The sequence below is a fragment of the Atlantibacter hermannii genome, assembly GCF_009907385.1.
GTDB lineage: Bacteria > Pseudomonadota > Gammaproteobacteria > Enterobacterales > Enterobacteriaceae > Atlantibacter > Atlantibacter hermannii_A.
Genome location: NZ_JAAATR010000027.1, coordinates 1 through 56,268 on the forward strand (window position 1 = coordinate 1; position 56,268 = coordinate 56,268).

General features: G+C 56.0%; 60 protein-coding genes (1 of these 60 only partly in view). 19 read left to right on the forward strand and 41 right to left on the reverse strand.

The window, feature by feature from the left end; translation table 11 throughout:
• From GV764_RS08570 to fkpA, 9 genes are all read right to left on the reverse strand, one after another.
• The coding region (locus tag GV764_RS08570; protein WP_001336758.1) for a GTP-binding protein at positions 1-111 on the reverse strand (111 nt) is incomplete at its 3' end.
• 70 nt (positions 112-181) lie between these two features.
• Positions 182-2,296 (reverse strand): elongation factor G, encoded by a 2,115-nt coding sequence (fusA, locus tag GV764_RS08575; protein ID WP_161659783.1) that lies wholly within the window; start codon positions 2,294-2,296, stop codon positions 182-184.
• Between the two features lie 97 nt (positions 2,297-2,393).
• Positions 2,394-2,864, reverse strand: a complete 471-nt coding sequence (rpsG, locus tag GV764_RS08580; protein WP_002436307.1) for a 30S ribosomal protein S7 — start codon at positions 2,862-2,864, stop codon at positions 2,394-2,396.
• 95 nt (positions 2,865-2,959) lie between these two features.
• Entirely contained in the window at positions 2,960-3,334 is a 375-nt protein-coding gene (rpsL, locus tag GV764_RS08585; RefSeq protein WP_002436309.1) for a 30S ribosomal protein S12, read from the reverse strand.
• Between the two features lie 124 nt (positions 3,335-3,458).
• On the reverse strand, positions 3,459-3,746 hold the full coding sequence (tusB, locus tag GV764_RS08590) for a sulfurtransferase complex subunit TusB (RefSeq protein WP_161659784.1): 288 nt from the start codon (positions 3,744-3,746) through the stop codon (positions 3,459-3,461).
• A 7-nt stretch (positions 3,747-3,753) separates the two neighbouring features.
• A complete protein-coding gene (gene tusC / locus GV764_RS08595; RefSeq protein ID WP_161659785.1) occupies positions 3,754-4,116 on the reverse strand; it encodes a sulfurtransferase complex subunit TusC in 363 nt (120 codons plus the stop codon).
• Positions 4,116-4,502, reverse strand: a complete 387-nt coding sequence (gene tusD / locus GV764_RS08600; RefSeq protein ID WP_161659786.1) for a sulfurtransferase complex subunit TusD — start codon at positions 4,500-4,502, stop codon at positions 4,116-4,118. The genes tusC and tusD overlap by 1 nt, the downstream gene beginning before the upstream one ends.
• Positions 4,502-5,230 (reverse strand): helix-turn-helix transcriptional regulator, encoded by a 729-nt coding sequence (locus GV764_RS08605; protein WP_125292517.1) that lies wholly within the window; start codon positions 5,228-5,230, stop codon positions 4,502-4,504. Before GV764_RS08605 ends, tusD begins: the two co-directional genes overlap by 1 nt.
• 231 nt (positions 5,231-5,461) lie before the next feature.
• The gene (fkpA, locus tag GV764_RS08610; RefSeq protein ID WP_161659787.1) at positions 5,462-6,277 is read right to left on the reverse strand and encodes an FKBP-type peptidyl-prolyl cis-trans isomerase; all 816 of its coding nucleotides are present in this window, start codon (positions 6,275-6,277) and stop codon (positions 5,462-5,464) included.
• Positions 6,278-6,500: 223 nt separating this feature from the next.
• Between fkpA and GV764_RS08615 the strand changes: the two genes are divergently transcribed.
• Positions 6,501-6,719 (forward strand): protein SlyX, encoded by a 219-nt coding sequence (locus GV764_RS08615; protein WP_161659788.1) that lies wholly within the window; start codon positions 6,501-6,503, stop codon positions 6,717-6,719.
• A 44-nt stretch (positions 6,720-6,763) separates the two neighbouring features.
• Here GV764_RS08615 and slyD read toward each other — a convergent pair whose 3' ends face one another.
• The 4 genes from slyD to kefG form a co-directional block, all read right to left on the reverse strand.
• Positions 6,764-7,357 (reverse strand): peptidylprolyl isomerase, encoded by a 594-nt coding sequence (gene slyD / locus GV764_RS08620; protein ID WP_161659789.1) that lies wholly within the window; start codon positions 7,355-7,357, stop codon positions 6,764-6,766.
• A 94-nt stretch (positions 7,358-7,451) separates the two neighbouring features.
• The gene (locus GV764_RS08625) at positions 7,452-7,646 is read right to left on the reverse strand and encodes a YheV family putative zinc ribbon protein (protein ID WP_125292521.1); all 195 of its coding nucleotides are present in this window, start codon (positions 7,644-7,646) and stop codon (positions 7,452-7,454) included.
• Between the two features lie 15 nt (positions 7,647-7,661).
• Positions 7,662-9,467 (reverse strand): glutathione-regulated potassium-efflux system protein KefB, encoded by a 1,806-nt coding sequence (kefB, locus tag GV764_RS08630; protein ID WP_161659790.1) that lies wholly within the window; start codon positions 9,465-9,467, stop codon positions 7,662-7,664.
• Positions 9,467-10,018, reverse strand: coding sequence for a glutathione-regulated potassium-efflux system ancillary protein KefG (kefG, locus tag GV764_RS08635; protein ID WP_161659838.1), 552 nt, complete (start codon positions 10,016-10,018; stop codon positions 9,467-9,469). The genes kefB and kefG overlap by 1 nt, the downstream gene beginning before the upstream one ends.
• A 206-nt stretch (positions 10,019-10,224) precedes the next feature.
• On the opposite strand from kefG, the gene GV764_RS08640 reads away from it, so the two are divergent.
• From GV764_RS08640 to GV764_RS08655, 4 genes are all read left to right on the forward strand, one after another.
• Positions 10,225-12,129 (forward strand): ABC transporter ATP-binding protein, encoded by a 1,905-nt coding sequence (locus tag GV764_RS08640; protein WP_161659791.1) that lies wholly within the window; start codon positions 10,225-10,227, stop codon positions 12,127-12,129.
• Positions 12,130-12,192: 63 nt separating this feature from the next.
• A complete protein-coding gene (locus GV764_RS08645; protein ID WP_161659792.1) occupies positions 12,193-13,209 on the forward strand; it encodes a hydrolase in 1,017 nt (338 codons plus the stop codon).
• The gene (locus GV764_RS08650; protein ID WP_125292526.1) at positions 13,206-13,424 is read left to right on the forward strand and encodes a YheU family protein; all 219 of its coding nucleotides are present in this window, start codon (positions 13,206-13,208) and stop codon (positions 13,422-13,424) included. The genes GV764_RS08645 and GV764_RS08650 overlap by 4 nt, the downstream gene beginning before the upstream one ends.
• Before the next feature lie 108 nt (positions 13,425-13,532).
• Positions 13,533-14,399: a phosphoribulokinase gene (locus tag GV764_RS08655; protein WP_125292527.1), complete on the forward strand. Its 867-nt coding sequence runs from the start codon at positions 13,533-13,535 to the stop codon at positions 14,397-14,399.
• Between the two features lie 29 nt (positions 14,400-14,428).
• Here the strand turns inward: GV764_RS08655 and GV764_RS08660 are convergent, their stop codons facing one another.
• A complete protein-coding gene (locus GV764_RS08660; RefSeq protein WP_161659793.1) occupies positions 14,429-14,833 on the reverse strand; it encodes an OsmC family protein in 405 nt (134 codons plus the stop codon).
• A gap of 303 nt (positions 14,834-15,136) precedes the next feature.
• On the opposite strand from GV764_RS08660, the gene crp reads away from it, so the two are divergent.
• Together crp and GV764_RS08670 are read left to right on the forward strand one after the other, a co-directional pair.
• Entirely contained in the window at positions 15,137-15,769 is a 633-nt protein-coding gene (gene crp, locus GV764_RS08665) for a cAMP-activated global transcriptional regulator CRP (protein WP_000242758.1), read from the forward strand.
• Positions 15,770-15,816: 47 nt separating this feature from the next.
• Positions 15,817-17,913 carry a YccS/YhfK family putative transporter gene (locus GV764_RS08670; protein WP_161659794.1) on the forward strand — a complete coding sequence of 699 codons (2,097 nt, stop codon included), beginning with the start codon at positions 15,817-15,819 and terminating at the stop codon, positions 17,911-17,913.
• Here the strand turns inward: GV764_RS08670 and argD are convergent.
• The 5 genes from argD to ppiA all read right to left on the reverse strand — a co-directional run bounded on the left by argD (position 17,903) and on the right by ppiA (position 21,240).
• Entirely contained in the window at positions 17,903-19,120 is a 1,218-nt protein-coding gene (argD, locus tag GV764_RS08675; RefSeq protein WP_161659795.1) for a bifunctional acetylornithine/succinyldiaminopimelate transaminase, read from the reverse strand. The two genes, GV764_RS08670 and argD, sit on opposite strands and share 11 nt — an antisense overlap.
• Positions 19,121-19,205: 85 nt before the next feature.
• On the reverse strand, positions 19,206-19,769 hold the full coding sequence (gene pabA, locus GV764_RS08680; RefSeq protein WP_161659796.1) for an aminodeoxychorismate synthase component 2: 564 nt from the start codon (positions 19,767-19,769) through the stop codon (positions 19,206-19,208).
• 30 nt (positions 19,770-19,799) lie between these two features.
• On the reverse strand, positions 19,800-20,402 hold the full coding sequence (locus GV764_RS08685) for a putative adenosine monophosphate-protein transferase Fic (protein ID WP_161659797.1): 603 nt from the start codon (positions 20,400-20,402) through the stop codon (positions 19,800-19,802).
• Entirely contained in the window at positions 20,392-20,562 is a 171-nt protein-coding gene (locus GV764_RS08690; protein WP_161659798.1) for a YhfG family protein, read from the reverse strand. The genes GV764_RS08685 and GV764_RS08690 overlap by 11 nt, the downstream gene beginning before the upstream one ends.
• 105 nt (positions 20,563-20,667) lie before the next feature.
• Positions 20,668-21,240: a peptidylprolyl isomerase A gene (gene ppiA, locus GV764_RS08695; RefSeq protein WP_161659799.1), complete on the reverse strand. Its 573-nt coding sequence runs from the start codon at positions 21,238-21,240 to the stop codon at positions 20,668-20,670.
• 277 nt (positions 21,241-21,517) lie between these two features.
• On the opposite strand from ppiA, the gene tsgA reads away from it, so the two are divergent.
• Positions 21,518-22,702, forward strand: a complete 1,185-nt coding sequence (tsgA, locus tag GV764_RS08700) for an MFS transporter TsgA (protein WP_161659800.1) — start codon at positions 21,518-21,520, stop codon at positions 22,700-22,702.
• A gap of 15 nt (positions 22,703-22,717) precedes the next feature.
• Here the strand turns inward: tsgA and GV764_RS08705 are convergent, their stop codons facing one another.
• Positions 22,718-24,016 carry a cytosine deaminase gene (locus GV764_RS08705; protein WP_161659801.1) on the reverse strand — a complete coding sequence of 433 codons (1,299 nt, stop codon included), beginning with the start codon at positions 24,014-24,016 and terminating at the stop codon, positions 22,718-22,720.
• A 238-nt stretch (positions 24,017-24,254) separates the two neighbouring features.
• On the opposite strand from GV764_RS08705, the gene nirB reads away from it, so the two are divergent.
• From nirB to cysG, 4 genes are all read left to right on the forward strand, one after another.
• On the forward strand, positions 24,255-26,801 hold the full coding sequence (gene nirB, locus GV764_RS08710) for a nitrite reductase large subunit NirB (RefSeq protein WP_161659802.1): 2,547 nt from the start codon (positions 24,255-24,257) through the stop codon (positions 26,799-26,801).
• Positions 26,798-27,124, forward strand: a complete 327-nt coding sequence (nirD, locus tag GV764_RS08715) for a nitrite reductase small subunit NirD (protein WP_161659803.1) — start codon at positions 26,798-26,800, stop codon at positions 27,122-27,124. The genes nirB and nirD overlap by 4 nt, the downstream gene beginning before the upstream one ends.
• Positions 27,125-27,317: 193 nt before the next feature.
• The gene (gene nirC, locus GV764_RS08720) at positions 27,318-28,127 is read left to right on the forward strand and encodes a nitrite transporter NirC (protein ID WP_161659804.1); all 810 of its coding nucleotides are present in this window, start codon (positions 27,318-27,320) and stop codon (positions 28,125-28,127) included.
• Between the two features lie 11 nt (positions 28,128-28,138).
• On the forward strand, positions 28,139-29,503 hold the full coding sequence (cysG, locus tag GV764_RS08725; protein WP_161659805.1) for a siroheme synthase CysG: 1,365 nt from the start codon (positions 28,139-28,141) through the stop codon (positions 29,501-29,503).
• A gap of 37 nt (positions 29,504-29,540) precedes the next feature.
• On the opposite strand, the gene GV764_RS08730 is transcribed toward cysG, so the two are convergent.
• From GV764_RS08730 to yhfZ, 8 genes are all read right to left on the reverse strand, one after another.
• On the reverse strand, positions 29,541-30,632 hold the full coding sequence (locus GV764_RS08730) for an aminotransferase class V-fold PLP-dependent enzyme (protein ID WP_161659839.1): 1,092 nt from the start codon (positions 30,630-30,632) through the stop codon (positions 29,541-29,543).
• A 27-nt stretch (positions 30,633-30,659) separates the two neighbouring features.
• Complete coding sequence (locus GV764_RS08735) at positions 30,660-32,015, reverse strand: YhfT family protein (RefSeq protein ID WP_161659806.1); 1,356 nt, start codon at positions 32,013-32,015, stop codon at positions 30,660-30,662.
• Positions 32,016-32,025: 10 nt separating this feature from the next.
• Complete coding sequence (locus GV764_RS08740) at positions 32,026-32,388, reverse strand: DUF2620 domain-containing protein (protein ID WP_161659807.1); 363 nt, start codon at positions 32,386-32,388, stop codon at positions 32,026-32,028.
• 10 nt (positions 32,389-32,398) lie between these two features.
• A complete protein-coding gene (locus tag GV764_RS08745; RefSeq protein WP_161659808.1) occupies positions 32,399-33,286 on the reverse strand; it encodes a phosphotriesterase-related protein in 888 nt (295 codons plus the stop codon).
• On the reverse strand, positions 33,279-34,514 hold the full coding sequence (locus GV764_RS08750) for a phosphopentomutase (protein ID WP_161659809.1): 1,236 nt from the start codon (positions 34,512-34,514) through the stop codon (positions 33,279-33,281). The genes GV764_RS08745 and GV764_RS08750 overlap by 8 nt, the downstream gene beginning before the upstream one ends.
• Positions 34,514-35,695, reverse strand: a complete 1,182-nt coding sequence (locus GV764_RS08755; protein ID WP_161659810.1) for a YhfX family PLP-dependent enzyme — start codon at positions 35,693-35,695, stop codon at positions 34,514-34,516. Before GV764_RS08755 ends, GV764_RS08750 begins: the two co-directional genes overlap by 1 nt.
• A gap of 96 nt (positions 35,696-35,791) precedes the next feature.
• Complete coding sequence (locus GV764_RS08760) at positions 35,792-36,151, reverse strand: PRD domain-containing protein (protein ID WP_161659811.1); 360 nt, start codon at positions 36,149-36,151, stop codon at positions 35,792-35,794.
• Positions 36,152-36,162: 11 nt separating this feature from the next.
• Entirely contained in the window at positions 36,163-37,068 is a 906-nt protein-coding gene (gene yhfZ / locus GV764_RS08765; protein ID WP_161659812.1) for a GntR family transcriptional regulator YhfZ, read from the reverse strand.
• A 444-nt stretch (positions 37,069-37,512) separates the two neighbouring features.
• Here yhfZ and frlA point away from each other — a divergent pair, with 444 nt between their 5' ends.
• The 5 genes from frlA to GV764_RS08790 all read left to right on the forward strand — a co-directional run bounded on the left by frlA (position 37,513) and on the right by GV764_RS08790 (position 42,395).
• Positions 37,513-38,850 carry a fructoselysine/psicoselysine transporter FrlA gene (gene frlA, locus GV764_RS08770; RefSeq protein ID WP_161659813.1) on the forward strand — a complete coding sequence of 446 codons (1,338 nt, stop codon included), beginning with the start codon at positions 37,513-37,515 and terminating at the stop codon, positions 38,848-38,850.
• A 21-nt stretch (positions 38,851-38,871) separates the two neighbouring features.
• A complete protein-coding gene (gene frlB / locus GV764_RS08775; protein WP_161659814.1) occupies positions 38,872-39,894 on the forward strand; it encodes a fructoselysine 6-phosphate deglycase in 1,023 nt (340 codons plus the stop codon).
• A 52-nt stretch (positions 39,895-39,946) separates the two neighbouring features.
• Positions 39,947-40,777 (forward strand): fructoselysine 3-epimerase, encoded by an 831-nt coding sequence (gene frlC, locus GV764_RS08780; protein ID WP_161659815.1) that lies wholly within the window; start codon positions 39,947-39,949, stop codon positions 40,775-40,777.
• Positions 40,774-41,559 (forward strand): fructoselysine 6-kinase, encoded by a 786-nt coding sequence (frlD, locus tag GV764_RS08785; RefSeq protein ID WP_161659816.1) that lies wholly within the window; start codon positions 40,774-40,776, stop codon positions 41,557-41,559. The genes frlC and frlD overlap by 4 nt, the downstream gene beginning before the upstream one ends.
• 101 nt (positions 41,560-41,660) lie before the next feature.
• Positions 41,661-42,395 carry a GntR family transcriptional regulator gene (locus GV764_RS08790; RefSeq protein ID WP_161659817.1) on the forward strand — a complete coding sequence of 245 codons (735 nt, stop codon included), beginning with the start codon at positions 41,661-41,663 and terminating at the stop codon, positions 42,393-42,395.
• 43 nt (positions 42,396-42,438) lie between these two features.
• Here GV764_RS08790 and trpS read toward each other — a convergent pair whose 3' ends face one another.
• From trpS to GV764_RS08850, 12 genes are all read right to left on the reverse strand, one after another.
• Positions 42,439-43,443, reverse strand: coding sequence for a tryptophan--tRNA ligase (gene trpS / locus GV764_RS08795; RefSeq protein ID WP_125292549.1), 1,005 nt, complete (start codon positions 43,441-43,443; stop codon positions 42,439-42,441).
• Entirely contained in the window at positions 43,436-44,197 is a 762-nt protein-coding gene (gene gph / locus GV764_RS08800; RefSeq protein WP_161659818.1) for a phosphoglycolate phosphatase, read from the reverse strand. Before gph ends, trpS begins: the two co-directional genes overlap by 8 nt.
• Entirely contained in the window at positions 44,184-44,867 is a 684-nt protein-coding gene (gene rpe / locus GV764_RS08805; RefSeq protein WP_161659819.1) for a ribulose-phosphate 3-epimerase, read from the reverse strand. The genes gph and rpe overlap by 14 nt, the downstream gene beginning before the upstream one ends.
• 40 nt (positions 44,868-44,907) lie before the next feature.
• Positions 44,908-45,723, reverse strand: coding sequence for an adenine-specific DNA-methyltransferase (gene dam, locus GV764_RS08810; protein ID WP_161659820.1), 816 nt, complete (start codon positions 45,721-45,723; stop codon positions 44,908-44,910).
• Positions 45,724-45,786: 63 nt separating this feature from the next.
• Positions 45,787-47,076 carry a cell division protein DamX gene (damX, locus tag GV764_RS08815; RefSeq protein ID WP_161659821.1) on the reverse strand — a complete coding sequence of 430 codons (1,290 nt, stop codon included), beginning with the start codon at positions 47,074-47,076 and terminating at the stop codon, positions 45,787-45,789.
• Between the two features lie 88 nt (positions 47,077-47,164).
• The gene (gene aroB, locus GV764_RS08820; RefSeq protein ID WP_161659822.1) at positions 47,165-48,253 is read right to left on the reverse strand and encodes a 3-dehydroquinate synthase; all 1,089 of its coding nucleotides are present in this window, start codon (positions 48,251-48,253) and stop codon (positions 47,165-47,167) included.
• 56 nt (positions 48,254-48,309) lie between these two features.
• Entirely contained in the window at positions 48,310-48,831 is a 522-nt protein-coding gene (gene aroK / locus GV764_RS08825) for a shikimate kinase AroK (RefSeq protein ID WP_002436422.1), read from the reverse strand.
• A gap of 299 nt (positions 48,832-49,130) precedes the next feature.
• On the reverse strand, positions 49,131-50,390 hold the full coding sequence (gene hofQ / locus GV764_RS08830) for a DNA uptake porin HofQ (protein WP_161659823.1): 1,260 nt from the start codon (positions 50,388-50,390) through the stop codon (positions 49,131-49,133).
• Positions 50,317-50,709 (reverse strand): HofP DNA utilization family protein, encoded by a 393-nt coding sequence (locus GV764_RS08835; protein ID WP_161659824.1) that lies wholly within the window; start codon positions 50,707-50,709, stop codon positions 50,317-50,319. The genes hofQ and GV764_RS08835 overlap by 74 nt, the downstream gene beginning before the upstream one ends.
• A complete protein-coding gene (locus tag GV764_RS08840) occupies positions 50,699-51,175 on the reverse strand; it encodes a HofO family protein (protein ID WP_161659825.1) in 477 nt (158 codons plus the stop codon). The genes GV764_RS08835 and GV764_RS08840 overlap by 11 nt, the downstream gene beginning before the upstream one ends.
• Positions 51,159-51,707 carry a PilN domain-containing protein gene (locus tag GV764_RS08845; protein ID WP_161659826.1) on the reverse strand — a complete coding sequence of 183 codons (549 nt, stop codon included), beginning with the start codon at positions 51,705-51,707 and terminating at the stop codon, positions 51,159-51,161. The genes GV764_RS08840 and GV764_RS08845 overlap by 17 nt, the downstream gene beginning before the upstream one ends.
• Positions 51,704-52,492 (reverse strand): hypothetical protein, encoded by a 789-nt coding sequence (locus tag GV764_RS08850; RefSeq protein ID WP_161659827.1) that lies wholly within the window; start codon positions 52,490-52,492, stop codon positions 51,704-51,706. The genes GV764_RS08845 and GV764_RS08850 overlap by 4 nt, the downstream gene beginning before the upstream one ends.
• Before the next feature lie 118 nt (positions 52,493-52,610).
• On the opposite strand from GV764_RS08850, the gene mrcA reads away from it, so the two are divergent.
• Positions 52,611-55,163 (forward strand): peptidoglycan glycosyltransferase/peptidoglycan DD-transpeptidase MrcA, encoded by a 2,553-nt coding sequence (gene mrcA, locus GV764_RS08855; RefSeq protein WP_161659828.1) that lies wholly within the window; start codon positions 52,611-52,613, stop codon positions 55,161-55,163.
• A 59-nt stretch (positions 55,164-55,222) separates the two neighbouring features.
• Here the strand turns inward: mrcA and nudE are convergent, their stop codons facing one another.
• Positions 55,223-55,783: an ADP compounds hydrolase NudE gene (gene nudE / locus GV764_RS08860; protein WP_161659829.1), complete on the reverse strand. Its 561-nt coding sequence runs from the start codon at positions 55,781-55,783 to the stop codon at positions 55,223-55,225.
• A 320-nt stretch (positions 55,784-56,103) separates the two neighbouring features.
• Here nudE and GV764_RS08865 point away from each other — a divergent pair, with 320 nt between their 5' ends.
• Positions 56,104-56,268: the beginning of an intracellular growth attenuator family protein gene (locus GV764_RS08865; protein ID WP_161659830.1), read on the forward strand. The gene runs 1,974 nt beyond the window's last position; the window shows 165 of its 2,139 coding nt (coding positions 1-165); its start codon is at positions 56,104-56,106; its stop codon lies off the right edge, out of view.

Sequence of the window (56,268 nt, forward strand, 5' to 3'; positions counted from 1 at the left end):
AGCCAGAACGGTAGTGATGGCAGCGGTCAGGGTAGTTTTACCGTGGTCAACGTGGCCGATAGTACCAACGTTGACGTGCGGTTTTGTACGTTCAAATTTTTCTTTAGACACGGCTATATTCCTTACTATAGTGCTCTCCCCAACAGGAGAGAGCACGGGACATTAGTTTTAACCCCGGGGCTTACTTGCCACGAGCTTCAATTACGGCCTGAGCAACGTTGTTCGGCGCATCATCATACTTCAGGAATTCCATGGTATAAGATGCACGACCTTTGGTCAGAGAACGCAGCTGAGTTGCATATCCGAACATTTCAGACAGCGGAACTTCAGCGTGGATCTTAACGCCAGTAACGTCAGATTCCTGACCGCGCAGCATACCACGACGACGGCTCAAGTCACCGATAACGTCACCGGTGTTCTCTTCCGGCGTTTCTACTTCAACCTTCATGATCGGCTCAAGCAGAACAGGTTTCGCTTTCTTAAAGCCTTCTTTAAAGGCAATAGAAGCGGCCAGTTTAAACGCCAGTTCAGAGGAGTCAACGTCATGGTAAGAACCGAAGTGCAGACGAATACCCATGTCTACTACCGGGTAACCTGCCAGCGGACCAGACTTCAGCTGCTCCTGGATGCCTTTATCAACGGCAGGGATGTATTCACCAGGAATTACACCACCTTTGATGTCGTTAACGAACTCATAACCTTTCGGATTTGAGCCCGGCTCCAGCGGGTACATGTCGATAACGACATGACCGTACTGACCACGACCACCAGACTGCTTAGCGTGTTTACCTTCAATATCGGTAACTTTCGCGCGAATCGCTTCGCGGTAAGCAACCTGAGGTTTACCTACGTTAGCTTCAACGTTGAACTCGCGCTTCATACGGTCAACGATGATGTCCAGGTGCAGTTCGCCCATACCAGCGATGATGGTCTGGTTAGATTCTTCGTCAGTCCATACGCGGAATGACGGGTCTTCTTTAGCCAGACGGCCCAGAGCCAGACCCATTTTTTCCTGGTCAGCTTTGGTTTTCGGTTCTACGGCGATGGAGATTACCGGCTCAGGGAATTCCATACGCTCCAGAATGATCGGGTTGTCCGGATCACACAGAGTATCACCTGTAGTCACATCTTTCAGACCGATTGCAGCCGCGATGTCGCCAGCGCGAACTTCTTTGATCTCTTCACGCTTGTTAGCGTGCATCTGAACGATACGGCCAAAACGCTCGCGAGCGGATTTCACAGAGTTCAGTACGGTATCACCAGAGTTAACCACGCCAGAGTACACGCGGAAGAACGTCAGGTTACCCACGAACGGGTCGGTCGCGATTTTGAACGCCAGTGCAGAGAACGGCTCGTCATCGCTAGCGTGACGCTCAGCCGGAGTATCTTTACCGTCGTCCAGGATGCCGTTGATCGCAGGAACGTCAGTCGGTGCCGGCAGGTAATCGATTACCGCATCCAGCATTGCCTGAACACCTTTGTTCTTAAATGCAGAACCACAGGTTACCAGGATGATTTCGTTGTTCAGAACGCGCTGACGCAGAGCTTTCTTGATTTCTTCCTCGGTCAGCTCTTCGCCGCCCAGGTATTTTTCCATCAGCTCTTCAGAAGCTTCAGCAGCAGATTCGATCAGATTCTGGTGCCATTCTTCAGCCAGGTCCTGCATATCAGCCGGGATATCTTCATATTCGAAGGTCACGCCCTGATCCGCATCGTTCCAGTTGATGGCTTTCATTTTCACCAGGTCAACAACGCCGGTGAAACCTTCTTCAGCACCAATCGCCAGTTGCAGCGGAACCGGGTTCGCGCCCAGACGGGATTTGATCTGACCAACAACTTTCAGGAAGTTCGCACCCATACGGTCCATTTTGTTAACGAACGCGATACGTGGAACTTTATATTTGTTTGCCTGACGCCATACGGTTTCAGACTGCGGCTGAACACCACCAACTGCGCAGTAAACCATTACCGCACCGTCAAGAACACGCATGGAACGTTCTACTTCGATGGTGAAGTCAACGTGGCCCGGGGTGTCGATGATGTTTACACGATGCGGTTCATACTGCTTAGCCATACCAGACCAGAACGCAGTAGTCGCTGCGGAGGTGATGGTGATACCACGCTCCTGCTCCTGCTCCATCCAGTCCATGGTAGCGGCGCCGTCATGAACTTCACCGATTTTATGGTTTACACCGGTGTAGAACAGAATACGTTCGGTAGTAGTGGTTTTACCGGCGTCGATGTGTGCACTGATACCGATGTTACGGTAGCGTGCAATGGGTGTTGTACGAGCCATTTGATTCCTCGTTTATTGCATTAGGCGTTCAGATTAAGTTAACCAGTGCGGGCAACCCAACTGAAGCGCCCGCCTGGTGACTATCATTCCGAAGGGATTACCAACGGTAGTGTGCGAACGCCTTGTTGGCTTCTGCCATACGGTGAACGTCTTCACGTTTCTTCACTGCAGTACCTTTGTTGTCTGCAGCGTCAGTGAGTTCGTTCGCCAGGCGCAGAGCCATGGATTTATCACCGCGTTTACGAGCAGCTTCAACGATCCAACGCATTGCCAGGGCATTACGACGGACCGGACGAACTTCAACTGGAACCTGATAAGTAGAACCACCTACGCGGCGGGACTTAACTTCGACAGTCGGACGAACGTTGTCCAGCGCGACTTCGAATGCTTCCAGTTCAGATTTACCAGAGCGTTGAGCCAGGGTCTCAAGAGCACTGTATACAATTGCTTCTGCAGTAGATTTTTTACCATCTACCATCAGGATATTCACAAATTTAGCCAGCAGTTCTGATCCGAACTTCGGATCCGGCAGAATTTTACGCTGACCAATGACGCGACGACGTGGCATGGAAATACTCCGTTGTTAATTCAGGATTGTCCAAAACTCTACGAGTTTAGTTTGACAGTAATATAAAACGTTTGGCCTTACTTAACGGAGAACCATTAAGCCTTAGGACGCTTCACGCCGTACTTGGAGCGAGCTTGCTTACGGTCTTTAACGCCGGAGCAGTCAAGCGCACCGCGAACGGTGTGGTAACGAACACCCGGGAGGTCTTTAACACGACCGCCACGGATCAGGATCACGGAGTGCTCCTGCAGGTTATGACCTTCACCACCGATGTAGGAAGTCACTTCAAAACCGTTAGTCAGACGAACACGGCACACTTTACGCAGAGCGGAGTTCGGTTTTTTCGGAGTGGTGGTATATACGCGAGTACATACGCCACGTTTTTGCGGGCATGCTTCCAGCGCCGGCACGTTGCTTTTTGCAACTTTGCGAGAGCGTGGTTTGCGTACCAGCTGGTTAACTGTTGCCATTAAATAGCTCCTGGTTTTAGCTTTTGCTTCGTAAACACGTAATAAATCGACCTCATATAATATGAGGACGCAGAATTTTATGGCTCTGTCGAAAAGGAGTCAAGAAATATACAGCGATCTCAGGCTACCAGTTCATCTGACCAGGGTGCGTCATGGCTAATCTGACGAAGTCATTATAGCTAACCCTGCCGATATCGGTCGAAATTTGAGCGCTCAAACCTCTCGCAACAATGTCATTTTCCAGCGCGTAAAGGGATATGGGGGCCTGCTGCAATAATTCAAGGAAGGTCGTGCCTGCGATACCGGCCACCACGCCATCCTGAATCAGCAAGACATCATCGCCGGGCGCAAGCATCCGCAGGAAGCCTGTGAAATCCATCTGCCATGGCGAGCGCGTTAAGGTATGCAGCATTGAAACCTCAGAAACGTAAAATCACATCGTACTGGTTAAGCGCGTCCCGCAGGCGCGCGCTGTCCAGGGCTTCTGCCTCCACGACAAACTCGCTGGCGTCCGGGTCCAGTCCGCGCTCGCGCAACGAATCGGCGCAAAGCCAGCAGTTCTCGATATCATAGAGCGCCAGCAGTTTGAAGGTGGCAATATAGTCGCGGGCCAGGATCTCGCCGGGCTGTTGGCCTGCCAGGATTTGAAAAACACCGTCGCCAATAAAGAAAACGCCCAACTCATCGCTGAGCGCCGATGTCGCCAACAGCGCATCCAGCCCTTCACGCCCTGCTGAAGCACCATGGGGGACGGAGGAAAAAACAAACGCGACACGGTTCATTAGAATTGCACCATACGATCGCTGGTAAGCGCCGCTTCAGCCAGTGCGCCAAGGCCGCTTAACGTAAACCCCGGCTGCAGATTAGCGCCAGGCAAATTGAGTTGCTGCGCCTGTTCGTCGTCGGTGATGCCGCGTCGTAACGCTGCCGCGACGCAAATATGCAGCGCCACGCCCTGTTCTTCACTCAGGCGCTGCCAGGCGCGTACCATATCAAACTCATCGCTGGCAGGGGACGTCAGTTGGTTGGCGTTATAAACGCCTTCCCGATAAAAGAAGACGCTTTCCACGCGATGCCCTTCCTCTATGACAGCTCTGGCGAATTGATAAGCGCTGCTGGCTTGCTGCGTGCCATACGCCGGGCCGGTGACCATAAGCGCAAAACGCATCAGCGCTCTTGCCCGGTAAAATCGCCGCTCTTGAACTGGCGAATATAGAGATACACCGTGTGTTTGGAGATGTTTAACCGATCGGCGACCTGGTTGATAGCGTCTTTAATATCGAAGATGCCTTTTTCATAAAGGTTGAGCACAATCTGGCGATTCTTGGCATTGTTGGAGACGTTGCGATCCGCGTTAACTTCTTCAATGGTGAATTCCAGCGTCTGCATCACCAGATCTTCCACCGAGGAGGCGAAGTTCACCGAGGAAGGCACTTCCTGATCCTGGGTTTCCGGCGGCACAAATGTGCTCATAATCTGCGAAAACGGCACGTCGAGATTCATATTGATGCACAACAGGCCGATTACCCGCTGATCCCGGTTACGAATAGCGATTGTCACTGACTTCATCAGTACGCCGCTTTTGGCGCGGGTGAAATAGCACTTCGAGACGCTACTGTCGGCACCGGTCATATCATGCAGCATACGCAGCGCCAGGTCGGTTATCGGCGAGCCAATTTTTCGCCCGGTGTGTTCGCCGTTCGCGATGCGGATGGCGGAGCATTTTAGGTCCTGCAAAGAGTGCAACACGATTTCGCAATGTGAGCCAATCAGCATGGCTAACCCGTCCACTACCGCTTCATAGGATTTGAGAATATCGAAATCAGTTTGATCAAAAGGACGCTGGTCCAGTAAATCAAGTTCACTGGTCTCGTTAGTTAAAAGCGAATTGGACATGAAAGAATACCACCCTATACATAGAGCCTGTCGTATTTCGGTGTCAGGGCAGACTCATCACTCAGTTGTTACGCAAACAGATAAAGTAATACAGCGTCAGACGTGTTTTCCAGTGTTAATTATACCCGTCATCTTTCGGGTTGCCTGCGCCATGGCCTGCAACATAACGGACAATGACCCTGCGGCAAATAAAAAACCGCCGCCTGGCAGGCGGCGGTTTCAAACTCTTGCTTATTTCTTAGCGTCGTCGCCAGCAGCGGCTTTCTCATCTGCTTGCGGCGCGGCATCGGCTTTCGGAGCCGGTTTAATGTCCAGCAGCTCTACGTCAAACACCAGGGTAGAGTTGGCAGGAATGCCCGGTACGCCATTTTTACCGTAAGCCAGCTCAGGTGGGATGACCAGCTTGATTTTGCCGCCTTTCTTGATGTTTTTCAGGCCCTCAGTCCAGCCTGGGATCACACCGTCAAGACGGAAAGAAAGCGGCTCGCCGCGGGTGTAAGAGTTATCAAACTCTTTACCGTCGACCAGCGTCCCTTTGTAGTTAACCACAACGGTGTCGCTGTCTTTAGGCGCTTCGCCAGTACCGGCTTTTTCTACTTTGTACATCAGGCCGGTAGAGGAGGTTTTCACACCTTTTTCTTTGGCGAAAGTATCGCGATAGGCTTTGCCTTTATCGGCGTTTTCTTTCGCGTCTTTTTCCATCTTCTCTTGCGCGGAAGCTTTCACACGCGCTTCAAACGCCTGGAGAGTCTGCTCAATTTCCTGATCGGAAAGTTTGCTCTTATCAGCAAATGCATCCTGAACACCGGCAATCAGCTGTGCTTTATCTAATTTGATGCCCAGCTTTTCTTGTTCTTTTAATGAGTTCTCCATGTAACGGCCCAGTGAAGCACCCAGCGCATAGGCTGATTTCTGGTCATCGTTTTGGAATGCTGATTTGCTCTCGGCAGTTGCAGCAGGCGTGGCCGCAGGTGCAGCAAACGCAGGGGCATTCAGAGCAACGGCTAGGGTGGTCGCCAGCAGCGTGACTTTAAACAGTGATTTCATCCATTTCTCCAGAACCGAGGCCTCTCACCCCGGTTTAATATCAGCAAAGAGGCTTACTATAACGTCGCGGAAGAAATCTACACAATCTTCGGGAACGTTATAGGATCAAATTGAGACTATTTTTGTATGCAGAAGTTTCATCCCCGGTAATTCACCGCTGCAAACATCCTGTTTTTTCGCGTAAAATCACAAACGTGTTTAAACGCTGTCAGAGAGGGTAGTCATGCAGCATCTATCGACCGAACAACGGCTGGCAGAGCTTGAAAGTCGTCTTGCATTTCAGGAAATTACCATCGAAGAGTTAAACCAGACGGTAACGGCCCATGAGCTGGAGATGGTTAAGCTGCGGGAGCATCTGCGGTTATTAGTGGAAAAGTTGAAGGCCACACAACCTTCGATGGTCGCGCCGCAGTCTGAAGAAACGCCCCCACCGCATTATTAAGAGCAATAAAAAAGGCAGCCAGGCTGCCTTTTTCGTTTTCGCATTTAGTGGCAACCGCAGCCACCGTTGCCGCCGCAACCGCCTTTGCCGTGCTCGTGGCCGTGGTCATGACCATGGCCGTGACCGCCGCAGCAGCCGTCATGACCGTGGTCGTGATCGTGGTCATGGCCGTGCGCGCCGTGAACGTGGCCATGAGCCAGTTCTTCTTCGGTCGCTTCGCGGATCGCGACAACTTCGACGTTGAATTTCAGATTCTGGCCAGCCAGCATGTGGTTGCCGTCAACCACAACGTGATCGTCTTCCACCTCAGTAATCTCAACCGGAACCGGGCCCTGGTCAGTTTCAGCCAGGAAACGCATGCCAACCTGCAGTTCGTCAACGCCCAAGAAGACGTCTTTCGGTACGCGCTGCACCAGGTTTTCGTCATACTGGCCGTAAGCGTCGTTGGCGCCCACAGCAACGTCGAATTTATCGCCGACGTCGTGGCCTTCCAGCGCATTTTCCAGACCGGAAATCAGTGAACCATGACCATGAAGATAGTCCAGCGGTGCACTCACCGGAGACTCATCCACCAATACACCGTCTTCTGTACGTACCTGATAGGCCAGGCTGACCACCAGGTCTTTTGCTACTTTCATGATATCTCCTGAGCGTGGAAAAATTTCTGGCGCCGATTGTAACGGAAATCGACGCCTGTGTACCCCTAAGCTTAAAAAAAGCTGACCGATCGCGCTAGTCGGGATGGAAAATCCCGATGACTTGCTCTTGCTCGCGCACATGCGACTGGGCAGATTTATCCGCCTCGCGCATTTGATGGCCGCACTTAACGCATTCAACAATATCGACATTATTTTCGCGCCACATCGCCAGCGAATCTTGCGCCTGGCAGGACGGACAAACCGCCCCGGCTATGAATCTTTTTCGCACTGACGTACCTCGTTGTTACTCAAATTCATCCCAACCATCAAATTGCCGCCGCTCCTGCTGCATTTCACGCTGGAAGATCTCTTCCAGTTCGCGGCGAGCTTCGCGCACGCGGGATATCTGCGCGGTATCGGTATGGATTGGCATTAATTCCCGCAGCATACGCATATCCAGCCGACGAAAATGCAGTTGCGCGCGCTGTGCCTGATGGGGATGCAGCCCCACCGATATTAACGCTTTGCGGCCAAGTTCAAGCGCACTGGAGAACGTCTCACGGGAAAATTGCGTCACGCCTGCCTGCAGCAGTTCGTGGGCCTCAACGCGCCCCCGCGCACGGGCTAAAATCGCCAGATGGGGAAAATGCTGTTGGCAAAGGTGCACAATCTTTAGGGTATCTTCCGGCTCATTACTGGTAATGACAATGGATTTTGCTTGTTCTGCCCCGGCAGAACGCAAAAGCTCGAGTTGTGTCGCATCCCCGTAGTAAACCTTGTAACCGTATTTGCGCATCAGGTTGACGCTGCTAATGTCGCGCTCCAGCACCGTTATACGCATTTTGTTCGCCATCAGTAAGCGCCCAATCACCTGACCGAAGCGCCCAAAGCCCACCACAATCACCTGCGGTTTATCATCTTCAACCCAGGGTTGCTCATCCCCATCTTCTGGTTCATTGAACCGGCGCGCCAGATGCTTATCAATGCGCTTCATTAATAGCGGCGTGGTCATCATCGACAGCGTCACGGTGACCAGCAGCAACGCCATCTGATCCCCCTGAAACAGCCGCTGCGATGAAGCCGTTGAAAACAGCACAAACGCGAATTCGCCGCCCTGGCTGAGCACGCCGGAAAATTGCAGCCGTTCTGAATTACGCAACCCGTAGAGATGGGCGAGGCCATACAGTACCGCTATTTTCACCGCCACCAGAATGGCAACGCCCGCCACCACCAGCAGGATATGGGTGTACAGCACGCCCAGGTTGAGCGCCATGCCGACAGAGATAAAGAACAGCCCCAGCAAGAGGCCCTTAAAGGGGTCGATGGCGATTTCCAGCTCATGGCGGTATTCGCTTTCCGCCAGCAGGATCCCGGCGATAAACGTTCCCAGCGCCATCGACAGACCTAGCGCGTCCATAAACAGCGCCGAGCCCAGCACCAGCAACAGGGTCGCGGCGGTAAACACCTCGCGCACCCCGGAACTGGCGATGAAGCGAAACACCGGGCGCAGCAGATAGCGGCCGCCAATCAACATCCCGGCAAACGCCAGCACCTTGAGACCCACTTTAGTCCAGTCAAGATGCTCATCGGCATTGCCTGCCAGCAGCGGCACCAGCGCCAGCGCCGGGATCACCGCCAAATCCTGGAACAGTAACACTGAAAAGCCCAACTGCCCGGACTCGCTGCGGTTCATGCCTTTTTCACGCATGAGTTGCAGCGCCATCGCGGTAGAAGACATCGCCAGGCCAATCCCGCCGACAATCGCCGCCTGCCAGGAGAAATGAGTGAGCATCAGCAACACCGCCAGGATCCCCGCGCTAAGCAATACCTGCGCCGCCCCCACGCCGAAAATTGAACGCCGCAGCTGCCACAGTTTCGCCGGGTTCAGCTCCAGTCCGATGATAAACATCAGGAACACCACGCCAAGCTCTGAGAAATGCAGGATCTCATCGACGTCGCTGATAAACCCTAACCCCCACGGGCCGATGGCGATCCCCGCCAGCAAATAGCCCAGCACCGCGCCAATACCTAAACGCGCCGCCAGCGGCACCGCGACGACCGCCGCGAATAAAAACAGCACGCCCGCTAACAACAAATCCGCGCCTTCCATTACCGACCTCCCGGGATGCGCGGCGAGGCCAGCCATTCGCCATAGGCCCTGGCGTGGCTTTCCAGTTCTGCCAGCGCCTGCCGGCGCGCCCAGTAAACAATCATTGGCGAGAGCCACTGCATATGGCACATGGCCGCCGTCAGTTCGAAGGGACGAAGAATTTCACTGAGAGAGTAGCGATTAAACCCATCACCGCGATACGCGCCTTCCGGCTCGCCGGTAGTGATGACGCTACGCCAGTACTTTCCCGCGAGCTGATTTCCTCCCGGTCCACTGGCAAAGCCGCGGCTGAGCACCCGGTCGAGCCACTCTTTGAGCAACGCGGGGCAGCTGTAGGTATAAAGCGGGTGTTGAAACACAATGACGTCGTGCGCCAACAGCAACGCCTGTTCACGCGGGATATCGATAAAAAAGTCGGGATAGTGCGCATAGAGATCGTGCACGGTAACATTTGCAAGTTGCGAAGCCGGCTTAAGCAGAACGCGGTTTGCCACCGAGTCCTGGGATTCCGGATGGGCATACAGCAGCAACACTTTCGCTGTGTCTGACATCATTCCCCTCCCGGGCGTAAAACTTTTCTCTTTCTGACGGACACGCAACGGCCTGCGCCGCCGATCTTCTTGCCGCAATGGCGCAGCCAGAATGATTTTGTGTATCGTCTTCTTTTTGGGCTACCATTGCGGCCCGGTGCGGCAAATCGCCCACACCTTACATTATCATAATGACAAATTAACATAGTCAGAACATACGGCGCTCTATGATTGTATTCTCCTCGTTGCAAATTCGTCGCGGCACACGCGTACTGCTGGATAACGCGACCGCTACCATCAACCCTGGCCAAAAAGTCGGCCTGGTGGGTAAAAACGGCTGCGGTAAATCTACCCTGCTGTCGCTGTTGAAAAGCGAAATCACCGCCGACGGGGGGAGCCATACCTTTCCGGGCAACTGGCAGTTAGCCTGGGTGAATCAGGAAACCCCTGCCCTTGCCGTCCCGGCCATTGAATACGTGATCGACGGCGATCGCGAATACCGCCAGTTTGAGCGCGAGCTGAACGATGCCAACGCGCGCAACGACGGTCACGCCATCGCCGCCGCGCATGGCAAACTCGACGCCATCAGTGCCTGGACCATTCGCTCCCGCGCCGCCAGCCTGCTACACGGCTTAGGTTTCAGCAACGAACAGCTCGAGCGCCCGGTCAGCGACTTCTCCGGTGGATGGCGGATGCGCCTTAACCTGGCGCAGGCATTGATTTGCCGTTCCGACCTGCTGCTGCTCGATGAACCAACCAACCACCTCGATTTAGACGCGGTTATCTGGCTGGAAAAATGGCTGAAAAGCTATCAGGGAACGCTGATTTTGATCTCTCACGACCGTGACTTCCTCGATCCGGTGGTGGATAAAATTATTCATATCGAGCAGCAGACGATGTTCGAATACACCGGCAACTACAGCTCCTTCGAGCGCCAGCGCGCCACGCGTCTCGCGCAGCAGCAGTCGATGTATGAAAGCCAGCAGCAGCGCGTGGCGCACCTGCAAAGCTTTATCGACCGTTTTAAAGCTAAAGCCTCGAAAGCGAAGCAGGCCCAGAGCCGTATCAAAATGCTCGAGCGTATGGAGCTGATTCTGCCCGCGCACGTCGATAATCCGTTCCACTTCAGTTTTCGCGCCCCGGAAAGCCTGCCCAATCCGCTGTTGAAAATGGAAAAAGTGAGCGCGGGCTATGGCGATAAAACGATTCTCGACTCCATAAAACTTAACCTGGTCCCGGGATCGCGCATCGGACTGCTGGGCCGTAACGGCGCGGGTAAATCGACGCTGATTAAACTGCTGGCGGGCGAGCTGGCCCCAATGCAGGGTGAGATTGGCCTGGCGAAGGGCATCAAGCTCGGCTATTTCGCCCAGCACCAGCTGGAATTTTTGCGCGCCGATGAGTCGCCGCTTCAGCACCTGGCGCGTATCGCGCCGCGCGAACTGGAGCAGCAACTGCGCGATTATCTCGGTGGTTTTGGTTTCCAGGGCGATAAGGTCAGCGAGAACACTGAACGCTTCTCCGGCGGCGAAAAAGCGCGGCTGGTGCTGGCGCTGATTGTCTGGCAGCGCCCTAACCTGCTGCTGCTCGATGAACCGACAAACCACCTCGATCTGGATATGCGCCAGGCGCTCACCGATGCGCTGATTGAATTTGAAGGCGCGCTGGTGGTGGTCTCGCACGACCGTCATTTACTGCGTTCCACCACGGATGATTTATACCTGGTGCACGACGGCAAAGTGGAAGCCTTTGACGGCGATCTGGAAGACTATCAGAAGTGGCTGAGCGACCTGCAAAAGCAGGAGAGCCAGCCAACGGAAACGGCGAAAGAGAACGCCAACAGCGCCCAGTCGCGTAAAGATCAGAAGCGCCGCGAGGCGGAGTTGCGCGCCCTGACGCAGCCGCTGCGCAAAGAGATTATGCGTCTCGAAAAGCTAATGGAAAAACTCCAGCAGCAGTTGGCGGACGTGGAAGCGCAGCTTGGCGACAGCGCGCTGTACGATCAAAGCCGTAAGGCCGACTTAACAGACTGTCTGCAACGTCAGGCCAAAACCAAAGCCGACCTGGAAAATTGCGAAATGGAATGGCTGGACGCTCAGGAGCAGTTAGAGCAACTGCTTGAGGAATCATAAACACTGACGCCCTTCATTAAACAAGTTCGCGAGAAGGATCCCTACAAAACATGAACCTGTGCTATGGCTGAAATAACTCCTGCGGATTTAACCGGCAATCACGAGACGTCGCGCCATTTTCGGCCTATGCCGGGGGCGCGCAATCCTCACCTGCAAACCATGCTGCCGCGTATTCTGCGGCGGCGGCTTCAGTTCACCCCGGTGTGGCAGCGGCTCGATACTCCGGACGGCGATTTTGTCGATCTGGCCTGGAGCGAAGATCCCCAACAGGCGCGCCATAAGCCCCGGCTGGTCATTTTCCACGGTCTGGAAGGCAGCCTGAATAGCCCATATGCCCACGGTTTAATCCAGGCGGCGCAAGCCCGCGGCTGGCTGGGAGTCGTGATGCATTTCCGGGGATGCAGCGGTGAACCGAATCGCATGCACCGGATTTACCATTCCGGCGAAACGGAAGATGGCCGCTGGTTTCTGGAGTGGATCGCCCGGCAGCTTGGCGAACAGCCAACTGCGGCGGTGGGCTTTTCCCTTGGCGGCAATATGCTGGCCTGCATGCTGGCGAAATATCCGCAGCTGCCGGTCAACGCGGCGGTGATTGTGTCCGCACCGTTTGTGCTGGAGCACTGCTGCTACCATATGGAAAAAGGCTTCTCCCGGGTCTATCAGCACTACCTGTTGAATCTGCTTAAGGCCAATGCCTCGCGCAAGCTGCTGGCTTATCCGGGCACGCTGCCGGTGGATTTAACCCAACTGAAAAGCATTCGCCGCCTGCGCGAGTTCGACGATCTGATCACCTCAAAAGCTCACGGCTTCAATGACGCGATCGATTATTACCGGCGCTGTAGCGCGATGCCGCTGCTGCCGTCGATTACCCAGCCTACACTTATCATTCATGCGCAGGACGATCCGTTTATGGATAGCCACGTTATCCCGGACATCGCTCAGTTGCCTGCCAATATCGAATACCAGCTAACCGAATATGGCGGGCATGTGGGATTTGTGGGCGGTACGACTCTGCGCCCGACAATGTGGCTTGAGGCGCGCATTCCCGACTGGCTCACACCTTATCTGGATAAACCATGATTATTCCCTGGCAATCCCTCGACCCGGAAACGCTTGAAAACCTCATCGAAGCTTTTGTCTTGCGGGAAGGCACCGATTATGGTGAACATGAACGCTCGCTCAGCGATAAAGTCTCGCAGGTAAAGCACCAACTGGAACGCGGCGACGCGGTTCTGGTATGGTCGGAACTGCATGAAACGGTCAATATTATGCCGCGCGACCAGTTCCGGGGCTGATCCGTTCGCTGAACAATAAAAATGACTGGCGGCTTATCAGAGCGCCAGAACGCATTCGCCTTGCGCGGGTCTTATCTTCACGTCGCTACCCTAAGGAGTTGTTCCGCTATGTCTGCCCAACATCCGATCATCGCCGTAACCGGCTCCAGCGGGGCCGGAACCACCACGACCAGCCTCGCCTTTCGTAAGATATTCGCCCAGCTCAACCTGCATGCTGCCGAAGTAGAAGGGGACAGTTTTCATCGCTATACCCGCCCGGAGATGGATATGGCGATCCGCAAAGCCCGCGACGTGGGTAAACACATCAGCTATTTCGGGCCGGAAGCTAACGACTTTGGCCTGCTTGAGCAAACCTTTCATCAGTACGGCCAAACCGGCACCGGGCAGTCGCGCAAATATCTGCATACCTATGACGAAGCCGTGCCGTGGAACCAGGTACCGGGCACCTTTACGCCCTGGCAACCGCTGCCTGAACCAACCGACGTGCTGTTTTACGAAGGGCTGCACGGCGGCGTGGTCACCCCGCATCACGATGTGGCGCGCCATGTGGATTTACTGGTGGGCGTGGTGCCGATCGTCAATCTGGAATGGATCCAAAAGCTCATCCGCGACACCAGCGAACGCGGGCACTCCCGTGAAGCGGTGATGGATTCGGTGGTGCGCTCAATGGAGGACTACATTAACTTCATCACGCCGCAGTTTTCCCGCACCCACATTAACTTCCAGCGCGTACCAACCGTAGACACCTCAAACCCGTTCGCCGCCAAAGCAATCCCGTCGCTGGATGAGAGTCTGGTGGTGATTCACTTCAGGAACCTGGAAGGGATCGATTTCCCCTGGCTGCTGGCCATGCTGCAGGGTTCATTCATTTCCCACATCAATACATTAGTGGTGCCTGGCGGGAAAATGGGGCTGGCGATGGAGCTGATTATGCTGCCGCTGGTGAAAAGAATCATGGAAGGGCGAAAAATATAAGGCGGCAACGCCGCCTTAACAAAGCGTCTTTAACCTTCAATCACTTCGTAGGAATGGGTGACATTAACCGCCTTTTCCAACATCAACGCCACTGAACAATATTTCTCTGCGGAGAGATCCACCGCACGGGACACCGCCGCGTCTTTTAACGCTTTACCGGTCACGATGAAATGCAGGTTGATATGGGTGAAGTAGCGCGGCGCTTCTTCACGGCGCTCGGAGGTCAATTTCACTTCGCAGTCGGTGATGTCATGACGCCCTTTCTGAAGGATCGACACCACATCAATCGCGCTGCAGCCGCCCGCCGCCATCAACACCATTTCCATTGGGCTGGGCGCTTTGTCGCCAGAGTTGCCGTCCATTAAAACCTGGTGTCCGGAAGCGGACTCACCGAGAAAAGTTAACCCTTCAACCCACTTCACTCTTGCCTGCATTTTGGTTACTCCAGCGTTTCAAAATTACTGACAGATTACGCGGCTGTAACAAAACGCGCAACGGATGAGAGCCAGGTCAAGCTGAAACGAGACAATAGGAGACACCCACGTAAAGCTATGCTAAAACAGTCGGATGCTACAGCGATACATTGATGTAATGCATGTGTGCATACGACCACACCTATTACAGGCCACAGGACGTTAAAGGCCCCTTCTCCGGCCAGGAGAAGAGACGATTGCAAAAACCCAGAGGGTTATTATTGTTGCTCTCTGGAGTCAGCTTAAAACAGAGGATAACCGCGCATGGTGCTTGGCAAACCGCAAACAGACCCGACTCTCGAATGGTTCTTGTCTCATTGCCATATTCATAAGTACCCATCGAAGAGCACGCTGATTCACCAGGGTGAAAAGGCGGAAACGTTGTATTACATCGTTAAAGGCTCCGTGGCAGTGCTGATTAAAGATGAAGAGGGCAAGGAGATGATCCTCTCTTATCTGAATCAGGGCGATTTCATCGGCGAACTGGGATTGTTCGAAGAAGGTCAGGAACGCAGTGCCTGGGTTCGCGCCAAAACGGCGTGTGAAGTGGCAGAAATCTCTTATAAAAAATTCCGTCAGCTCATTCAGGTTAACCCTGACATCCTGATGCGTCTTTCTTCGCAGATGGCGCGCCGTCTGCAGGTCACGTCAGAGAAAGTAGGCAACCTCGCCTTCCTTGATGTGACTGGCCGTATCGCACAAACGCTGCTGAATCTGGCCAAACAGCCGGATGCCATGACTCACCCGGATGGCATGCAGATCAAGATCACCCGTCAGGAGATCGGCCAGATCGTCGGCTGCTCCCGCGAAACCGTTGGCCGCATTCTGAAGATGCTCGAAGATCAAAACCTGATCTCCGCCCACGGTAAAACCATTGTGGTTTACGGTACCCGCTAAACCCTACGAAACGGCGTGGCGACACGCCGTTTCATCCGACCTCACCCATGTGGCGACGCCTGATCTACCATCCGGAAATCAACTACGCACTTCGTCAAACTCTGGTGCTGTGTCTGCCTGTGGCGGTGGGTCTGGTTCTGGGCCATCTGCAACAGGGCCTGCTGTTCTCTCTGGTTCCCGCCTGCTGCAATATCGCGGGTCTGGATACCCCGCACAAACGCTTCTTTAAGCGCCTGATAATCGGCGGCTCGCTGTTTGCGCTCAGCAGCCTGGCGATGCAGTTACTGCTGCTTAACGCCGTGCCGCTGCCGCTGGCGCTCTCCGGGCTGGCGCTGATCCTGGGCGTAACGGCGGAAATCAGTCCGTTACATGCGCGCCTGCTCCCGGCCTCACTCATCGCGGCAATCTTCACGCTCAGCCTGGCGGGCTATATGCCGATATGGGAACCGTTGCTGCTGTATGCTCTGGGCACGCTATGGTACGGGCTGTTCAACTGGTTCTGGTTCTGGCTGTGGCGCGAGCAGCCGCTGCGCGAAACATTGAGCCTGCTGTACCGCCAGTTGGCGGAATATTGCGAAGCCAAATACAGCCTGTTGACCCAGCATACCGATCCGCAAAACGCGCTGCCGCCGCTACTGGCGCGCCAGCAAAAAACCGTCGACCTGATTACCCAGTGCTATCAGCAACTGCATATGCTGTCGACCGGTAACCATCACGGCTATAAGCGCCTGCTGCGCACCTTCCAGATCGCGCTTGATTTGCAGGAACACATCTCGGTGAGCCTGCATCAGCCTGAAGAAGTGCAGAAACTGGTGCATGAAACTCATGCCGAAGCGGTGATCCGCTGGAATGCCCAAACCGTGGCGGCCCGCCTGCGCGAGCGCGCCGACGACATTCTGTATCACCGCTATCCCAAACGGTTCGACATGGATAAACAGATTGGCGCACTGGAGAAAATCGCCCGCCAGCACCCGGATAACCCGGTAGGCCAGTTCTGCGAATACCACTTCAGCCGTATCGCCAGGGTATTAAAATCCCAGCGTCCGCTCTATTCGCGGGATCTGATGGAAGACAAACAGCGCCGCCTGCCGGTGCTGCGCGCGTTAAAAAGTTATCTGTCGTTGAAATCCACCGCATTGCGCAGTTCGGCGCGTATTGCCGTGATGTTGAGTATCGCCAGCCTGGTGGGCAGCGCCCTGCACCTGCCGAAACCCTACTGGATTTTAATGACCGTGATGTTCGTCACCCAGAACGGCTACGGCGCCACGCGGGTGCGCATTCTCCACCGTGCGGGCGGCACCATGGCGGGGCTGATCATCGCCGGTATCACCCTGCACTACCACGTTGCCGACGGTTATACCCTGCTGGCGATGCTGATCATCACCATCGTCAGCTATCTCATCATCCGCAAAAATTACGGCTGGGCCACCATTGGCTTTACCGTTACCGCCGTATACAGCCTTCAGCTACTCTCCCTGAGCGGCGAGCAATATATTCTGCCGAGGCTTATCGATACGCTGATAGGCTGCCTGATCGCTTTTGGCGGCATGGTCTGGCTATGGCCCCAGTGGCAAAGCGGCCTGCTGCGTAAAAACGCCCACGACGCGCTGGAGGCAGACCAGAAAGCGATACGCTTAATTCTCAGCGACGACCCGCAGCCGACGCCGCTGGCATGGCAGCGCATGCTGGTGAATCAGGCGCACAATGCGCTATACAACTCGCTGAACCAGGCCATGCAGGAACCGGGATTTAACACCCGCTATCTGGAAGAAATGAAGCTGTGGGTGACGCACAGCCAGTTTATCGTCGAGCACATTAACGCCATGACCACCATGGCGCGGGAGCACACCATGCTCACGCCGGATCTGGCGCAGCGCTATTTGCAGTCGTGCGAAATTGCGCTGCAACGCTGCCAGCAGCGGCTGGAATATGACGAGCCGGGTGAGACAAAAGACGCGGTCATCCTGGATATGCCGGAAGCCATGTCTCAGGGGCCGTTAAGCGTACTGGAACAGCACCTGCAGCGGATACTCGGCCACCTCGACACCATGCATACCATTTCATCCGTAGCATGGCGTCAGCGGCCGCATCATGGGATCTGGCTTAAGCGGCGACTCAGTAATCCAAAAGCGGTTAACGACTGACTTTCGCCACGGCTTGCGCGAAGCGCGTCATGCCTTCATCAATGTCCGCCGCGTCCACCACCAGCGAGGGCGCAAAACGCATCACATCCGGACCAGCATTCAGCACCATAACGCCTGCCTCTGCCGCGGCGTATAAGAATTCACGCGCGCGGCCTTTAAAATGTGGTTTAAGCTCCGCGCCAATCAGTAGCCCCATGCCGCGAATATCGCTGAACACATCGTACTGCGCGTCGATTTGCTCCAGATGCTGCACAAACTGCGCGCGCTTCTGGTTTACGCCAGCCAGTACATCCGGCGTATTGATGATATCGAACGCCGCACCGGCAACCGCACAGGCCAGCGGATTACCGCCGTAGGTGGAGCCGTGGGAGCCAACATGGAACGCCGAAGCGATATCCTGCGTGGTCAGCATCGCGCTGATCGGGAAACCACCACCCAGCGCTTTGGCGCTGGTGAGGATATCCGGCGTCACGCCATAGTGCATATAAGCAAAAAGATCCCCGGTACGGCCCATACCACACTGCACTTCATCAAACACCAGCAACGCCTGATGTTGGTCGCACAGATCGCGCAGCCCTTGTAAGAATTCCGGGGTCGCCGCCGTCACGCCGCCTTCGCCCTGAATCGGCTCTACCACGACGGCACAGGTGTGATCGTCCATCACCGCTTTCACCGCATGCAGATCGTTAAACGGCACGTGGATAATGTCCGCCGGTTTCGGTCCGAAGCCGTCGGAATATTTCGGCTGCCCGCCGACCGACACGGTAAACAACGAGCGGCCATGGAATGCGTTATGGAAGGCGATGATTTTGGTTTTATACGGGCTGTGGCGGGTAGACGCGTAATAGCGTGCCAGTTTGAACGCGGTCTCGTTGGCTTCGGTGCCCGAGTTCATAAACAGCACGCGCCCGGCAAAGGTGGCGTCGATAAGTTTGCGGCCCAGTCGTAGCGCCGGCTCGTTGGTAAAGACGTTGCTGGTATGCCACAGGGTTTCCCCCTGGGTCTTCAGCGCCTCTACCAGCGCCGGATGGCAATGCCCCAACGCCGTAACCGCAATCCCGCCGGCAAAATCAACATACTCCTTGCCCTGTTGATCCCATACGCGGCTGCCCTTGCCTTTTACCGGGATAAACTCAGCCGGTGCATAGACTGGCAGAATAACGTCGTCAAAAGTCGCCCGGGTAATTGCCGTTTGTTCTGTAGCCATCTCACGCCCATCCGTTTATGCAAAATCTTGATTGAAAATATAATCACAAAATATGCATAAAAAATCACTTGATAGCAACAGAAAATCAGCGGCGTAAAAAGTTGCCCAGCAGCGCGTGGCCCTGTTCACTGAGAATACTTTCCGGATGAAACTGCACGCCCTCCAGGTCCCACTCGCGATGGCGGATGCCCATGATTTCGTCCCCGGCACTCCAGGCCGTGACGTCGAAGTTGTCCGGCAGCGTGGCGGGATCAATCAGCAGGGAGTGGTAGCGCGTCACGGTGAGCGGGTTATTGAGGCCGTGGAACACGCCGCTGCCGTTATGGATGATTGCTGAAGTCTTACCATGCATGACCTGGCGGGCGCGAATAATCCGCGCGCCGAACGCCTGGCCAATCGCCTGATGACCAAGGCAGACGCCCAGGATCGGCAGCGTGCCTGCGTAATGCCGAATCACATCCAGGGAGATACCTGCCTCGTTGGGCGTACAGGGACCGGGGGAGATAACGATTTTTTGCGGCGCAAGAGTGGCGATGTCAGCAACGTTGATTTCATCATTGCGCTTAACCACCACCTCCGCGCCGAGTTCGCAGAAATACTGATACAGGTTCCAGGTGAATGAATCGTAATTATCAATCAGCAGTAGCATAGCGGCTCCGAAAAGATGAACCGCGCTATTCTACTCACTTTCCCTGGCTTCACTCACCACTTTGCTGAAGATGGCAATCAGCGGCTCCAAATCGCCCATCGCCCCGGCCTGATTCGCTTCGCGCCAGAACTGCGGGTCGATATCGCGCCAGTCGAGGCTGTATCCGGCATGGATCGCCAGTTGCTCGAAGAAAATGCGCTGGCTCAGCCCTGAACCGAGGCGGAACGGATGCAGTACGTTGATTTCACAGTAATAGTGCGCCAGCCGCTGGATAAATTCCGGCGCGGGCAGCCCCGCCAGATACCCTTCATCTTCCAGATCCTGGAACAGGTCGTTGCCCTCTTTTTCGATGTAACCGAAATGGCAAAACCGGGTGTCGCCCTGGTAAATATCCACTTCACGCAACTCGCCCGCCCAGTCGAACACGTCCTGGAACAGATGACGGTGAATAGCGCACAGATGAGGTAACCCGCGCGGGATCGGCCCCAGCGGCAACGTGGCGGCGCGCAGCGCGATCAACTCCAGCATCGCGGCGTCCAGGCGCTGCGCCTGGCGAATATTAAGGCGGTTTTTCAGCACGTCCAGGCCGGCATACAGATACGGGTCACGCCCGTCGCCGAATTTATCGCTCATAGTGCCCCCTGAGTTCCTGAAGGCGTTGTTCGGCTTCGTCTGTGGTTAACTCGATTAACGGGATATCCCGTCCCTCCAGGCGCAGGCTGGCCTGAAAGTTGCCGTTTCGCTTTTGTTCCCAGAGACGGGATTTTTGTTTATCGGTGAGTTTTTTAGACATAGCGCCTCCCTGATCGTGACCGTATTTGCCACAAGTATAAGCAGCAAATCACAGACACGCCGGGAAGCGGCAAGCGCGGGTTAAGCGAACCCGCGCGAAAGGCGGTTACGGCAGGACTTTAGCAGACAGGATAACTATCGGTTTTGACGGGACATTTTGGTAAGGGCCCACGTCATGCGTTTGGGTCTGGGCGATTTTATCGGCCACGTCCATCCCTTTCACAACTTTACCAAATACCGCATAACCGAAATCGCGCTGGCCGTGATCGAGAAACGCATTGTCCGCCACGTTGATAAAGAACTGGCTGGTGGCGCTGTCTTTATCTGCGGTACGCGCCATCGAAATGGTGCCGCGAGTGTTGCGCAGGCCGTTGTCGGCTTCGTTTTTGATCGGCGCGTTAGCTTGTTTTTGCTGCATATCGGCAGTGAAGCCGCCGCCCTGGATCATAAAGCCCGGGATCACGCGATGAAAAATGGTGTTGTTGTAGTAGCCGCTATTGACGTAATCAACGAAGTTTTTCGCAGAGACTGGCGCTTTCTGGCTATTTAACTCCAGTTCGATATTGCCGGCAGAGGTCGTCAACAGTACGCGAGGATCGCCTTTAGCAGCCAGCGCCGCAGGTGAGAGAGCGGAAAGAGCGAACACAGCTGCAACAGCCGCCAGAGTTGATTTGAGCATGAAGCATTCCTTACGAAAACAGGGTTAAAAGCGAGTGGCTTGATTCTAAAGACCGTATCCGCATCGTGCCAGAGATTTACCTGGTTTTACGATGCCTGGCTAACATCCGAGATTTTTACCTGAAAAGTATAGGAAATATATGTGATTCCACTCACATCAAAACGTGGGTTTTGCAGCAAAAGAATACCGAAATGTTTATATGCGTCACAAAAACACATAAACTGCCCGCGCTTCCGGCGTCCCCTGGATGCTTTACCTTTCTCTTTACAGGATCTTCATGACTAACAGCAATCGCATCAAGCTCACATGGATCAGTTACTTTTCCTACGCCCTGACCGGCGCGTTAGTGATTGTCACCGGGATGGTGATGGGCAATATCGCCGACTACTTCGGCCTGCCGGTTTCCAGCATGAGCAATACTTTCACCTTTCTGAACGCCGGGATTTTAATTTCCATCTTCCTGAATGCCTGGCTGATGGAAATCGTTCCGCTGAAAACCCAGCTGCGCTTTGGCTTTGTGATGATGGTGCTGGCAGTGGCGGGACTGATGTTTAGCCACAGCCTGGCGCTGTTTTCCGCCTGTATGTTCGTGCTGGGCGTGGTCAGCGGCATCACCATGTCTATCGGCACCTTTCTGGTGACCCAAATGTACGAAGGACGTCAGCGCGGCTCGCGCCTGCTGTTTACTGACTCTTTCTTCAGCATGGCGGGCATGATTTTCCCGATGCTGGCGGCCTGGCTGCTGGCGCGCACCATTGAATGGTACTGGGTTTACGCCTGTATCGGCCTGGTCTACGTGGCGATTTTTATTCTGACTTTCGGCTGCACGTTCCCGGCGCTGGGCAAACACGCCAAACAGAGCGACGCCCCTGTCGAGAAAGAAAAGTGGGGTATTGGCGTGCTGTTCCTGTCGGTAGCGGCGCTGTGCTATATCCTCGGTCAGCTGGGCTTTATCTCCTGGGTGCCGGAGTACGCGAAAAGCCTCGGCATGAGCCTGAACGACGCCGGTAAACTGGTGAGCGATTTCTGGATGTCGTATATGTTCGGCATGTGGGCGTTCAGCTTTATCCTGCGCTTCTTCGATCTGCAACGCATTCTGACCGTGCTGGCGGGCCTCGCCACGGTGCTGATGTACTGTTTTATTTCCGGCGAACCGCAGCATATGGCGTGGTTTATTCTGACGCTGGGCTTCTTCTCCAGCGCCATTTACACCTCGATCATCACCCTCGGCTCTCTGCAAACCAGGATGCCGTCGCCGAAGCTGGTTAACTTTATTCTGACCTGCGGCACGGTCGGCACTATGTTGACCTTTGTGGTCACCGGCCCGATTGTCGCCCACAGCGGCCCGCAGGCGGCGTTGAATACCGCCAATGGCCTGTACGCCGTGGTGTTCGTCATGTGCTTCATTCTCGGCTTCGTGACGCGCCACCGTCGCCACGGCGCGACCGCTACCGCGCAGTAATGCTCAACGCGCCCTTTAGCCTGCTGAAGGGCGCGTGAAATAAATCTCCTCTCCGCCGTTATCCATCTGCACCCAGGTTTGCGACAGTTGCGTGGTGGCGATCACTTTGCCGTGACGCACCGACCAGCGCACCGGCACCTGGCGTCGTACCGCCTCAAAATCGTTTTCCGCCGGGAGAATAATCAGATTGGCCGGGTTGCCCTCTTCAATGCCGTATTGCGTAATGCCCAGGGTTCTGGCGCTGTTGTGAGTGATTAAATCCAGGCTCTGGTTAATTTGCTCATAGCCCATCATCTGGCAAACGTGCAGGCCCATATGCAGCACCTGCAACATGTTGCCGGTCCCCAGCGGATACCACGGATCAAAGACATCGTCATGGCCGAAGCAGACATTGATATCCGCCGCCAGCAGCTCCTTCACCCGGGTAATGCCGCGCCGCTTCGGATAATCGTCAAACCGTCCCTGTAAATGAATATTCACCAGCGGATTCGCGACGAAGTTAATCCCGGAGAGCTTCAGCAGGCGGAACAGCCGCGAGGTGTATGCGCCGTTGTAGCTGTGCATCGCGGTGGTATGGCTGGCGGTCACGCGTTCGCCAATACTTTCCCGCAGCGCCAGCGCCGCCACGGTTTCCAGAAAGCGCGACTGCTCGTCGTCAATTTCATCGCAGTGAATATCCAGCGGCCGGTCATATTTCTTCGCCAGAGCGAAAGCAATATTCAGCGACTCAACGCCGTATTCGCGCGTGAACTCGAAATGCGGGATCGCCCCCACCACGTCCGCGCCGAGCTTCAGCGCCTCTTCCAGCAAGGCTTCGCCGTTGGGATACGAGAGAATGCCCTTCTGTGGAAAAGCCACCAGTTGTAAATCAATCCACGGAGCGACCTCTTTTTTCACGTCCAGCAGCGCTTTCAGCGCCGTGAGCGTCGGGTCGGAGACATCCACATGCGTGCGCACATACTGGATGCCCTGCGCCATTTGCCACTTCAGGGTTTGCCAGGCGCGCGCTTTGACATCCTCATGGCTCAGCGTCGCCTTGCGCTCGGCCCAGCGCTCGATGCCTTCGAACAGGGTTCCGGAGAGATTCCAGCCGGGCTCGCCTGCGGTTTGCGTGGTGTCCAGATGGATATGCGGTTCGATAAACGGCGGAACGGCCAATCCGCCGCGCGCGTTGAGTACATCAAGGCTGCTGTGAACGCCGTTTTCCATCGGCGCGATGGTCCCGAAGCGGCCTTTATCGATAGCGATTTGCCATAACCCTTCCCGCCCCGGTAAACGCACATTTTGGATTAACCACAAAGACGTTGAAGACATACTCCCTCCGCTGTAAGCGCTTTTTACAGAGTGATACCACATTCCGCCTGACGTGACCCGAATTTGTTTAAAAAGCGCGCAGAATCGAAAACTGAATCAATTCCGCTACTTAGAAAATCATACAAAAATCAAGGATATACCCATTAAGGGGTATATAGGGCGGAAATTGATCTGAATCAAGAAGGGGGTTTGCTGAATCGTTAAGGTAGGCAGTAGTAGAATAGAAATTGAGGCAAAAATGAGCAAAGTCAAACTGGCTATAATCGGTAACGGGATGGTAGGCCATCGTTTTATTGAGGATCTTCTCGATAAAGCTGACGCCAGCCAGTTCGACATTACCGTATTTTGTGAAGAGCCACGTATCGCCTACGATCGTGTTCACCTCTCCTCTTACTTCTCTCACCACACTGCTGAAGAGCTCTCTTTGGTGCGTGAAGGTTATTATGAGAAGCACGGCGTCAAGGTGCTGATGGGCGAACGCGCCATCACCATTAACCGCCAGGAAAAAGTGATCCACTCCAGCGCCGGGCGCACCGTCTATTACGACAAACTGATCATGGCGACCGGTTCCTATCCGTGGATCCCGCCGATTAAAGGGTCCGAAACCCAGGACTGCTTCGTTTACCGCACCATCGAAGATCTTAACGCCATCGAATCCTGCGCGCGTCGCAGCAAACGCGGCGCGGTGGTCGGCGGCGGTCTGTTAGGCCTCGAAGCCGCTGGCGCGCTGAAAAACCTCGGCGTGGAAACCCACGTGATTGAATTCGCGCCAATGCTGATGGCTGAACAGCTTGATCAGATGGGTGGCGAGCAGTTGCGTAAGAAAATCGAAAGCCTGGGCGTGAAAGTCCACACCAGCAAAAACACCCAGGAAATCGTTCAGAGCGGCAAAAGCGCGCGTAAAACCATGCGCTTTGCTGACGGCAGCGATCTGGAAGTCGATTTTATCGTGTTCTCCACCGGTATTCGGCCGCGCGACAAGCTGGCGACCCAGTGCGGTCTGGCCGTCGCACAGCGCGGCGGCATTGTGATTAACGACAAATGCCAGACTTCCGACCCGGATATTTACGCCATCGGCGAATGCGCCAGCTGGCATAACCGCGTGTATGGTCTGGTGGCACCGGGCTATAAAATGGCGCAGGTGGCGGTTGACCATATCCTCGGCAACACCAACGCTTTTGAAGGCGCCGACCTCAGCGCCAAACTGAAACTGCTGGGCGTGGACGTCGGCGGCATCGGCGATGCCCACGGCCGCACCCCGAACTCCCGCAGCTACGTGTTCCTGGACGAGAGCAAAGAAACCTATAAACGCCTTATCGTCAGCGAAGACAACAAAACTCTGCTGGGCGCAGTGCTGGTGGGTGACACCAGCGATTACGGCAACCTGCTGCAACTGGTGCTGAATCAAATCGAACTGCCGGAAAACCCGGACGCCTTGATCCTGCCGGCGCACGCCAGCCAGGGTAAACCGGCTATCGGCGTCGATAAACTGCCGGACAGCGCGCAAATCTGCTCCTGCTTCGACGTCACCAAAGGCATGCTGATCTCCGCCATCAACAAAGGCTGCCACACCGTTGCGGCGCTGAAAGCGGAAACCAAAGCCGGTACCGGCTGCGGCGGCTGTATCCCGCTGGTGACCCAGGTGCTGAACGCCGAGCTGGCGAAACAGGGCATCGAAGTGAGTCACAACCTGTGCGAGCACTTCGCGTTCTCCCGTCAGGAGCTGTATCACCTGATCCGCGTGGAAGGCATCAAAACCTTCGACGAACTGCTGGCGAAATACGGTAAAGGCTACGGCTGTGAAGTCTGTAAACCCACCGTGGGCTCGCTGCTGGCCTCCTGCTGGAACGAATACATCCTGAAACCGAAGCACACCCCGCTTCAGGATACCAACGACAACTTCCTGGCGAACATCCAGAAAGATGGCACTTACTCGGTGATCCCACGCTCTGCGGGTGGGGAAATCACGCCGGAGGGGCTGATGGAAGTGGGCCGTATCGCCCGCGAATTCAACCTGTACACCAAAATCACCGGTTCTCAGCGTATCGGCCTGTTCGGCGCGCAAAAAGATGACCTGCCGGAAATCTGGCGCCAGCTGATTGAAGCAGGCTTCGAAACCGGGCATGCCTATGCCAAAGCGCTGCGTATGGCGAAAACCTGCGTGGGCAGCACCTGGTGCCGCTACGGCGTGGGCGACAGCGTCGGCTTCGGCGTCGAGCTGGAAAACCGTTATAAAGGCATCCGCACCCCGCACAAAATGAAGTTTGGCGTTTCCGGCTGTACCCGTGAATGTGCCGAAGCACAGGGTAAAGACGTAGGCATTATCGCCACCGAAAAAGGCTGGAACCTGTACGTGTGCGGTAACGGCGGCATGAAACCGCGTCATGCGGATCTGCTGGCAGCGGACCTCGATCGCGACACGCTGGTGCGTTATCTGGACCGCTTTATGATGTTCTACATCCGCACGGCCGATAAACTGACCCGTACCGCGCCATGGCTGGATAACATGGAAGGCGGCATCGACTACCTGAAGAGCGTGATTATCGACGACAAACTGGGCCTGAATTCCCAGCTTGAAGCTGAAATGGCCCGCCTGCGTGACGCCGTGGTCTGCGAATGGACCGAGACGGTGAACGATCCGGCAGCTCAGGTTCGCTTCCAGCACTTTATCAACAGCCCGCTTCGCGACCCGAATGTTCAGGTGGTTTCCGAGCGTCAACAGCATCGTCCGGCCACGCCGTATGAACGTATCCCGGTCACCTTTGTGGAGGAGGAAACCGTATGAGCCAGTGGATTAACATCTGCCCAATCGACAAGATCCTGCCTGCAACCGGCGTGTGCGCTCTGCTGAACGACCAGCAGGTGGCGATCTTCCGTCCTCACTCGTCTGAGGATGTGTACGCCATCAGCAACATCGACCCGTTCTTCGAGGCCAGCGTGCTGTCGCGCGGTTTAATCGTCGAACACCAGAGCGAACTGTGGGTAGCCAGCCCGCTGAAGAAGCAGCGCTTCCGCCTGCGCGATGGTTTGTGCATGGAAGACGCAAGCCACTCCGTTGCCCATTATGAAGCCCGCGTGAAAGACGGGCAGGTGCAGCTCAAAGCGTAATGCCCCAGGGCGAGGTTCCTCCTCGCCTTTTTTTAATTTTTCCGTCCCCGGCCTCTTTGTACGCAGAGATGTGCGGCAAACCGTGGGCGTTTTGCGTGAGGCATCGCGTTAAAAACAGACCGGAAATCATTCCGGCCGCGAACGCCAGCGCAGCCAAATTTATTATTATTTTCAAGCTATCAGGATAACCATCATGTTTACAGACACTATCAACAAATGCGCGGCCAATGCGGCGCGTATCGCCCGCCTCTCTTCCGGCAATCCGTTCGGGTTTTGGGTCAGCTCCGCGATGGCGGGTGCCTATGTCGGGCTGGGGATTATTTTGATTTTCACCCTCGGCAACCTGCTCGACCCGTCGGTGCGTCCGCTGGTGATGGGCGCAACCTTCGGTATCGCGTTAACCCTGGTGATCATCGCCGGTTCCGAACTGTTTACCGGCCACACGATGTTCCTGACCTTTGGGGTCAAAGCGGGCACCATTAGCCACGGCCAGATGTGGGCGATCCTGCCGCAAACCTGGCTGGGCAACCTGGTAGGTTCGGTGTTCGTTGCGCTGCTGTACAGTTGGGGCGGCGGCAGCCTGCTGCCGGTTGACACCAGCCTGGTGCATACCGTGGCGCTGGCCAAAACCTCTGCGCCAGCGATGGTACTGTTCTTTAAAGGCGCCCTGTGTAACTGGCTGGTTTGCCTGGCGATCTGGATGGCGATCCGCACTGAAGGCGCCGCGAAATTCCTGGCGATCTGGTGGTGCCTGTTGGCGTTTATCGCTTCCGGCTACGAGCACTCCGTTGCCAACATGACACTGTTCGCGCTTTCCTGGTTCGGTCACCACAGCGAGGCCTACACGCTTTCCGGCATTGGTCATAACCTGTTGTGGGTAACCCTGGGCAATACTTTCTCCGGCGCGGTGTTTATGGGATTAGGTTACTGGTATGCTACGCCAAAAGCGGAGCGTCCGACTCCTGCACACATCGCAACCGTTGCGGCGAAAGCCAGCCACTAAGAGGTCATGTCGTGGATCACCTGCCAATATTTTGTCAGTTAAAACAGCGCCCCTGCTTATTAGTCGGTGGCGGGGACGTAGCAGAACGCAAAGCGCGCCTGCTGATGGAGGCAGGAGCCCGGGTGACGGTAAACGCGCTGGCGTTTACCCCGCAGTTTCAGGTCTGGCACGACGAGGGGGCGTTAACCCTCGCCGCCGGACCGTTTGACGCCAGCCTGATGGACGACTGTTGGCTGGTCATTGCCGCCACCAACGATGACGCAGTGAATGCACAGGTCAGCGATGCCGCCGAAGCGCGCCGCATCTTCTGCAACGTGGTGGATGCACCGCAACAGGCCAGCTTTATCATGCCGTCGATTATCGACCGCTCGCCGCTGATGGTGGCGGTCTCTTCCGGCGGCACCTCCCCGGTTCTGGCGCGCTTGCTGCGTGAGAAACTCGAATCCCTTCTGCCCCAGCATCTGGGGCAAATCGCCCATTACGCCGGCAAACTGCGCCGCCGCGTAAAAAACACATTCGGCAGCATGAGCGAGCGCCGCCGCTTCTGGGAAAAACTGTTTGTTAACGATCGGCTGGCGCAGTCGCTCGCTAATCAGGATGAGCAAAACGTCGCGACCATCACCGAAACCCTGTTCACTGAACCGCTGGATAACCGCGGCGAAGTAGTGCTGGTGGGCGCGGGCCCTGGCGATCCGGGCCTGCTGACGCTGAAAGGGCTACAGCAGATCCAACAGGCGGATATCGTGGTCTACGACCGGCTGGTGTCTGATGAGATTATGAATCTGGTGCGCCGCGACGCCGATCGGGTGTTCGTCGGCAAGCGCGCCGGTTATCACTGCGTGCCGCAGGAAGAGATTAACCAAATCCTGCTACGCGAAGCCCAGCGCGGCAAACGCGTGGTGCGCCTGAAAGGCGGCGACCCGTTTATTTTCGGACGCGGCGGCGAAGAACTCGAAACGCTGATCGGCGCGGGTATCCCGTTCTCCGTGGTGCCCGGCATTACCGCCGCATCCGGCTGTTCTGCCTATGCGGGCATCCCGCTCACCCATCGCGATTACGCCCAGAGCGTGCGGTTAATCACTGGCCACCTGAAAAGCGGCGGCGAGTTCGACTGGCATAACCTGGCGGCAGAAAAACAGACGCTGGTGTTCTATATGGGCCTGAACCAGGCGGCGACCATCCAGCAAAAACTGCTGGAACACGGTATGGATGCCGATATGCCGGTGGCGCTGGTGGAAAACGGCACCAGCGTTAAGCAGCGGGTAGTCAACGGTACGCTGACGCAGCTCGGCGAGCTGGCGCAGCAGGTGGAAAGCCCGAGTCTGATTTTCGTCGGCCGGGTGGTGGCGCTGCGCGATAAATTACGTTGGTTTTAAACGATGCAGGCAGGCCGTTGGCCTGCCTGATTATCTGCTATGCCAGTGCTCTGGCATAACTTTCCCGCAGGATGCGCAACACCGTTTCTTCACCGGCCCTGTTAGGGTTGATGCGGATCGTCCGTGCGCTAAGCGACGGATCCGCTGCTCTGAATGTCCCTGACAGGCGGTAAAACAGCGGCGGAATATCGTATTTTGACTCTGCACCCACCGGATAAGGCAGCGCCCCCAGCGCTGCGGCATGTTTTAACACCGCCTCCGCAACAGGCTGCTCAAACTCCACCAGCAATACTCTGGATTGCGCATTGGCGATGCTGGCGCTTTTTACCCCGGCAATCGCCCCCCGGTTTAACGCCTCAGCAATCCGGGTGGTCACCTCAGCCTGAAGCGCATGCATCACTGGCGCAAACACCAGCCCGCGCAGTGCCTCCATCGCCTGAGGCCCCTGGATCTGGCACCCACCGGAATACAAACTATTACGCACTGCGGCGACCGCTTCCTCATTCCCCACCACTACGCCAACGCCCGCAGGGCCGAAAAGCTTAAAGCTGGAAAACGTCGAGAGCGTCGCTCCGTGTTCGCAGCCGATGCGCTCGACTTTCATCACGGCATAGTTATCGTCTGTCAGTACCGGAACGGCAGCCTGGCGGAATATTGCAATAACTTCGCCCAGCGCATAACAATCTTGCGGAGCCTGACGGGAGTGCTGCACCAGCGCCGCATCGGGTTGATGGGCGGCAATGACGGCTTCGATGGCGGAAAGCTGATTAAAGTCGGCGCGGATCAGCGTCAGGCCCATCTGTTCGGCAATCACCGCCGTAGTGGGATATAAAGGCGCATCATGTACCAGCAGACGTCCACCCGGCGCGATTAATGCGCCCAGCCCGCAACGGATCGCCCCCGTACCAGCCCCCTGTACCAGTGCGGCGGCGGGCGCATGAAAAAACTCGGCCAGCACCTGCTCCACCTGCCGGGTCGTCCGGGGCTGGTTCAGCCCCGGCACCAGCCCCACATCCCCCGAGGAAAGGAAATCCGCCTCCGGGAAATGGCGGCAAATAACGTCCACCAGGCGAAATTGTTTCTCCGTCGCCTGCGCCATTGTCAGGCTCTGAAGAGGAAAACAGTCAATCATCAGATACGCTCCTGGCAGAAGCCATTAACGAAGGCCAACCAGATAAATAACGTTAGCCAGAATCCCTACCACTATGGTCGCAATAGGCCCAATCGCCATTTCTACCAGCGGACGCCGCGAGGTACGGTTAAGCAAGTAAATCCCCGCCACGACCATAAAACCCATGCCCGGTAATATCGCATTCGAGGCGATCATCCCGCCCACCAACAGCGAAACTTCCAGCATACGGGTTATCGCGGTACGAATATGGTCACCGCACGCTTTAACGCCCGGATATTTATCCAGCCAGATGGCAATACGCGCCAGCAGTTTGATTTCCATAAACATAATCACGCAGCCGGCGATAAAGGCAATCCACGGATTATTGGTTGCCAGGCCCGCCACAAATACAAACTTCATGCCGTCCGGGCTGTATACCCCGGTCGCAATGGCGGTGGTGCCGACCAGCGGAATAAAGCTGATGGCGCGCGCCAGTGAGACCAGCATCGCGCTGGTTTGCTCATCCTGCGCCATTAACTGCAGTGAAACCGGGCCCTCCGCCAGCAAACTGAACGACATCGTCGCCGCCACGGCGGTTAAGCCTCCGCTGAGTACCAGCAGCCAGATATTTTTCTGGATACGCTCAATACGGCTGGAGAACAGGCCAACCAGCACCTCGTTCGCGCCTTTCGCGGCGGGTTGTCCCTCTCCGGCGCTGGCGGGACGCTCACGCATGGCAAACCAGAACATGGCAATCATCGCAAGCAGCAGTGCAATCCCGTTCGGGTCGAGCTTGACCGGTTTTTCGATGCGGCCACCAAAACTGACGCTACCTATTGCCTGTGTACCCAGGTAACCAATCAATGTCGCGATCAGCACCCATATGCCTTTTTTGTACCCGTACTGATAGCCCACTACCAGCGCAGGGAACAGCGCAAAGCAAACGATAATCGGATCGCCGACTTTGCTGAGGTTACTCATAAAGTTAACCGGCAGCATATTGAACAGATCGACAATCGAACGCAGGCCAGCCAGCAACGCCACGCCGTAAATCGCCCCAATCAGACCCGACAGCAGAAAACCACGCCGGTTGTCGCTGCACCAGATGCCGATAACGTCTGTACCCAGCAACAGGCTGTGTACCAGGATAATCGGCGCGGTTAGCGAAAAGGGGATGCCAAAGCCAATCACTAAGCCAAAACTTAAGGCAAAACTGGTTGCGCCGAGAGCTTTACGACTCATTCGCCCTTCCAGATACTCAGGGATCAGTGGGCGTAACCCATCATGAAACACCGCAATACCGCGGTTCGCCATCATGGCCGACAGCCCACCGATAATCGCTATCAGCGCGGCCCTGGTGGGATCGATGGCGACTAATCGGGTAAGAAAGTCGAATTCCATCTCTGTATCCTCAGGAAGCGAAAATCGCGTGGATAATCACCGGCACCACGGTATCAATATCCTGTCCGGTGAAACCGAACGCTTTTTTACCGGCTTTCACCTGGGCGACGATCTCGGCGTCGGACAGGATTTTCCCCGGCATGCCGACGGTGGCGCACTGGTTCAGGCCGACAATCGCAATCGCCATTGCCAACGCCCCGCCGCCACCGGTATTGCATGCGCCAAGGTAATAATCCGCCGCACCGCTTTTGAGCGCCATTGAGGCGTCGATATCGCCCATCACCACCACGGAGGTGGCGTTATCGCCTGCTTCACGGCGAACGGCTTCGGCAATTTTTTCTTTTTCAATCTGGCCGCCAATTACAAATTTCATCGTCTGATCCTCAGTTAAAAAAACGTGCAGGGTTATCACGCAGCATGCGGTCGACATCGTGTTGACTCATGCCAGCTTCGTGCAACATCGGTACAAAATCGGTCAGTAACCAGCTAAATCCCAGCCCACCGTTGGCGCGTAAATGGGAGCGGCGGGTCATATCCATGGAAAGCATTACGCGCCCGAGCAGCCCCCGGCGGCACAGCGCCATCAGCATTGCGACGCGCTCGCTGTCGGGGAAGTAATCATTTTTGCCAATGGTGTCGAACTGCACCCACGCGCCTTCATCCAGCAGCGCCAGCACCGTGTCCAGGTTGGGTTTGAGATCGCAGTGCCCAATAACGATATGCTCCGGTTCAACGCCGCAGCGTTTGAGCAGTGCCAACTGTTCAAGCCCCATGGTGCTTAATGTGGTATGTGTGGAAATGGGTCGCCCGGTCGCCAGGTGCGCCAGCGCCGCGGCCTGGAAGACTTTCTTCTCATCCTCAGTAATCAGGCCCCGGCTCGAGCCAATCTCACCGATAACCCGCGCTTTCAGAGGGGTTTGATCCAGGCCGATACGGATTTCGTCAATCATCTCATTGGCCAGCGCATCCACGCTGCGCTGCGCCACGTGCGGCGGGTAAAACGCCTGCTGGTAATAGCCGGTTGACGGCAGTACGCAAATACCGGTGTCCGCCATCAGGCGTTGCATAAACAAGGCATTGCGTCCCATATAGCGATTGGTAACCTCCACCAGGTTACGCACGCCAAGGGCATACAGCTGTCTTAGTTCATCCCGCAGCAGCTCATAACAATCGAGACGGCAGTCAGGGTTATTTTTAAAGCCCGACAGGTCGATATGCAGGTGTTCATGGGCATAGGTGTAACCCGTTGGATCGAATGACCGTTCAACCATGGTTTTCTCCTTGTGCATGTTGACGTAGCGCAGCCAGAAACGACGTACCATGCTGAGGCGGAGGGGCTGCAAAAAAGTCGCATACCGTCGCGCCCACATCCGACAACGTGGTGCGTTGCCCCAGTTCACAGCCGGGCAAGCCAGGGATATAAACCAGCAGCGGGACGTTTTCGCGGGTGTGGTGGCTATGACCAATTGTGGGATCGTTACCGTGGTCGGCCATGACCACCAGACAATCATCCGGCGTCATCAGTGCCATCAGCTGCGCCAGATTGCGATCAACCAGCGTCAGCCGGTCAGCATAACGCGCGACGTCCTGTGCGTGCCCCGCGAGGTCGGTTTCCTGGATATTGACGCAAATAAATGCCCGGGTATTTTCCGCAACGCATTGCAGGGTGATGTCAAAAATCTGTTGGCTGTCGACCAGATTTTGCCAGCTTTTACCCTGTGGATTGGCGACGATGTCCGCCACTTTGCCAATCAGAAATGTCGGGACGCCAACGGTATGCAGCTTTGCCGGTACCTGGACCTGTTCATCCACTCCGTAACCCAGATGCACAACGCGGAATCCTTTGTCATACGCCCCGGAACGCGGAGCATTGACGCCCACATAACGCCCGTCTTTTTCCTCTACCGCGTCGGCCAGTTGTTGGCTGCTGTCCAGCTCGCCGCCAAAAGCAATCACGCGCCCGACGCGTACATGGCGGCGTACAATGCGGCCAATTTCCACCACGTTATCGAAGCTGATAACCGATAAATTGGCCGTAATGTTAAATACCTGCCCCGCATCGGCTTCGAGGTTATCGCCGATGACCACGGCATCGTTCAGCCACAGCAATGGAAGGCGTTCACCGCGTCGCTGCGGCGCAAATCCCGCTTCACGCAGCGCCTGTTCCACCTCATCGATCACCTGAGAAAAAGGCATTTTCAACGGCGACTGCGGACGCGTGCCCATAATTTCCTGATGGCCCATAAAGGTGTCGCCTCCTTCATGTGCCAGCGCTGCCACGCCCCACGCTGCTGATTGAGCGGGCTGCATCACACCAGCCCTGTAACCGAGCGCATTGATTAAGCCCAGTTTTTCCAGGGTCGGTAAGCGTAATGACGGGTAGTGGGCAAGAATATGCCCACAGGTGTTCGCGCCGCTGTCCTGCGGCCTGACCTGCGGCACATCGTCCATGGCGCCTACGCCAAAGCTGTCGATAACTATCGTGATAAACCGCGCCATTACGCCTCCCTTGATGTTGGATTTGGCAAAGCATTTCCCAGACTGTCGAAAACCCCTTCAATTACCGGAGCGCCGCGCTTTATGCCGGAGACCAGCACCACATCGCTGCGGGTAACAAAAATTTGGGTGCGGAAGCAGAAAATCACGGCGCTACTCACCGGATGGATCCCTTCCAGCGGCAAGTGGTAATCAATACTGTTGCTGTCCACCGGTTTCAGGGTGGTCGCGACAGGCGAAGAGGCGTCGTCAGTGAATACCAGCGCGTTACGCGCGTGCCCACGCCGGTAATAGCCGCCGCCGTAGCAATAACTGGTGCCGTTAAAGTGATGAGAAATCTCGCTCAGCCACAGCATCGCAATGCGTTCTGGCTGGTCGCCATGTTGGTTAGCAGGCAGGGTTCCGGTGAGCGCGTGGCCGGGTTCAGCATGCGTGACGCCATACTGCGCCAGTAGCGGTAATGTGGCGCAGCTGTTGGCTGAAGGCGCATTAATCTGCTCAGGGTAGATGCCGGATTGCGCCAGACGCTCGCGTGCCGCAAGCAGCGTGTCCAGATTCGGCGTCGTGCGGGTTTGTTGCGCGGCCTCATCCCACAGTAAGCACGGAAAATGGGTTAACCCGGCGAGCCGTATACCGGGCAGCGCGCGCAGGGCCTCCACCGTAGCGTCCAGTTCAGACAGGGAAAACCCCGCTTCCTGGCCTGGATAGAGGGAGTCTTTCGCGCCGTATACTTTCAGCATAACGGCCTGTTCGCGCCCCAGTTGCTGCGCCGCATCGGAAATTTCCTGCGCTTTCTCCAGGCTAAACAGCGTGATGATTTGCGGATCGCTGGCCAGTACGCTTGTCACCATGCTGCGGGGGATTTGCACCAGATGTCCCTGGTGAGCCACCTTTAAGCCTTGCGCACGCAGAATGCGGGCTTCTTTGTAATCCACCGCGACCAGGCCGCTATAGCCCAGCGCCAGCAGCTTTTCTGCCAGCCAGGGGTTGCGCCCAATCTGCTTGGTCATCAGATACAGTTCCATGCCATGACGGTGCGCGACATCCAGTAGCAACCTGGCATTTTCAATGACCTGATCCACATCGATCACCCAGCTGTCCGGCAGGATCTTACCCTGCTTCCAGAGCTGGTAAGCTGCTTCAATCAATCCCGGATTTTGTCGTTTCAGTGCGTCAATAAACATGGTAATGCCTCGTGAAAACACATCCTGTCGTGAAGCGCGCTAATAGTTCATTTTTTTGAATATTTAACGCGGCGTTTTGCTGTGTACGGCACCGCGTTATGCGGCGTGCTTCTCCAGCCACAAACCGTAAAGGTTCGCGAGCAGATAGCCTTCTTCATTGGGATGCAGCGCAACATCAAATATCGCCACCAGCGCGCAATGAATAGCCAGTAATTCCGGCCAGCATGCATCGCTGGCGGCCTCCTGCAATACGGCTTCGTCAATTGGCGCAATTTCCTGGCCGCGCCGACAGCGCATCAGCGCATTCGCCATATGGGTCATCGCCATTTCACCCTGCGGATTATGCACGGCGATACCCCACTCGCTCTCCAGCCTCCTGACCACCTCCAACATGCCGTCGTGGATATCTCTGTCGATGACCCCGCCATCACACAGAATCTGTAGTCTGCGTTCCATTTCGCTCTTCCTTAGTAACTGGGATCTTCCAGTCCGTTAACGACGCGCTGCTGATGCGCCAGCAGCGCCTGCTGATTAACCCGCATTTGTACCAGTTGTATCACCGGGTAATCCTCGGCCCGGGTTAAAATCACCGCCTGGGTGGCCTCGATAAACCGCGCATTATCTTCCAGCGCGCTTGACGCCAACCCCTGGTTCGCCAGCTGTGTTTCGCTGCCGACGTTCCAGATTGCCGCGTCGATTTCTCCGCGAGCAATATGGCTGAGGCACTCGTTGTAGGACACATTAACCAACTCGATATCCTGATTCTGAAAGTACGTTTCAGTCATAATTTTCTGGTCGGTCGAGCGGCTGTCCAGCCCGACGCGTCGGATACTGGCGCGTTCTCCCTGGCGACAAATAAGCCGGTGCTCGCTTACATAGCTGTGAGGGCCCAGCTCCAGTGCAATGGTCAGATTTCCCGCCTCCAGATAGCGCCGCGCCGACAGCTTCGATACTACGGCCATGTCGTAGACACCATTCAACAGGCATTCCACACGCACATCGGCCCCACGCATGTGGGCATAATAAAAGGGCATATCCTGAAACTGGGCTTTCAGACCGCTTGCCAGGCCTTCATACAGACGGGTGTAGGGCAACGGCATCGCACAAACAATGTTGTGCAGGTCGAGATGGTTAAACAGCGCAGTCGTATCGGTACTCACCAGAAAGCTGCCGTTACGCCCGCGCCGCTCAATCACAATCGCGCCGGAGTGCTCCAGGGTTTTTAGCGCAGCCTGAATCAGGCCAACGGAGAACCGGCATTCCGCCGCCAGTTCATCAATAGTCTTTAAGCGATTGCCGCACTGTTCGCCCAGCAGATAGCGCGCCAGTGAGGCCAGGGCGACCCCCTCTTTTTTGACAAATGTTCGCCGCATTTTTTATCTTCATTTTTTTGAATAAATGGATGATTCAATGTTTATCGGGAAATGACAAGTGCAAAACTTCAATAAGCGGCAGCGCTCACAAAATGAAATAACCAGAAAAATACTTATTCATTTTTCTTCAGCCCGCTACGAACAGGGGTTTCGGCGCGATCGCTGATAGCGACCACATAAAGCCGCACGAGCGACAGGAAAAAATAATTTATTTATTTTTCAAAGTAATACGTTAGTTAAAAGCAACAGCCCGCTCACAAATGGCGATTTTGTGATCTACTTCGCCAATACAATTCATCATATGTTGTTATATTCATTATGCGTCATCTCATAATGAAAAGCTCTTCTCCCACGATCTTTACGCCGGATCGTGCGGCGACCTGCTGCCTTCATTCAGACGCACTGAACCCTACAACTCCATTTGATAATTAAAAAGGTAACGATATGGAAGGCCAGGAACTCCAACGCAAGCTCGGCTTTTGGGCCGTGCTGGCCATTTCCGTCGGAACGACCGTCGGTTCCGGTATTTTCGTTTCGGTTGGTGAAGTAGCAAAAGCGGCAGGCTCTCCGTGGCTCACGGTGCTTGCTTTCGTGATTGGCGGGTTGATCGTGATCCCGCAGATGTGCGTTTACGCGGAGCTGTCCACCGCGTACCCCGAAAACGGCGCGGACTATGTGTATCTGAAAAACGCCGGTAGCCGTCCGCTGGCGTTTCTCTCCGGCTGGGCCAGCTTCTGGGCCAACGACGCGCCATCGCTCTCTATTATGGCGCTGGCGATTGTCAGTAATCTGGCCTTTCTGGTGCCCATCGATCCGCTTGCCGGGAAGTTCATCGCCACCGGCCTGATTCTGGCATTTATGCTGCTGCATCTGCGCTCCGTGGAAGGCGGCGCAACCTTCCAGACGCTGATCACCATCGCCAAAATCATTCCGTTTGCCATTGTGATTGGTATCGGCGTGTTCTGGCTCAAAGGCGATAACTTTAGCGCGCCAGCGACCGCCACCACCAGCACGGCGGCGGGCATTATGGCGCTGCTGGCCGGGATCTCCGCCACCAGTTGGTCCTACACCGGCATGGCATCCATTTGCTACATGACCGGCGAAATCAAAAATCCCGGCAAAACCATGCCTCGCGCGCTGATCGGCTCCTGCTTACTGGTGCTGGTGCTCTATTCGCTGTTAGCGCTGGTGATCACCGGCCTGATGCCGTTCGATAAGCTCGCCGCCTCCGGGACGCCCATTTCCGATGCGCTTACCTACATCCCGGCGCTGGGCAGCATAGCGGGCATTTTCGTCGCCGTGACCGCCATCATTGTGATCCTCGGCTCGCTTTCCAGTTGCGTGATGTACCAACCGCGCCTCGAGTACGCGATGGCGAAAGATAACCTGTTTTTCAAAAGCTTCGGGCACGTCCACCCGAAATACAACACGCCGGATGTCTCCATCATCCTGCAATGCGCCCTCGGCATCTTCTTTATCTTCGTGTCTGACCTGACCAGCCTGCTGGGCTACTTCACGCTGGTGATGTGCTTCAAAAACACCCTGACCTTCGGCTCGATTATCTGGTGTCGTAAGCGTGATGATTACAAACCGCTGTGGCGCACCCCGGCGTTCGGCCTGATGACCTTCGCCGCTATCGCTTCAAGCCTGATTCTTGTGGCCTCCACCTTCGTGTGGGCGCCAATCCCGGGGCTGGTTTGCGCCCTGATTGTTATCGCCACCGGCCTGCCCGCTTACGCCTTCTGGGAAAAGCGCAACCGCCGCCTGGCGCATATTTCTTAACCCTGTCTGGAGAGTTGTTGCATGTTGAATATTGATAAAAGCACGGTGGATTTCCTGGTAACCGAAAACATGGTCAAGGAAGTGGAGAAAATTCTCGATAAAGACGTTCCTCGCGTGCATGCCATCGTTGATGAAATGATCGGGCGCGGCGTGGATCGCATCTACTTTGTCGCCTGCGGTTCCCCGCTGAATGCGGCGCAAACGGCAAAACATCTGGCGGACCGCTTCTCCAGTTTGCAGGTCTACGCGCTTTCCGGCTGGGAGTTCTGCGATAACACCCCGCACCGCCTGGATTCGCGTTGCGCGGTGATCGGCGTCTCCGATTACGGCAAAACCGAAGAAGTGATTAAAGCGCTGGAGCTGGGCGCAGCCTGCGGCGCGCTGACCGCCGCCTTTACTAAACGCCCGGACAGCCCGATTACCCAGGCCGCCGAACATGTGGTGGCCTATGAAGCCGACTGCATCTGGGAAATCCATCTGCTGCTGTGCTACAGCGTGGTGCTGGAAATGATTACCCGCCTCGCGCCGCATCCCGAAATCGGCAAAATCAAAAACGATCTGCGCAAACTGCCGCAGGCGCTCGGGCACCTGGTGCGCACCTGGGAAGACAAAGGGCGTCAGCTTGGCGAGCAGGCCTCTCAGTGGCCGATGATCTATACCGTTTCCGCCGGTCCGCTGCGTCCGCTGGGTTACAAAGAGGGGATCGTCACGCTGATGGAGTTTACCTGGACCCACGGTTCGGTGATTGAGAGCGGTGAATTCCGCCACGGCCCGCTGGAAATCGTTGAGCCGGGCGTGCCGTTCCTGTTCCTGCTCGGTAACGACGAAAGCCGTCACACCACCGAGCGCGCGATTCGTTTCGTGCGCGAGCGTACCGACAACGTCATCGTGATCGACTATGCCGAAATCTCCCAGGGGCTGCACCCGTGGCTCGCGCCGTTCCTGATGTTCGTACCGATGGAATGGCTCTGCTACTACCTCTCCATCTACAAAGACCATAACCCGGACGATCGTCGTTACTACGGCGGCATCGTCGAGTATTAATCCCCCTGCCCGGCCTCCGTGCAGGCCGGGCATCACAGCAAGGAGCAGGAAAATGAAAACGGGTATGTTTACCTGCGGGCATCAGCGCTTCCCGCTGGAGCACGCGTTTCGCGACGCGCATGAATTAGGGTATGACGGGCTGGAACTGTGGGGCGGCCGCCCTCATGCTTATGCGCCGGACCTCAACGCGGGCGGCATTAAGCACGTCAAGGAACTGGCGCGGGTGTATCAGATGCCGATCATTGGCTACACCCCGGAAACCAACGGCTATCCGTACAATATGATGCTGGGCGATGAGCGGATGCGCCGCGAAAGCCTGGATATGATCAAGCTCGGTATGGATATGGCGAAAGAGATGGACGCCGGATTCACGCTGATTTCCGCCGCTCACGCCGGCTATCTCACGCCACCCGACGCCCTCTGGCAGCGGCTGGCGGATAATCTGCGCGAACTCTGCGATCATGCAGAAAACATCGGCATGGATCTGCTGCTGGAGCCGCTGACGCCGTATGAGTCCAACGTGGTATGCAACGCCAACGATGTGCTGCGCACGCTGGCGCTGGTGCCCTCGCCGCGCCTGTTCAGCATGATTGATATCTGCGCCCCGTTTGTTCAGGGCGAGCCGGTGATGAGCTATTTCGCTAAGCTGGGCGACAAGCTGCGCCATCTGCATATTGTCGACAGCGACGGGGCCAGCGACAGCCACTACATTCCGGGCGAAGGCAAAATGCCGCTGCGCGAGTTAATGCGCGATATTACCGACAGTGGATACAACGGCTACTGCACTATTGAACTGGTGACGATGTATATGAACGAGCCGCGGCTTTACGCCCGCCAGGCGCTGGCGCGTTTTCGCGAGCTGCTGCCACAGGAGGCCCAATGAAACGGCTGGCTACGGTAGGCGATAACTGCGTGGATATCTATCCTCAGTTGGGCAAAGCATTTTCCGGCGGCAACGCCGTTAATGTGGCGGTCTACAGCACGCGTTACGGGATGCAACCCGCCTGCGTCAGTTGGGTAGGAGAAGACGATTACGGCGCCATGCTGCGCCGCGATCTGGCGCAGCATGGGGTGGATATTTCCCATCTGCGGATAGTACCCGGCATAACAGCGCAAACCCAGGTGGAGCTGCGCAATAACGATCGCATTCTCGGCGACTATACCGAAGGCGTGATGGCGGATTTCAGCGTCGGCGAGCAGGAGCTTGCGTGGCTCCAGCAATTCGACATTATCCATTCTGCCATCTGGGGCCATGCGGAATCCGCCTTCCCTGCGCTGAAGGCGGCGGGCAAAACCCTGTCGTTTGATTTTGCCGACAAATGGGAAAGCCCGCTGTGGCGCACGCTGCCGGAACATCTTGATTATCTTTTCGCCTCGGCAAATGAAGATAACCCGTGGCTGCGTGACCGGCTGCAAACCGTGGTGCAATGCGGCGCGGGAGTGGCGATCGCTACGCTGGGCGAAAACGGCAGCCTGGCGTGGGACGGCACAGCGTTCTGGCAGATGCCGCCGCAGCGCGTCAAGGTGGTGGATACCATGGGAGCGGGAGATTCCTACATCGCCGGGTTCCTGTGCGCTATCGCTAACGGGTTGCCGTTACAGGACGCCATGAAACAGGGCACCGAGTGCGCCGCACGCACTATCGGCTATCACGGTGCCTGGTGAGGGTCGGCGTTGGCGTGACAATCCGCACGCCAACGCCTGTTACTGATCCAAAAACGCTCATATAATCAACCCCACTCTTCCTACAACTTCAGGGTCGATTCATGCCAGCTACGGAGCGCTACTCACATCAACTCCTTTACGCCACCGTGCGCCAACGCCTGCTTGATGATATCGCGCAGGGGGTTTACCGGGCGGGTCAACAGATCCCGACGGAAAGCGAGTTATGCACGCTCTATAACGTCAGCCGCATCACCATTCGCAAAGCGATCAGCGATCTGGTCAACGACGGCGTGCTGCAACGCTGGCAAGGGAAAGGCACGTTCGTGCAAAGTAAAAAGGTTGAAAACGCGCTGCTGACGGTAAGCGGTTTTACCGATTTTGGCGTGTCTCAGGGCAAGCCGACCCGGGAAGAGGTGATCGAGCAGGAGCGCATCAGCGCCGATCCGTTCTGCGAAAGGCTGAATATTCCCGGCGGCAGCGAGATTTTTCGCCTGATGCGGGTCATGTATCTCGACGACGAGCCGCTGTTTATCGACAGTTCCTGGATCCCGCTGTCCCGCTATCCGTCTTTTGACGAAATTTATACCGCGGGCGCGTCTACCTATAAGCTGTTCCAGGAAAAATTCGATACCCGCGTGGTGAGCGATAAAAAGACGATTGATATTTTTATGGCGACCAAAACCGAGGCGCAAAGGCTTAAGTGCGAACTGGGCGAGCCGCTGTTTCGCATCAGTAAAATCGCCTTCGATCAGAATGCGCGGCCGGTGCACTACTCAGAGCTGTTCTGTCGCGCCAATCGCGTCAGCCTGACGATTGATAATCAGCGCCAGAAATAAAAAAAGAGGGCCGAAGCCCTCTTAACGTTTTTCGCAGCCAGACTTACGGCTGGGCCACAAAGCCAATCACTTCGTAGACGTGCTTCAGCGTTTCGCTGGCGCGGGCGCGGGCTTTCGCCGCACCGTCTTTCATCACGCTCTGCAGGAAGGCTTCGTCGTTACGGAAGCGATGATAGCGTTCCTGCAGCTCGGTCAGCATGCCGGAAACGGCTTCCGCTACTTCGCCTTTCAGATGGCCGTACATTTTGCCTTCGAAATGCTGCTCCAGTTCCGGGATGCTCTGGCCGGTGACGGCGGAAAGAATATCCAGCAGGTTGGAAACACCGGCTTTGTTCGCCACGTCGTAGCGTACTACCGGCGGCTCGTCGGAATCGGTGACCGCGCGTTTGATTTTCTTCACCACCGACTTCGGATCTTCCAGCAGACCGATGACGTTGTTGCGGTTATCGTCCGACTTGGACATCTTTTTGGTCGGCTCAAGCAGCGACATTACGCGCGCGCCGGACTTCGGAATAAACGGCTCCGGCACTTTAAACACCTCGCCATACAGGGCGTTAAAGCGCTGGGCGATATCGCGGCTCAGCTCCAGATGCTGTTTCTGATCTTCGCCCACCGGCACCTGGTTGGTTTGATACAGCAGAATATCCGCTGCCATCAGCACCGGGTAATCGAACAGGCCCGCGTTAATGTTCTCCGCGTAACGCGAGGATTTATCCTTAAACTGAGTCATGCGGCTCAGTTCGCCGAAGTAGGTGTAGCAGTTCAGCGCCCAGGCCAGCTGCGCGTGTTCCGGCACGTGCGACTGAACGAAGATAGTGCTTTTTTCTGGATCGATGCCACAGGCCAGGTACAGGGCCAGGGTATCCAGCGTGGCTTTACGCAGCGCAGCCGGATCCTGACGGACGGTAATAGCGTGCTGATCGACGATGCAATAGATGCAGTGGTAGTCATCCTGCATGTTGACCCACTGACGGAGCGCACCCATGTAGTTGCCGATAGTCAGTTCACCTGAGGGCTGTGCGCCACTAAATACGATGGGCTTACTCATTTGTTAATTCCTGATTTTCACTGTGGGGGAGCCCAAGTGCGGGCAGAATGTCTTTGAAGTGATGGAACACCACGTCCGGGTTGCTCAGTTCAATCGCTTCGCCGTAGTTGTAACCGTAAGTCAGGCCGACGGAACGGCAGCCTGCGGCGGACGCAGCCAGAATATCATTGCGCGAATCGCCGACAAACAGCAGTTCGCCTGGCGCCAGGCCTAATTTTTCCGCCACCAGCAGCAGCGGCTCCGGGTGCGGTTTTTTATTCTTCACATCATCGCCGCCGATCACCACGGTAAAGTATTTGGCGATATCCAGCGCTTCCAGCAGCGGCGCGACGAACGGCGTCGGCTTGTTGGTCACCAGCGCCATCGGAATACGATGTTCTGCCAGGGCGCTCAGGGTCGCGGCCACGTCAGGGAACAGCGCGCTGCCTTCATCCACCGCCTCGGCATAAAAACGGTCAAACAGCTTGCGCAGCATAAGTACGCGATCGGCGTGCGGGATATCCGCGTCTTCAACAGCCGGTTTGCCCGACGCTGCACGCTGACTATCGCGTTCCTGGCGCGCCCAGGTCAGGGCGCGTTCCACCAGCACATCCGCGCCGTTGCCAATCCAGGTAATCACCCGCGCTTCACCGGCCTGGGGTAATTCCAGCGCATACAACGCCATATCCACCGCCGTGGTCAGGCCCGGTGCGCTGTCGACCAGCGTACCGTCCAGATCGAACGCCACGCCGCGAATATTATTAAACTTGTCCATGACTTACCTTTGCCAGTTCGCGACGCATCTCGTCGATAACCGCTTTGTAATCCGGGGCATCGAACACCGCCGAGCCCGCAACAAACATATCCGCGCCTGCGGCGGCAATTTCACCAATATTGGAGGCTTTGACGCCGCCGTCTACTTCGAGACGAATATCATAGCCCGAGGCGTCAATGCGTTGACGCACGTCGCGCAGCTTATCCAGGGTGTGCGGAATAAAAGACTGACCGCCGAAACCGGGGTTGACCGACATCAGCAGGATCACATCCAGCTTATCCATTACGTGATCGAGATAGCTGAGCGGGGTCGCCGGGTTAAATACCAGGCCCGCTTTACAGCCGTGCTCTTTGATCAACTGCAGCGAGCGATCCACGTGCTCGGAGGCTTCCGGATGGAAGGTGATATAGCTGGCACCCGCAGCGGCGAAATCAGGAATGATGCGGTCCACCGGTTTCACCATCAGATGCACATCGATCGGCGCGGTGATCCCGTATTTGCGCAGCGCCTTCAGCACCATCGGGCCGATGGTCAAATTCGGCACGTAGTGGTTATCCATCACGTCAAAATGGACGACATCGGCACCGGCGGCCAACGCAGCGGCGGTATCCTCACCCAGACGGGCAAAATCGGCCGACAGAATCGAGGGGGCAATCAAAAACTGTTTCATCCGCTTCTCCATAAGTGTGTTGTGCGGCGGGCGAAACGGCTCAGGCGGAATAGAGCGCCAGCAGTTCGTCCACTTTTTTACGGGTGCCGCCATTGCTGCTAATACTACGTCGCGCCCGCACCACGTGCAGGTCGTCAGCTTGCCGATACCACTGGCGGGTAAGTTCGGTATCGTGATTTGAAATCAACACCGGAACCTGGCTGACTTTCAGCCCGTGAGCCAGATCGGCGAGATGCTGTTGCTGCTCGAAATTAAAACTGTTGGTGTGATACGCCGTGAAATTCGCCGTCGCGGAAAGCGGCGCGTACGGCGGATCGCAATACACCACCGTACCCTGCTGCGCGCGCGCCATGCTGCTGGCGTAACCTTCGCAAATAAACAACGCGTTACGCGCCCGCTCCGCGAAGTGATACAGCTCATCTTCGGGGAAATAGGGTTTGCGATAACGCCCAAACGGGACGTTGAACTCGCCGCGTAAATTATACCGACACAGGCCATTGTACCCATGGCGGTTGAGATACAAAAACAGCAGCGCGCGCCGGAACGGATCCTGGCTCTGGTTAAATTCGTCACGCAGCTGGTAATAAACGTCGGACTGGTTTGATTCCGGCGAAAACAAATCTCGCGACTGCTGTACATACTCATCGGTTTGATTCTTTACGATGTTGTACAGGCTAATCAGATCGCTGTTGATGTCTGCGAGAATATAGCGCGAATAGTCGGTATTGAGGAAAACCGAACCTGCTCCGACAAAAGGTTCTATCAGACAGTCACCCTGGGGAAGGTGCTTTTTGATTTCATCGAGCAGGGGGTATTTCCCCCCTGCCCATTTTAGAAAAGCGCGTTTTTTTTTCATGCTATGTGACTGCTTAGCCTTCTCCGGTTAAGAAGAAGGCTCCTGGAGCATCCTGCGCTTTAATCATTGCTTGAGATCGGCCTGAACCTGATGAATCGGTTTCGCCCATGGGTTTTTAGCCTGTACATCCGCCGGTAACGCCGACACGGCGCGCTTCGCATCTTCTTTAGACGCATAAACGCCGCTGACCAGGACATACCAGGGCTGGCCGTTACGGGTGGTCTGATACACCACGTAGTTTTTCAGGCTCTCTTTTTTCGCCCAGGCATTCAGGTTGTTATAGTTCGACGAACTGCTCAACTGAAGCGTGTAGTGGCTTGAAGGTGCTGATTTCAGCGAACCGACGTTGCCGCTTGACGCCCCTGCGCTGGCCGCTGGTGCTGATGCGGTCGCCGTCGCGGCTGGCGCGCTGGTGGTCGCTTTCGGCGCAGCAGCCGTTGCCGTCGGCGCTTTAACCGGGGTGCTGGCGCTGCCGGAATTGGCTGCAGGCGCGGTTTGCTTCACGGTCGCCGTCGGTTTGGTTTCGGTCGCTTTCGGCACCGCTGGCTGGCGAGCCGGAGCGGTTTGCGTGGTCTGCGGTTTGCGCGGCGCAGGTTCAATGACAGCCTGTTTACGTTCGGTACGCGCAGGCTGCGCATCATTGTTTGCAGTCGGTCGGCTGGCATTGCTGCCGGTAGACGCCACGGTTGCCGGCTCAGTCGGTAGCGTGGAATGGGTCACTGCCGCATCGATCTGTCCCTGCTGCGCAGTCAGCGCATTATTCAGATCGCCCTGCACTTCAACGCGTTGCTGGCCTTCAGGCGCCGCAGTAACCTGGCCCTGAGTCGGGGTCGAGGAAACCGGCGGTAGAGAGATATCCTGGCCGTTGGACGGATTCTCAGCAGAGGTCGCGCCCGGCGCTGGCTGGGTGCCATTAGCCTGGTTAGCCGCAGCGTTGTCACCGCCATTAAGATTAATGCTCTTCTCGGCAGGTTGATTCTGCGTCGTGGTGGAATCCGACGAGGGTGCCTTGAGCGCAGAGCCGATGCCGATAATCAGCAGCAACAGCACCAGAATACCTACACCCATCATCATATGCTGACGGGAAACCGGGCCTTTGGCTGGCGCTTTTTTACGTTTGCGCGGACGGCGCTCAACATCGGCGTCATCGGCTAACTCTTCTTCCGCTTCATACTCCGCCTCTTCGTCACGGGCGCGGCGCGCGCGCGTCGGACGACGATCGTCCGCATCAAGATCGACATCGTCGATATTCAGCTGCGGTTCGTTGTCGTATTCGGAAGATTTACGGGAACGACCAGTACGACGATCGCTGGGATCGGGTTTCAGCTCGTCTTCTGGTTTAAACTCATCCATTTCACACCCCACTAAAAGGCTTATGTCAGTACAACTGCCACGTCACCTGAATTAAACATCGCCTCTCGGCGAAATACCTTTTTAATAGTTACGCTTGCAGGCAATCTGCAATCGCGCTGAGTACCAGGTCGTGCGACACGCCGCCGCGCACTTCACTTTTACCTATTGCCAACGGCAGCACCAGACGGAGCTCGCCAGCCAATACTTTTTTATCGCGCATCATGTGCGGTAAATAAGCGGCAGGCGACATGCTCTGCGGGCCATTCACCGGTAACCCTGCACGTTTAAGCAGCGTAATGATGCGCTGAATATCCTGTTCGCCAAACTGTCCTAACCGCTGAGCGGTACGCGCGGCCATCACCATACCGGCCGCGACAGCTTCGCCATGCAGCCAGTTGCCGTAGCCCATTTCCGCTTCAATGGCGTGGCCGAAGGTGTGGCCCAGATTGAGTAAAGCACGTAAGCCGCTTTCGCGCTCGTCTGCTGCCACAACTTCTGCTTTCAGCTCACAACAACGGCGAATGCAGTACGCCATTGCCGTGGTGTCGAGCGCCATCACCGCATCCAGATTGGCTTCCAGCCAGTCAAAAAATTCGCCATCAAGAATGATGCCGTATTTGATGACTTCGGCCAGGCCGGAGGAAAGTTCGCGGGGAGGGAGGGTTTTTAAACAGTCCAGATCGACGACCACCGACGCGGGCTGATAAAACGCGCCGATCATATTTTTGCCGAGCGGATGGTTAACGGCGGTTTTACCGCCGACCGAGGAGTCGACTTGCGAAAGCAGCGTCGTCGGCACCTGGATAAAACGTACGCCGCGCTGATAGCAGGCCGCAGCGAAACCGGTGAGATCGCCAATCACGCCGCCGCCAAGCGCGACGAGGGTGGTATCCCGACCGTGGGGTTTTTCTAATAACGCACTGAAGACAGTTTCCAGCACGGCGAGGCTTTTATGCTGCTCGCCATCCGGAAGGATAACCTGATCGACGTTAACACCCGCCTGTTCGAGCACCTGACGGACTTTATCAAGGTACAGCGGGGCCAGCGTTTCGTTAGTGACCAACATTGTCTGGTCACCCGCGCGCAAAGGCCAAAATGAAGCCGGCTGGTTGAATAAGCCGGCAGCGATGGTGATAGGGTAACTGCGTTCCCCGAGAGTGACTGTTAACTGCTCCATGACGCTCAACACCTTCTGTTGCTTGTACCCGCGGGCGAGTGTTTATTTAGCCAGAATCAGTTGTTTTCCAGCATATGAATAATCTGGTTTGCCACAACTTTCGCGCTCTGATCGTCAGTGCGAATGGTTACGTCGGCAATCTCTTCATACAGCGGATTGCGTTCACCGGCCAGCGCTTCCAGAACTTCGCGAGGCGGGGTTTCAACCTGCAACAAAGGACGCTTTTTATCGCGCTGGGTACGAGCCAGTTGTTTTTCGATGGTTGTCTCAAGGTAAACCACGACGCCGCGAGCGGAGAGACGGTTACGGGTTTCGCGAGATTTTACAGAGCCGCCGCCGGTGGCCAGAACAATGCCTTGCTTCTCGGTGAGTTCATTGATGACTTTTTCTTCTCTGTCACGGAAGCCTTCTTCGCCTTCAACGTCGAAGACCCAACCTACATCAGCGCCGGTTCGTTTCTCAATCTCTTGATCAGAATCGTAAAATTCCATATTGAGCTGCTGAGCTAACTGACGCCCAATCGTGCTTTTGCCAGCACCCATCGGCCCAACCAGAAAGATATTGCGTTTCTCTGCCATTTTTTTGGTACTACTAAGACAATTCGTTGATGGTAAACCCGCTGCGCGACATGTTTGCGTTACGGATAATGAACTGAAACCTCTTTATGCGATAGTGCGAGAGTCAGACCAAAAATTATCTCAACACTCAAGGTGGTTTGGCAACCGATTAAATTACCGCGCCCGAAGAGCTGGAGGGAAAAACGCCATCGGGAGTACCGAATTGGGCTGACACTCAAATCGGTACTCCTTGTATGCTAATTCGAGTCTGACGTCAAACGCCCGACCGAAGAAAAATGTGAAATCGACAATAAAGGACGCTACGCCTTCGGCGCGATCAGGCGCGGAGTAATGAACACCACCAGTTCTCGTCGTTCATCGTCTTTGCCGTCATAGCGAAATAAGCCGCCCAGCAGCGGGATGTCGCCCAAAAACGGTACGCTGTCCTTACCGCCTTTACGCTTCTGCTGAAAAATGCCCCCGAGGGCGATCGTTTCGCCGTCTTTTATTTCCACCTGGGTTTCGATTTCCTGCTTATCAATCGCCATCACTTCGCCATCCGACTGCTTTAATACCTGCCCCGGCATATTCTGGCTGATACGCAGCTTCATCCTGATCCTGCCGAAGGGTTGAATGGACGGCGTCACCTCCATCCCCAATACCGCTTCTTTAAATTCGATCGAGGTCGCGCCGCTTTCGCCGCTGGAAACCTGATAGGGAATTTCGCTGCCCTGTTTGATGCTCGCAGGCTGCTGGTGCGAAGCCAGCAGGCGCGGGCTGGCGATGATCTCCAGCTTATGCTTTTGCTCCAGCGCCGATAGCTCAAGATCCAGCATGTTGCCGTTAATCCGGCCAACGTTAAAACTAAGCCGCGTTGAGGCTTCCGGAACGGAAAGATCGGCAGAAATCGCGCCGGGACGATACAGCCGCTCTTTGCCTTCACCCTCCGCCGTACTCCACTTTACGCCCAGTTCGCGCAGGCTGGTTTGGTTGATGGTGACAATATGCGCCGAGAGCTCCACCTGCCCTACCGGAATATCCATGCTGGCAATCCAGCTCTCTATCTTTTTGAGCGCCGCGCGGTTATCGTCAATCAGCAGTCTGTTAGTGCGTTTATCCGCCATTACGCTGCCTTTTGGGCCCAGCAGTTTGTCGCCCTGGGACGTCATCGCCGCCGCCAGTTCTGTCGCATCGGCGTAGCGAAGGGAAACCGTACGGGTGCTGAGCGGTTGGTCGCTGAGCCGCTTTAAACGGGCTTGCTCTTCTTCTTGCTGCCGGCGCTGTTGCCATTCCGCTGGATAAACCCGCAGGATATTGCCCTCTTTACGCCAGTGAAGTTGTCCGCTCTCGACAACGGTTTGAAAGGCCATCTGCCAGGGAACGTTCACCAGATGTAGCGTCACGTCACCTGTCACCTCGGGCGCAACGATCACGTTTTGTTTTTCCGTCTCCGCCAGCGCCTGTAGAACCTGACGTACAGGTACGTCATCCACGACCAGAGAGATATTACTTGCCGGCGTTGCGGCTATTGCGCCCAGTGGGAGCAGCATCAGTCCGACTAATCTGCACATCCTTGCCATAGAAATTCTCCTTCCGTTGCCAACGAATCTCGTCTTTATCACACCCGGCAGGTAGGGTGAGTACCATCGCGTCCATGGTGATGTCCTTAACCTGTAACTCTGCTGATAAATGCTGGTTCGGGCTCACCCGTAGCCATTTGCCTTCAGGGCTTTCTATTAACGCTTTGATTGCCGAGGCGTTGCCCACCACGCCGTGAAAACGCCATGTCTCCCACTGCGCGTACGGGCAGTTATTGACGGGCGGCTGGAAAGGATCGCGGGTCGCGGCGTCTGCCGCCAGGCAGCACAATAGAGAAAGTGTCGCGACGCTATTTCTCATGGGTCACCTCCAGCCACAGCGTCACGCTTAGCGCCCCTTCCCCTGCCGCCACGGAGAAACGTTTTAAGCGCGCGTCGGTACGGGATAGCGCGTTAAACAGCCCAGGGAGGGATACCCATTGGCTGCGTAGCTCCAGTTCGGCGGATTCACCTTCTGGCTGCCATTTCATCAGCGTCACGCCGGGGAGTTTACCTGTCGCCATGGCAGAGAAACGCCCCGACGTCAGAGCAGGTAAATTGCGTTGCGCCGCATTAAGCTGCGTGTCGAGCGCACGTTTTTGCTGCAGTTGTGCTTTTACTGCCTGAAGGCTGGCAGCCAGGCTAATGCGCTGCTGCTTCAGCGCCTGATAGCCAGGCTGGATAACCCCTAACCCACCCAGCATGATGAACAGCAGCATTGTCGCCGCCCACAAGGCGATACGCCGCCAGGCGTCTCCCGTCAGCCATTGCTCAAAGAATCGGCGCATCGTCATGCTCCAGCGTTAACGACCAGTGAAATTGCCATGCGCCATCACTATCGCGCGCGGTCGTTCCCTGATGAAGCACGCCCGCGCCAGGCAACGCTTTTAGCGTCTCCGCCCACTCGCTTAGCGCCTCCGCCGTTAAAGACTTGCCGGTGATGTCCAGCCGCCCGGCGTCAAAACGCAGCGCGGTAAACCAGACCGCATCCGGCAACTGCGTGGAGAGCTGTTCCAACTGCTGTCCCCGGCGTTGAAAAGAGGCCTGCGCCTTGAGGGCCGCCAGCCGCTGTTGATGCTCAACCGCCAGCTCATCCAGCCGCTGGCGTTGCCGGGCATTGTCGCCGCGAAGCGTTTCCAGCTGTTGGGGTGACGGTCGCGCTAACCGCCCCTGTTCGAGGCGGTATTCAATATATCCACGCCACGCGCCGCACACCGCCGCAATCGTGATAAACCCCGCCAGAAACAGGCTGGCCCAAAATATCATCCGCTGCTTTAGCCGCTGCGCGCGCCAGGGAAGAAGATTAATTAGCCCGTTCATATTGGGTAATTCCCCATCGCCAGGCCCAGCGCCACGGCAAAACGCCATTCGTCAGGCGCTTTTGGCGGATGTACCCATGTCAGCCAGCGCCAGGGATCGCACATCGCTGCGCCCTCCTCCGGCGTGTCGTTACAGCAAAGCCATTGCGGGAGGGGAATCGACAGCGTCTGAACCAGGCTGTCGAGGCCGCCTTCCGCCTGGGCTCCCCAACGTTCCCGTGTCGCCCAGAGCCACTGTTCGCCGTCGCAGGCGGCAATTCCCTGTATCTGCGGCGCGGCGTAAGGGAAAAAGCTGGTTAATGCGCACGCGTCGGGCGTAAGCGCGTAATAAGAAAATCCGGCACGCTCAACCAGCGCTGTCACATACCCCACTTCCTGACGGTGTGCAGCCGTGACGGAAAGCGTCTTTTGCGCGGCGTCAGGGCGGTAATCGGAAAAAAGGCTTTCCGGTGCCATCTGTAGCGCTTTTGCCGTCGCGGTCGTGACATAGGCCTGGCATTCAGACTCGCAAAGTTGGCCTGGCAGCGGCATTGTGCGCTGAAGCGTTCGCCTGGCCGGAAACGCAACGCGCAGATGATGCTGCGCTGGCAGCTCGGCACGCAGCGTTTGCAGCGCCTGAATGAGCGGCTCGTTATTGATGATTAAGCCGTGGTAATCGGTAGCGCCAGTAAGCGGAAAAGACCACCATTTTCTGAGCTGCCAGCCTTCCCGGCGGCGCTGCACTGCAACAGCTCTGACGCCATCCATTTGAATATGAAGACCAATTTTCCAAACGCGACTCACCATATTGTACTCCTTGCGGGCCCTGTTAATGAAAAGGACATATCAATGCTTCTGGCTTGCCTTTATACTACCGAGCTGTTGTTTATAAACTGCCCAATTGAAATCTGGTGAGAAATCCTCGGTGAAGTTCGTAAAGTATTTATTCATCCTTGCAGTGTGTTGCATCCTGCTGGGAGCAGGCTCGATTTACGGTTTGTACAAATATGTCGAGCCGCAACTGCCTGATGTCGCGACGCTGAAAGATGTGCGTTTGCAAATACCTATGCAGGTTTACAGCGCTGATAATGAACTTATTGCGCAGTTTGGCGAAAAGCGCCGCATCCCGTTAACGCTCAGTCAAATTCCTCCCGAACTGGTCAAAGCGATTATCGCCACGGAAGACAGCCGTTTTTATGAGCATCACGGCGTTGACCCGGTGGGGATTTTCCGCGCGACCAGCGTGGCGCTGTTTTCAGGACATGCCTCCCAGGGGGCCAGTACCATTACGCAGCAGCTGGCGCGTAACTTCTTCCTGAGCCCCGAGCGCAAGCTGATGCGCAAGATCAAAGAAGTGTTCCTCGCAATCCGCATCGAGCAGTTGCTTAACAAAGACGACATCCTTGAGCTGTACCTCAACAAGATCTATCTCGGCTACCGCGCCTATGGCGTCGGGGCTGCCGCGCAAGTCTATTTTGGAAAAACCGTCGATCAGTTAACGCTCAGCGAGATTGCAGTGATTGCCGGTCTGCCGAAAGCGCCGTCGACCTACAACCCGCTGTATTCACTGGATCGCGCGACCGCACGTCGTAACGTGGTGCTGGCGCGCATGCTGAACGAAGGCTACATCACACAGCAGCAGTACGACACGGCGCGTAGTGAAGCCATCAACGCCAACTATCACGCGCCGGAAATCGCCTTCTCCTCCCCTTACCTTGCAGAACTGGTGCGCCAGGAGATGGTGAGCCGCTACGGCGAAAAAGCCTATGAAGACGGCTACAAGGTTTACACCACCGTTAAGCGCAAAGACCAGCAGGCCGCGCAGCAGGCAGTACGCGATAACGTCATCGCTTATGACATGCGCCACGGCTACCGCGGCCCGGCTAACGTGCTGTGGAAAGTCGGCGAAGCGGCGTGGGACCAGAAGAAAATTATCGACTCACTGAAAGGCCTGCCGGGCTATGGCCCGCTGCGCGCCGCCGTGGTGACCCAGGCCAGCGCCGATGAAGCCACCGCGCTGATGGCCGATGGCTCCAGCGTGTCGCTGAAAATGGCTGGGGTGCGCTGGGCGCGCCCTTACCGTTCCGATACCGCCCAGGGGCCAACGCCGCGCCGGGTCACCGATGTACTGCAGGCAGGCCAGCAAATCTGGGTTCGCCAGGTAGATGACAGCTGGTGGCTGGCGCAGGTGCCGGACGTGAACTCCGCGCTGGTATCCCTCAACCCGCGTGACGGCGCGGTGCTGGCGCTGGTGGGCGGCTTCGACTTTAATCAGAGCAAGTTCAACCGCGCAACCCAGGCGCTGCGTCAGGTCGGCTCGAATATCAAACCGTTTCTCTACACAGCGGCGATGGATAAAGGGCTTACGCTGGCAAGCATCCTCAACGATGTGCCGATTTCACGCTGGGATGCGGGCGCTGGCTCTGACTGGCGTCCGAAAAACTCTCCGGCGGAATATGCCGGCCCGATTCGTTTGCGCCAGGGCTTAGGCCAGTCGAAAAACGTGGTGATGGTGCGCGCCATGCGCGCCATGGGCGTGGACTACGCTGCGGAATACCTGCAACGCTTCGGTTTCCCGGCGCAGAATATTGTGCATACCGAATCGCTGGCGCTGGGTTCCGCCTCCTTTACGCCGATGCAGGTTGCGCGCGGCTATGCGGTAATGGCCAACGGCGGTTTCCTGGTGGACCCGTATTTCATCACCAAAATCGTCAATGAGCAGGGCGACAATATTTTCGAAGCGAAACCGAAAATCGCCTGTCCGGAGTGCGATCTGCCGGTGATTTATGGCGAAACGCCGAAATCCAACGTGCTGGATAACAACAACGTGGAAGATGTCGCCATCTCTCAGGAACAGCAAAACGCCGCCGTGCCGATGCCGCAACTGGAGCAGGTCAACCGCGCGCTGGTGGCGCAAAGCCAGCCGCAGGAATATGCTCCGCACGTGATCAATACGCCGCTGGCGTTCCTGATGAAAAGCGCGCTGAACACCAACATCTTTGGCGAACCCGGCTGGCAAGGCACCGGCTGGCGTGCGGGCCGCGATCTTCAGCGTAAGGATATCGGCGGTAAAACCGGCACCACCAACAGTTCAAAAGATGCCTGGTTCTCCGGTTACGGTCCGGGCGTGGTGACCTCCGTGTGGATTGGTTTTGACGATCACCGTCGCGACCTGGGCCGCACCACGGCTTCCGGCGCAATCAAAGATCAGATTTCCGGTTATGAAGGCGGAGCGAAAAGCGCGCAACCTGCCTGGGACGCCTTTATGAAATCGATTCTGGAAGGCGTGCCGGAAGAACCACTGACGCCGCCGCCGGGCATTATCAGCGTCAATATCGATCGCAGCACCGGTCAGTTGGCGAACGGCGGAAACAGCCGTGAAGAGTATTTCATTGAAGGGACGCAACCGACCCAGCATGCGATTCATGAAGTGGGCACCACTATTATCGATAACGGTGAAACCCACGAGCTGTTTTAAGCGATAGCGCTAAAAATTAAGGCCCTTTTCAGGGCCTTAATTGTTCGTCGGTTTGTCGTTTAGCGTCGGCCCTGTGCGCGTAGCCACTCGCGCACCAGGAACAGCGCGCTGACGTTACGCGCCTCGTTGAAATCCGGATCGTCCAGCAGCGTCATCATATCCTTCAGCGGCCAGTGTACTTTTGGCAGCGGTTCCGGCTCATCCCCTTGCAGGGATTCCGGGTAAAGATTTTCCGCCACCACGATATTCATTTTGCTGGAGAAGTAGGACGGCGCCATGGTCAGCTTTTTGAGGAACGTTAGCTGGTGCGCGCCAAAGCCCACCTCTTCTTTCAGTTCGCGGTTCGCAGCTTCAAACACCGTCTCGCCCGGATCGATCAGCCCCTTCGAAAAGCCCAGTTCGTAGGATTCAGTCCCCACCGCGTATTCCCGGATCAGCACCAGACTCTCGTCAATAATTGGCACGATCATCACCGCCTCACGTGTCGAGGGGCGCATCCGCTCGTAAACCCGACGCACGCCGTTGCTGAACTCCAGATCCACCGTTTCAACGTTAAAAAGGCGTGAACGGGCGACGGTTTCAACACGCAAAATAGTAGGCTTTTGTAATGGTTTACTCATCGTCAGGAGAATGAAATAAGGAGAATGGCAATATTGTGCGATATCCAACACAGTTTGACCAATGTTAATTGTTTGTTATTTACACTTTTGGCATTTTCCTGGAGGCTCAGCCAGATAAGGGATATCGCCGGGTTTGAAATCCTGCTAAGAATTTGCTGATAATTCAGCGGTTCTATTGCTGCTATTCTGAATCGTCGCGGTGGCGCCTGCAAAACAAGCCATTTGCGCTACAGTCGTCGATAAATACTCACTGGCAACAATTTTTGTTACAGTTCACCTTCGCGCGTGGAATTGAAGAATTTTTTGGTTATGGGGAACGCATGGGCACCTTATTGACGGTAGTAGTGACGGTGCTGGTTATAGGGATAGCGGTCGGTTTGATTTTCAGGCATCGCCTGGGGCAACGCCGTGCGCTGCCGTTGCTGCAAGCCTTCGCTGGCGCGGCCACCCGCAAGCTGACGCCGGAAGAGCGCAGCGCCGTTGAA

Excerpts from the sequence above, each read along its gene's own strand:
- fusA (WP_161659783.1), bottom strand. The coding sequence starts at position 2,296 with ATGGCTCGTACAACACCCATTGCACGCTACCGTAACATCGGTATCAGT.
- rpsG (WP_002436307.1), bottom strand. The coding sequence starts at position 2,864 with ATGCCACGTCGTCGCGTCATTGGTCAGCGTAAAATTCTGCCGGATCCG.
- rpsL (WP_002436309.1), bottom strand. The coding sequence starts at position 3,334 with ATGGCAACAGTTAACCAGCTGGTACGCAAACCACGCTCTCGCAAAGTT.
- tusB (WP_161659784.1), bottom strand. The coding sequence starts at position 3,746 with ATGCTGCATACCTTAACGCGCTCGCCATGGCAGATGGATTTCACAGGC.
- tusC (WP_161659785.1), bottom strand. The coding sequence starts at position 4,116 with ATGAACCGTGTCGCGTTTGTTTTTTCCTCCGTCCCCCATGGTGCTTCA.
- tusD (WP_161659786.1), bottom strand. The coding sequence starts at position 4,502 with ATGCGTTTTGCGCTTATGGTCACCGGCCCGGCGTATGGCACGCAGCAA.
- GV764_RS08605 (WP_125292517.1), bottom strand. The coding sequence starts at position 5,230 with ATGTCCAATTCGCTTTTAACTAACGAGACCAGTGAACTTGATTTACTG.
- fkpA (WP_161659787.1), bottom strand. The coding sequence starts at position 6,277 with ATGAAATCACTGTTTAAAGTCACGCTGCTGGCGACCACCCTAGCCGTT.
- GV764_RS08615 (WP_161659788.1), top strand. The coding sequence starts at position 6,501 with ATGCAGCATCTATCGACCGAACAACGGCTGGCAGAGCTTGAAAGTCGT.
- slyD (WP_161659789.1), bottom strand. The coding sequence starts at position 7,357 with ATGAAAGTAGCAAAAGACCTGGTGGTCAGCCTGGCCTATCAGGTACGT.
- kefB (WP_161659790.1), bottom strand. The coding sequence starts at position 9,467 with ATGGAAGGCGCGGATTTGTTGTTAGCGGGCGTGCTGTTTTTATTCGCG.
- kefG (WP_161659838.1), bottom strand. The coding sequence starts at position 10,018 with ATGTCAGACACAGCGAAAGTGTTGCTGCTGTATGCCCATCCGGAATCC.
- GV764_RS08640 (WP_161659791.1), top strand. The coding sequence starts at position 10,225 with ATGATTGTATTCTCCTCGTTGCAAATTCGTCGCGGCACACGCGTACTG.
- GV764_RS08645 (WP_161659792.1), top strand. The coding sequence starts at position 12,193 with ATGGCTGAAATAACTCCTGCGGATTTAACCGGCAATCACGAGACGTCG.
- GV764_RS08650 (WP_125292526.1), top strand. The coding sequence starts at position 13,206 with ATGATTATTCCCTGGCAATCCCTCGACCCGGAAACGCTTGAAAACCTC.
- GV764_RS08655 (WP_125292527.1), top strand. The coding sequence starts at position 13,533 with ATGTCTGCCCAACATCCGATCATCGCCGTAACCGGCTCCAGCGGGGCC.
- GV764_RS08660 (WP_161659793.1), bottom strand. The coding sequence starts at position 14,833 with ATGCAGGCAAGAGTGAAGTGGGTTGAAGGGTTAACTTTTCTCGGTGAG.
- crp (WP_000242758.1), top strand. The coding sequence starts at position 15,137 with ATGGTGCTTGGCAAACCGCAAACAGACCCGACTCTCGAATGGTTCTTG.
- GV764_RS08670 (WP_161659794.1), top strand. The coding sequence starts at position 15,817 with ATGTGGCGACGCCTGATCTACCATCCGGAAATCAACTACGCACTTCGT.
- argD (WP_161659795.1), bottom strand. The coding sequence starts at position 19,120 with ATGGCTACAGAACAAACGGCAATTACCCGGGCGACTTTTGACGACGTT.
- pabA (WP_161659796.1), bottom strand. The coding sequence starts at position 19,769 with ATGCTACTGCTGATTGATAATTACGATTCATTCACCTGGAACCTGTAT.
- GV764_RS08685 (WP_161659797.1), bottom strand. The coding sequence starts at position 20,402 with ATGAGCGATAAATTCGGCGACGGGCGTGACCCGTATCTGTATGCCGGC.
- GV764_RS08690 (WP_161659798.1), bottom strand. The coding sequence starts at position 20,562 with ATGTCTAAAAAACTCACCGATAAACAAAAATCCCGTCTCTGGGAACAA.
- ppiA (WP_161659799.1), bottom strand. The coding sequence starts at position 21,240 with ATGCTCAAATCAACTCTGGCGGCTGTTGCAGCTGTGTTCGCTCTTTCC.
- tsgA (WP_161659800.1), top strand. The coding sequence starts at position 21,518 with ATGACTAACAGCAATCGCATCAAGCTCACATGGATCAGTTACTTTTCC.
- GV764_RS08705 (WP_161659801.1), bottom strand. The coding sequence starts at position 24,016 with ATGTCTTCAACGTCTTTGTGGTTAATCCAAAATGTGCGTTTACCGGGG.
- nirB (WP_161659802.1), top strand. The coding sequence starts at position 24,255 with ATGAGCAAAGTCAAACTGGCTATAATCGGTAACGGGATGGTAGGCCAT.
- nirD (WP_161659803.1), top strand. The coding sequence starts at position 26,798 with ATGAGCCAGTGGATTAACATCTGCCCAATCGACAAGATCCTGCCTGCA.
- nirC (WP_161659804.1), top strand. The coding sequence starts at position 27,318 with ATGTTTACAGACACTATCAACAAATGCGCGGCCAATGCGGCGCGTATC.
- GV764_RS08735 (WP_161659806.1), bottom strand. The coding sequence starts at position 32,015 with ATGGAATTCGACTTTCTTACCCGATTAGTCGCCATCGATCCCACCAGG.
- GV764_RS08740 (WP_161659807.1), bottom strand. The coding sequence starts at position 32,388 with ATGAAATTTGTAATTGGCGGCCAGATTGAAAAAGAAAAAATTGCCGAA.
- GV764_RS08745 (WP_161659808.1), bottom strand. The coding sequence starts at position 33,286 with ATGGTTGAACGGTCATTCGATCCAACGGGTTACACCTATGCCCATGAA.
- GV764_RS08750 (WP_161659809.1), bottom strand. The coding sequence starts at position 34,514 with ATGGCGCGGTTTATCACGATAGTTATCGACAGCTTTGGCGTAGGCGCC.
- GV764_RS08755 (WP_161659810.1), bottom strand. The coding sequence starts at position 35,695 with ATGTTTATTGACGCACTGAAACGACAAAATCCGGGATTGATTGAAGCA.
- GV764_RS08760 (WP_161659811.1), bottom strand. The coding sequence starts at position 36,151 with ATGGAACGCAGACTACAGATTCTGTGTGATGGCGGGGTCATCGACAGA.
- yhfZ (WP_161659812.1), bottom strand. The coding sequence starts at position 37,068 with ATGCGGCGAACATTTGTCAAAAAAGAGGGGGTCGCCCTGGCCTCACTG.
- frlA (WP_161659813.1), top strand. The coding sequence starts at position 37,513 with ATGGAAGGCCAGGAACTCCAACGCAAGCTCGGCTTTTGGGCCGTGCTG.
- frlB (WP_161659814.1), top strand. The coding sequence starts at position 38,872 with ATGTTGAATATTGATAAAAGCACGGTGGATTTCCTGGTAACCGAAAAC.
- frlC (WP_161659815.1), top strand. The coding sequence starts at position 39,947 with ATGAAAACGGGTATGTTTACCTGCGGGCATCAGCGCTTCCCGCTGGAG.
- frlD (WP_161659816.1), top strand. The coding sequence starts at position 40,774 with ATGAAACGGCTGGCTACGGTAGGCGATAACTGCGTGGATATCTATCCT.
- GV764_RS08790 (WP_161659817.1), top strand. The coding sequence starts at position 41,661 with ATGCCAGCTACGGAGCGCTACTCACATCAACTCCTTTACGCCACCGTG.
- trpS (WP_125292549.1), bottom strand. The coding sequence starts at position 43,443 with ATGAGTAAGCCCATCGTATTTAGTGGCGCACAGCCCTCAGGTGAACTG.
- gph (WP_161659818.1), bottom strand. The coding sequence starts at position 44,197 with ATGGACAAGTTTAATAATATTCGCGGCGTGGCGTTCGATCTGGACGGT.
- rpe (WP_161659819.1), bottom strand. The coding sequence starts at position 44,867 with ATGAAACAGTTTTTGATTGCCCCCTCGATTCTGTCGGCCGATTTTGCC.
- dam (WP_161659820.1), bottom strand. The coding sequence starts at position 45,723 with ATGAAAAAAAAACGCGCTTTTCTAAAATGGGCAGGGGGGAAATACCCC.
- damX (WP_161659821.1), bottom strand. The coding sequence starts at position 47,076 with ATGGATGAGTTTAAACCAGAAGACGAGCTGAAACCCGATCCCAGCGAT.
- aroB (WP_161659822.1), bottom strand. The coding sequence starts at position 48,253 with ATGGAGCAGTTAACAGTCACTCTCGGGGAACGCAGTTACCCTATCACC.
- aroK (WP_002436422.1), bottom strand. The coding sequence starts at position 48,831 with ATGGCAGAGAAACGCAATATCTTTCTGGTTGGGCCGATGGGTGCTGGC.
- hofQ (WP_161659823.1), bottom strand. The coding sequence starts at position 50,390 with ATGGCAAGGATGTGCAGATTAGTCGGACTGATGCTGCTCCCACTGGGC.
- GV764_RS08835 (WP_161659824.1), bottom strand. The coding sequence starts at position 50,709 with ATGAGAAATAGCGTCGCGACACTTTCTCTATTGTGCTGCCTGGCGGCA.
- GV764_RS08840 (WP_161659825.1), bottom strand. The coding sequence starts at position 51,175 with ATGCGCCGATTCTTTGAGCAATGGCTGACGGGAGACGCCTGGCGGCGT.
- GV764_RS08845 (WP_161659826.1), bottom strand. The coding sequence starts at position 51,707 with ATGAACGGGCTAATTAATCTTCTTCCCTGGCGCGCGCAGCGGCTAAAG.
- GV764_RS08850 (WP_161659827.1), bottom strand. The coding sequence starts at position 52,492 with ATGGTGAGTCGCGTTTGGAAAATTGGTCTTCATATTCAAATGGATGGC.
- nudE (WP_161659829.1), bottom strand. The coding sequence starts at position 55,783 with ATGAGTAAACCATTACAAAAGCCTACTATTTTGCGTGTTGAAACCGTC.